A 57,671-nucleotide genomic window follows, 5' to 3' on the forward strand; every position below is an offset into this window, starting at 1 on the left:
CTGGGATGCTGAGAATGTTGCAATGCTGAGATGATGAAAATGTTGCACATTTTGCAATTTTGACTCTCGGATAAGGGGGGCAGAGCGGATTGTTGCACAAAATGCAGGAATTTCCCCGTTTGGCCGCCGGAAGGAGGACAGATGTTGCTTTTTGTGCAACATTTCCGGTTTATGGCTGAATTCAGGGGCGGAATGTTGCATTATGTGCAGGATTTAGGAAAAGAGCAATCCGATCGCAAAGAGCGGCTGATCCCCCACCCCAACCAGCGGCCGAGAAAGTGTATATTCACTGCAGTGACGCCCGGAATCTAAGCTTGCACAGAATAAGAATATAATCCATCACTTCCCGCATTTCGTCAATTGGAACCTTCGCGGCCAGAGGCTAGAGTAGAACTATCAAGTCAAGGGAGGCAGTGAAGGCATGAAGCATGCAGGTAGCGGTAAGATGCCGGAGGCAGCGGGGGGCAACACAGATTACGCTGACAACGGGGACAACACGGACAACACGGACAACACGGACAATGCGGATAGAGCGGACCGGGTGCAGGTACGGGAGACAAGTGTGGTCATACCGACCTATGAGGCGGGCGCCGCCGATCCGAATCCTATGTTTCTGGAGAAAAGAGTCTATCAGGGAAGCTCCGGGCGTGTATACCCGCATCCCGTAATTGAGCGCATCTCGGATGTGAAGCAGGATAGGGCATACAAGCTGATTATTCTGGAGAATGAATATCTGCACATAGAGATCATGCCGGAGCTTGGAGGGCGGATCTACCGGGCGCTCGACAAGACGAATAACTATGATTTTGTCTACTATAACCGCGTAATCAAGCCTGCGCTGGTCGGTCTTGCGGGTCCCTGGATCTCCGGGGGCATTGAGTTCAACTGGCCGCAGCATCACCGCCCGAATACGTTCGGGCCCGTTGAATACAAGCTTGAGGCTGCTGCGGATGGAAGCGCTGCCGTATGGGTGAGCGAGATTGACCGGATGCACGGGACGAAGGTTACGGCTGCATTCAGACTTTATCCCGGGAGAGCCTATCTGGAGGTCAATGCCCAGTGCTATAACCGGACGCCGCAGGCGCAGACCTTCCTCTGGTGGGCCAATCCGGCGGTTGCGGTTAATGATCAGACGCAGTCTGTTTTTCCGCCTGATGTTACAGCCGTCTTCGATCATGGAAAAAGGGATGTATCACGCTTCCCTATTGCGACCGGTACCTACTACAAACAGGATTATTCGGAAGGAGTGGACATCTCCCGCTACAAGAATATTCCGGTTCCAACCTCCTATATGGCCTATAAGTCGGATTATAATTTCGTCGGCGGATATGATCACGGTGTCCAGGCGGGGCTGCTCCATGTGGCTAATCATCATATCTCACCGGGAAAGAAGCAATGGACCTGGGGGAACGGGGAGTTCGGGCAGGCCTGGGACCGCCAGCTGACCGATGAAGACGGACCTTATATTGAACTCATGACGGGCGTGTACACCGATAATCAACCTGATTTCACCTGGCTGCAGCCGTATGAGGAGAAGAGCTTCACCCAGTACTTCATGCCTTATAAAGGCATCGGTCTGGTGAAAAATGCCTCGGTAGACGCTGCGGTCAATCTGGAGGTTGATGCGGCATTGGCTAAGGCTGTGGTGAAGGTATACGTGACCACACAGCTTGCACAGGCAGTTATACGCTTAAGCGGAGCCGCAGGCGAGTATCTGCGGGAGACCGCAGATCTGTCCCCGGCAGAGGCTATAGAGCATACGGTCATACTGCACCATGGAGAGCAGGAGCATGACCTCAGGCTGACGGTCCATAGTGCCGAGGGCAGACTGCTGGTTGCCTATCAGCCGAAGCGGCCGGAGATCGAACGCATCCCTGAGGCGGCGAAGCCGCTGCCCGCGCCGGAAGAGCTGCGTTCAGCAGAGGAGCTGTATCTGGCAGGCCTGCACCTGGAGCAGTACCGGCATGCCACCTTTGAGCCGGAGGCCTATTATCTGGAGGGGCTTAAGCGGGACAGCGGGGATGTCCGGCTGAATGTAGCGTATGGAACGCTGCTGCTCCGCCGCGGGCAATATGCGCAGAGTGAGCCCTTGTTCCGCCGCGCCATTGAACGTCTGACCTCTCGTAATCCTAACCCGTATGACAGCGAAGCCTACTATCAGCTGGGGGTTGCCCTGCGCGGCCAGAACCGCCTGGATGAGGCTTTTGCCGCTTATTACAAAGCGGTATGGTCGGCAGCCTGGCAGGATGCGGGGTACTTCTCGCTCGCCCAGATTGCCTGCCAGCAGGGCCGGTATGCCGAGGCGCTGGAGCTGGCGGAGCGTTCGCTGATCCGCAACGCACGTAATTATAAGACGAGGAATCTGAGGTCTGCTCTGCTGCGCAGGCTTGGCCAGCCGGAACAGGCGAGGGGATTCGCCATTGAGACTGTGCAGCTTGATCCTGCTGATTTTGGCGCATATAACGAACTGTCTCTGGCCCTTGCAGCACTGGAGGACCCTGCTGCGGCAGAAGAGACGCTGACAGAATTAGAACGGCTTATGCGCGGTGACGCACACAACTACCTTAATCTTATGGCGGATTATATGGACTGCGGACTGTACCCTGAAGCTCTTGCTGTAGGGAAGAGGGCGGCCCAGCGGAGTAGCTTCGCTCCCGGATCTAAACCCGAACCCAAACTAGAATTGGAATCCCTCCCTCCAATGCTGCATTATGCCCTTGGCGGATTATATGAGCGTACGGGACAAGGTGAGCTGGCACGGGAGGCCCGCCGCAAGGGGCAAGCGGCTTGTCCGCTGCATTGCTTTCCGAACACGCTGTCCGAGCTTGACTGGCTGTTAAGCGCCGTCCGGGCGAATCCCCTGGATGATAAAGCCCACTACTATCTCGGCAATCTCTATTATGACAAGAAGCGGCCGGAGGAAGCAGCGGCGAGCTGGGAGCGTTCGCGTGAACTGAGAGGGGATTTCGCCATCGTTCACCGCAATCTGGCCCTGGCCTATTACAACAAGCAGAACAAGCCTGAGGCGGCGCTCTCCACACTGGAACAGGCCTTCGCCTGTGCACCGCAGGATGGACGGATTCTGTATGAGCTGGATCAGCTGCGCAAGAAGCTCGCGTGGTCTGCCGGGGAACGGCTGGATGATCTTGAGGCACAGCGCAGCCTTGTGGAGCAGCGGGATGATCTGTATCTCGAATATGTTACACTGCTTAACCAGCTTGAACGCTATGACGAAGCGGTTACGGCATTAAGCTCGCGCACCTTCCATCCCTGGGAGGGCGGAGAGGGGAAGGTGACCGGGCAATACCAGTTCGCCCACAGCGGGCTTGGCAGACAGGCACTGGAGAACGGGCAGTATGAAGCGGCGCTTGAGCATTTCCGGCTGGCGCTGGCCTATCCGCATAATCTGGGCGAAGGGAGGCTGGAAGGGGCGCAGGAGAATAATATCCATTATGCTCTTGGCCGGGTATACGAAGGGCTTCAGCAGGAAGACGAGGCTGTCCGCTGCTACAGGGCGGCTTCACAAGGTCTGGCCGAGCCGGCAAGTGCGGTGTTCTACAATGACCAGCCGCCGGAGATGATTTTCTACCAGGGGCTGGCCTGGCAGAGGCTTCAGGAGCCGAAGGAGGCTAAGCGACGCTTCAATCTTTTGATCGATTATGCCGAGCGTCATCTCTTCGACAATATTAAGCTGGACTACTTTGCCGTATCGCTGCCGGATTTCCTGGTGTTTGAGGATGACCTTAACCGGCGCAATGTCATTCATTGCCGCTATATGCGGGGCCTCGGACTTCTCGGATTGGGCCGGTATGCAGCAGCGGCTGCGGAGCTTGATTCGGCTCTGGCCCTGGACCCTAATCATCAGGGAGCCGGAGTTCACAGACGGATGGCCGATCATGTCCTGAACCGGGGACCACTATAAGTAGAAGGAGGACAACAGAGTATGCATACAACAGGACGGCACAGGATTAGCATGGACGAAGGCTGGTACTTTCAGGCGGATACGGCGCGTATAGGGGTGCGGGAGGCATGGCAGATTACAGGCTTGCCTGCTCCAAGGGAGGTTGCGGTTCCGCATACCTGGAATGTGGAGGAAGGTCTGGAGGAACACCGGGGCGCCGGGTGGTATGAGTATAGCATCAGCATTCCTGAAGCGTGGAGCGGCAGCCGGTTCCGCCTGCATTTTGAAGCCGTCTACCGTGATGCGGTGGTCTGGGTTAACGGACGCGAGGCCGGTTCGCATGTCAACTCCGGATATACTGCTTTTGAGCTGGAGGTGACCGCGCATATACTGCAGGGCAAGGAGAACCGGATTACGGTAAAAGCGGATAATTCTCCGTCCGCTCAGGCGCTTCCGCATAACTTAAGCTTCGACTGGGCCGATGATGGAGGAATCATCCGGCCCGTACAGCTTATAGTGACCGGGCAAACGGCAGTCAAGCAGATCCGCGTCTTCCCGGAAGTCCGCTTTGGAACCGCAGACCAGCAGGTGTCCGGCCGTTTACTGGCAGATGTCCAGCTATGCGGCCCCTCTGCGTCAGCGACGATAGAGACCGCTATCTTCAAGGAGGGAGTACAAATCTGGGAGGATCACCGCCCCCTGCCTCCGCAATCCGCGGATTGGCAGCTTGCCGGGATGGAGTGGTTACCGGTGGAGCTGTGGCATTTCGATCATCCGCATCTCTACCAGCTTCAGCTCACCATCCGGGAGGGCGGACAGCTTCATGACGAGGTAACCGTGAACTTCGGGTTCCGTGAGATTGTGGTCAGAGGGCAGGAGCTATGGCTGAACCGTGAGCCTGTCCGTCTGATGGGTGTCGAATGGATGCCGGGTTCGAATCCGGCGGCCGGAATGGCCGAGAAGCAGCAGGATCTCAGCACGATGCTGGAGCGGCTGAAGGAGGCAAATGCGGTGATTACCCGTTTTCACTGGCAACAGGGCAATGAGCTGCTGGACTGGTGTGACCGCAACGGCATTCTTGTCCAGGAGGAAATCCCGCATTGGCAGCAGCCTGCGGAGCCGGATCAGCATACGTTCACGGTAGCCTTATCCCAGGCGAAGGAGATGATCCAGGGCCATTCCCATCATCCGTGTATCTTTGCCTGGGGGATGGGGAATGAGCTGAACGGGCAGTCGGAGACCACCCTCCGGTACATGGAGCAGCTGAAGCAAGCAATCCATACGCTGGATTCACAGCGCCTGATTAACTATGTGAGCAACACGGTCCACCTGAAGCCGCGTAGTGATGCTACGGGAGCCGGGGACCTGCTGATGTGGAATGACTATATCGGAACCTGGCACGGCGAGCTGGATGAGGATGAGGTTATCCGGCAGATGCTGGCGGATTACCCGGATAAGCCGGTGGTAGTAGCTGAATATGGCCTTTGCGAGCCGGTCTACGAAGGCGGAGACCCTAGAAGAACAGAGATCCTTATGCATAAAACAGAGCTCTACCGCAAGTATCCCCAGTTTGCAGCCCTGATCTTTTTCAGTCTGAATGATTACCGCACACAAATGGGAGAAGACGGGCAGGGGAGATGGAAGCAGCGGGTTCACGGTTCGGTGGATGTGCATAACCGGGTGAAGCCTTCATTTGCAGCCTTGCGTGAGATGGCTTCACCGCTCCTGCTCACGAATGCCCCTGTGCAGAACGAACGGGAGCTTGAAGTCACCCTGACATGCCGGAAGGACATTCCCAGCTACGCTGTGCAGGGCTATTATGTAAAAGTATCTGCAGAGGGCGGAGAGGAAGCGGCACAGGTTATCCCAGACATGCAGCCGGGAGAGATTTGTACCCTGAGCCTCAAGCTGCCCGCTGCTTCTGGATCGGAGCTGACACTAACGGTCTATCGTCCGAACGGCTTCAGCGTGCTGGCGCTGGAATTGGGTCAGTACGTGACCCGCTAATTCAACCTAATTTTAAGGAGTGAAAAAAATGGATGCAGTGCTGAGCAGGCTACCGCGCAAGCTCACCCTCACTATGTGGGATTTCTCCTGGTATACAATGACCTTGCCGGGCGAGCCTTATCATGATCTGGCGGCAAGATGTAAGGAAGCGGCAGACAGAGGATACAATACCATCCGGATCTGCGCTATGCCGTTCCTGTTATTCACTGCGGAGGGCAAACGTCCCGGACCGCTGCACTTCGGCAGTCTGGGTGAAGTGGGCCAGCGTACCCGCTGGTATAACTGCCGCGGCGGTGCCGTCCTGGACGGACATGCGCATCTGCTGGAGCTGTTCAGACAGGCCAAGGCGCACGGACTCTATATTATGCTGTCTTCCTGGGAATATCAGCAGAGCCCCAGCTTCCTGGCTTATCCCGCACTGCGTGATGAACTGGCTGCAATTGCCCCTGCAGAGCGGTTCATGACCCTGGCCCGGTCGATGGGCCAGCTCATCAGGTATATCAAGGCGGAAGGCTTTGCCGGTCAGATTGTCTATGCCGAGCTGCACAATGAAGTGGAATTCGGGCAGCTTACCGCTGTGGGTACCGGGCAGGGAATCGGCGCAGCTGACACGCCCAGGCTGGTGGAGGCCATGCAGCCTTATATTGAGGAAGCGGTAGGGTATCTCCGGGAACAGCATCCCGATGTTCTAATCACGGCCAGCTATACTCTGAACGAAGCTTATCCGAAGTCATATGTAGCCCGTAATCTGCAGGTGGCCCACTATCATCTCTATATCAAAGGCGTGCTGAATGAGCTTATGGACGCTGCGGGGTTGAATGATGAGGGGGGAGCCTTTCCGAATGCCTTTGTCCGGTCTATGCTGAGGGAGGATGCCCCGCCCTTCGGGGAATGGACCCTGCCCGCAGGGCAGGAGTGGCGGATGGAGGGTAATCCGGTCGGGATGAAGCTGATCTATTTGCATGATTGGGCCGACCCTGATTTATGGGATCTCTATCTCTATGACCGCTACGGAGCCCACAAGCTGGCGATGCTGCAAAAAGCGGACCTGCGCTTGGAAGAAGCGCAGGAATGGGCGGTACATTCAGGCCTGCCGGTGGTAATCGGCGAAGGCTATGTCGGCTATACCCCGCTGCTTGCAGGCTTCGAGGAGGGGCCGGTCGGGAAATTCATTGCCGAGTATGCGCTGCGTAAGGGGATGGCACTGGGCTTCTGGGGCATGACGCTGTGCTCCAACTGTGCGCCGCATCATCCGTTCTGGCAGGATGTGGCCTGGCAGCAGCGGTGGAACCGGTACATTCTTGAAGCGGAGTAGCAGAGTCAGTGCGGCAGACCGCCAGACCACCAGCTTGTCATGCTGCATCCTCCAGGACAAACAGCCGTTGGAGGCAGAATAGGCTCCGTGGTATATTGGGTGTACTTAGTGATGAGCAGGAGGGATGCAGCATGGGAGAGTCATCCGGCGGGGAAGCCGCTGATGCTCCGTACGCTATAGGTCTGAAGCGGATCTATGAGTCTGCGGAACCCGGAGACGGCTACCGGATTCTGGTGGACCGGCTGTGGGCGCGCGGTGTGACGAAGGAGCAGGCGGCCATTGACGAGTGGATGAAGGCCATCGCGCCAAGCCCGGCGCTGCGTAAGTGGTTCGGGCATCTGCCGGAGCGGTTCGCGGCATTCAAGGAACGGTATACCAGGGAGCTGGAGGAGAATCCGGAATGTGCGGGGCTTGCGGAAGCGATCCGGGAGCGGGCGCTTGAACAGAGGGTCACGCTGGTCTATGCCGCCAAGGACCCGGTCCATAACCATGCGAAGGTACTCTATGAATGGCTGATCTGCGGTTAAAAAAGCACACGGGCCTCTTCCGAATGAACACCCGTTCGGCAGACGGCCCGTGTGCTTTTAGCTGAACAATCTATGCGTTACTTAGCTGCAGCGCCGGTCCGAAAAACTCATAATGAATCTGAGCCTCGGTCATTCCGAGCTTCCGCAGTTCCCCAATCATAGCTTCCATAAAAGGAACAGGCCCGCACACGTAAGCATCTCCGGTAATGTCTACATAGCTCTTCAGAATTTCGCCGGTAATCACGCCATCCGGTCCGCCGGAGTAGAACGTTCGGGTCTTGACGTTGCTCAGCGCCGCCGCATGCTTCTCAATATCCTTACCGAAGGCAGCAAGCGATTCGTTCCGTGCAGAGTGGAGGAAGACAACCGGCCGGTCCGGTGTTACATTAGCCACAGTCTCAAGCATGCTCATCATAGGGGTGATGCCTACACCGCCTGATATAAAGGCTACTGGGGTAGTTACAGAAGTATCCAGCAGGAACTCTCCGGCAGGAGCGCTCACCTCAACGGTATCACCCTCATTCACTCCGTTATGAAGATAGACAGATACCACGCCATTCGGGTCATTCGTTTCCTCGCGTTTCACCGAAATGCGGAATTCATCCGGCTTCGGCGCTTGGGACAGGCTGTATTGGCGGATCATGGTGTACTGCTCTCCAGGGATCAGCACACGGACAGAGATGTACTGGCCCGGCTTATAGTCTGGTACATTCGAGCCGTCGGCCGGCTTCAGATAGAACGATGTAATGCTGCCGCTCTCCTGAACCTTACGCACCACGGTAAAAGGCTTAAAGAAGTTCCAGCCGTTGTCCTGCTCCCGCGCTTCCTTGTACATGCTGTCTTCCACGCCGATGAATGCAGCAGCAATCACTCCGTACGCCGCTTCCCAGGCACTCAGGATCTCATCCGTAGCGGCATCGCCAAGCACTTCCTTGATGGCCTTCAGCAGGAATTCTCCGACGATCGGGTAATGCTCCGGCTTGATACCGAGACTGACATGCTTGTGGGCGATCTGGACCACCGCCGGCAGTATATTCTCAAGGTTGTCTATGTGGACTGCCGCTGCGTAGACCGCATTGGCCAGTGCCGCCTGCTGGCGGCCTTGCGCCTGGTTGGCGTGGTTAAACACATTCAGCAGCTCCGGGTGGGCTTCGAACAGATTCCGGTAGAATACCGAGGTAATGGTGGTTCCGTGCTCCGCCAACACGGGCGCTGTGGATTTGACAATGTCACGAGTCTCTTGTGTTAAAATATCAATCATCCCCTCTCCATATAGTACAAAATTAATATATACGGTTTTGAAGATAAAAGATATATTTAAAATACCACTTTAACAAATTAGACAAAGAATATGATAAACTTTGTAATAAATATCACTTACATTAATCTAAGTTAAAGATAGAACGGAGCATGACTATGAGGCTGACGTTATATACCGATTATTCCCTGCGAATCCTCATGTATCTGGGAGCCAAGCAGCGCGAGGAGTTAACTACAATACAGGATATCTCCAGCGCCTATGGTATCTCCAAGAATCATCTGATGAAGGTTTCCCATGAACTCGGCAAGGCGGGTTATCTCGAAACGGTGAGAGGGCGCGGGGGAGGGATCAGGCTTGCGCTTGCGCCCGGGATGATCAATATCGGGGAGGTCGTGCGCCGGATGGAGGATGATTTCTATCTCGTGGAGTGCTTCAATCCATCAGGCGGCAGCTGCCCGATCTCTCCAGTGTGCAGACTTAAAGGCGTGCTGGGCAAGGCCCTGCACGCCTATCTTAAGGTGCTGGACGAGTATACGCTCGAGGATCTGCTGATGAATCGAGATGATCTGCGTGCCATTTTGCAGGAGCGCAGCAGCGGGGCTAGACAGCAGGATGCTGGATACCAGGACAGCAATAGCTGAGTCAACTATTCAAGAAAGCATCGTGCAGAACATCAGTGAGTTCCTTATTGGACTTATAATTGAGCAAAAGAAACGCATCGGTTCATTCATGGTTAGTATCTCTCAATTTGTGATTTCAAGCTTAAAACTTCTTGCTCTGGGAGGCCTGAGGCTCTAACAATAATAGAGGTTTCCACTCCAAGAGCAAGAAGTTCACGCACCATTGCCTCTGCCTTGTTTCGCTCCCCCTCAGCTCTTCCCTCAGCTTTCGCTCCGTTCATCCGTGAAGCCTCATCCCGCAAGTACTTCATCCGGGCATCATACTCCATACGTGTAGCGGCGTCCTGACTCAGGAACTCCAGCGTATCCATTGCTTTTTTTAACATGGGTTCATTCACGGTCAGCACCTCCCAATTTGGTTGTTCAACACCCTTCAGGAATAACAACCAGTTGATCAGACCTCCTGTTAATGGAACGGCTTGTTCGTCCAGCTTCGTTAATTCCATCACATGAATCTCCAGATCATTGTTCAGCGAAATCCCCGTGTGATCTTCCCGAAGGCGAAACACATTATGATGGCGGTCATTCGGCAGACAGGAGTAGTTCAATATATTAATCGTTACACACTTCTTCAATTGGCTGTAATCGTCGCCTTTTTGAATCTGGTGGTAGTACATCTCGCTCCAGTAGAAAAGTGTCCGCTTCTCCATATTGTATGGATTAAAAAGCTGCATTTCGATGTTGATCCGTTTGCCCTCTGCCGTTTTAGCTTTGATGTCCAGGATAGATTGTTTCTCCGCTGGAGCATCCTTATCCGTGTACGGATTCATTAGTATAATTTCTGTTAGCGGGGGTTCGCCTGCCTCCATGAAGGTACTGTTGAGGAAGGCCAGCAGGACATCCTTGTTATTCTCACTGCCGAAGATTTTTTTGAAGATAAAGTCATTCCGTGCGTCGAGTAATTCCACGATTATCACTCCAATCTTATGTGTTTATTATATCATGGCATAAAACTCATTGTATCCAAAACTGGCCTTTTTGTATCCAAGTCACATTCCAATGAAAAAAAGCCGATCGAATGATCAGCTTCGTTTTTAGAATTTTACTGCAACGGTTGTAACTTCTTAATCTCTGCCACGTAAAGTCCAGATGCCTCGGCAATATTGGATAGCTCTACACCTATTCATCGTCAGAACCTCCCATTAGGATTGGTTTACTCCCTTCTGGAACAGCAGACGCTCTTCATCCCGGCTGTGAATAGCATTCACTGCCAGCAGCGCGTGGAACTGGTGCAGCACTTCTGAGGTGAGGCCGTCTTCGGTGAGCATGCTTTTGACATCCTGCACGATGATCCGCAGTAACTCATGATCCCGCTTCAGCCGGGTAACGGCTTCTTCCAGAGCGGGGTTCTTCGCTGTCACCTCCTGATAGAAGCCGTCCTCTTCCGCATCGGCATGGCTGAGAATCCGCGTCTCCCAGTACTCAATCAAGTGGTCAGCCGCCTGGCGGGCCACCTCTGCTTCCTTAAGCGCCAGCAATTCTTCCACTTCTTCTGTCTTGGCTACAGCGCCGGAGAGCCCGCCCTGATGTATGGCATGATGGGCATGCAGCTGGCGTAGTGAGGGTCCTGACATTCTTCTTCATCCTCCCGTATTATAACTATCTCAGAAGTATCTACTGGCCAGTATAGCATACAGTGCTGCCATGGAATTCCCGCTAGGAACTTCCCCGGAGAGAAAGAGGGAAGTCCCTAATGGGACTCCCGGCAAGGCAGTGCAGCGCAGAAGTCAGAGCTTTTCTCCTCCGGGCGGAAGGCTTGTTTGCTGTGTGCTGAGATCAAGGGATTTCCCGAGGTTCAATAGGTGTTTCCCTAATGGGAAGCGCGGCCGGGTAGATCCATAATGAGATTAATTGAATAGATTCGTACAAAGGAGTGTTCTGGACAGATGAAGAAGAAATTCGGCCTTAACTTTTTTAAGCCGGTGGAGAGCTATTCCGGGAACTGGTCCATTCTTGAAGAGAAAAATAGAGATTGGGAGAACATGTACCGCCAGCGCTGGTCTCACGATAAAGTAGTCCGCACCACCCATGGCGTGAACTGTACAGGCTCCTGCAGCTGGAAGGTGTTCGTGAAGAACGGGATTATCACCTGGGAGAACCAGCAGATCGATTACCCGTCCTGCGGACCGGATATGCCGGAGTTCGAGCCGCGCGGCTGTCCGCGCGGAGCTACCTTCTCCTGGTATGAATACAGCCCGCTGCGTGTGAAATATCCGTATGTCCGCGGGAAGCTGTGGCGGCTGTGGCAGAGCGCGCTCCAGGAGCATGACAATTATGTCGATGCCTGGGCCAGCATTGTGGAAGATCCTGAGAAGGCCAGCCAGTATAAGAAAGCGCGCGGCAAGGGCGGCCATGTCCGGGTAGCCTGGGATGATGCTTTGCGGCTGATCGCAGCGCAGCTGATCTATACGATCCGCAAATACGGACCGGACCGGATTGCCGGATTCACACCGATTCCGGCCATGTCGATGGTCAGCTACGCCTCAGGGGCGCGGTTTATCTCGCTGCTGGGCGGTCAAATGCTGAGCTTCTATGACTGGTATGCCGATCTGCCTCCGGCTTCGCCGCAGATCTGGGGCGAGCAGACGGATGTCCCGGAATCCTCGGACTGGTACAATGCCGGATACCTGATGATGTGGGGCTCGAACGTGCCGCTGACCCGGACGCCGGATGCCCACTTCATGACTGAAGTGCGCTACAAAGGCACGAAGGTCGTATCGGTTGCCCCGGATCTCGCCGAGAACGTGAAGTTCGCCGACAATTGGCTGGCTCCGAACCCCGGCTCGGACGCGGCGCTTGCCCAGGCGATGACGCATGTTATCCTGCAGGAGTTCTACCAGGAACGCCAGGAGCCCATGTTCCTGAATTATGCCAAGCAATATACGGATATGCCGTTCCTGATTCTGCTTGATCCGCATGAGGACAGCCTGAAGGGCGGACGCTTCCTGCGGGCCAGCGATCTGGGCGATGCTTCTCCGCACTCGGACTGGAAGCCGGTGATCTTCGATGAAGCAACTGGCGAGATGATCGTGCCGAACGGGACGATGGGCCAGCGCTGGGAGGAAGGCAAGAAGTGGAACCTGATTCTGGAGCGGGAGGACGGCAGCAAGGTGGAGCCGGCCCTGACGATCGAAGGTCACGGGGAAGAATGGACGGAGATCGTATTCCCGTACTTCGACAATGCCGGTAACGGCACCTTCAGCCGGATTATTCCGGCCCGGAAGGTGAAGCTTGCGGACGGCACGGAACGTTATATCGCCACCGTATACGACCTGATGATGAGCCAATACGGCATTAAGCGCAGAGACAGTCTGCTGAACGCTAAGGGGTATGAGGATGAATCCTCTCATTATACTCCGGCCTGGCAAGAGAAGATTACTACAGTAAAAGCAAGCGTCGTTGTGCAGATTGCCCGTGAGTTCGCCCAGAACTCCATTGATACAGGCGGACGCTCCATGATTATCATGGGCGCAGGCATCAACCACTGGTTCAACAGCGATACCATTTACCGTTCGATCCTGAACCTGGTGGTACTGACTGCATCCCAGGGCGTCAACGGGGGCGGCTGGGCACATTATGTCGGCCAGGAGAAATGCCGTCCGATTGAAGGCTGGTCCACGGTTGCCTTTGCCAAGGACTGGCAGGGTCCGGCGCGGCAGCAGAATGCAACCTCGTTCTTCTATTTCGCCACCGACCAGTGGCGTTATGAGGAGAGCGGCACCGATTCGCTGAAATCGCCGACCGGCGGGGATGTCGCTTACCAGCACCCGGCAGATTACAACGTACTTGCCGCGCGTCTGGGCTGGCTGCCGTCCTTCCCGCAATTCAACAAGAACAGCCTGCTGTTCGCCGAGGAAGCGGCGCAGCAAGGCAAGAAGACGAATGCCGAGATTATCAGCCACGCCGTTGAAGAGATTACTTCACGGAAGACGCGGTTTGCTGTGGAAGATCCCGGCGCACCGGAGAACTTCCCGCGTTCCCTGTTCATCTGGCGCTCGAACCTGATCTCCAGCTCCGCCAAGGGCCAGGAATACTTCATGAAGCATTTGCTCGGCGCATCGGACGGTCTGCTGGCCGAGCCGAATGAGGAGCAGAAGCCGGAGGAAATCGTCTGGCGGGAGGATGTAGAAGGCAAGCTGGATCTGATGGTCGCCCTGGATTTCCGGATGACCACTACACCGCTATATGCCGATGTTGTTCTGCCGGCCGCAACCTGGTATGAGAAGACCGATCTGTCGTCCACCGACATGCATCCGTTCGTCCATCCGTTCAATCCGGCCGTGAATCCGCTGTGGGAATCCCGGTCCGACTGGGATATCTACCGCCAGCTCTCGGAGGTATTCTCAGAAATGGCGAAATCGCAGCTGCCCGGCGTTTATAAGGATGTAGTGATGTCCCCGCTGGGCCATGACTCCATCAGCGAAATCTCACAGCCGATGGGTCTGGTCAAGGATTGGACCAAGGGCGAAGTGCCGGCTATTCCGGGTAAAACCATGCCGAACTTCACCATTGTTGAGCGGGATTACACGCAGATTCATCATAAATACAGCTCGCTCGGACCCAATCTGGCTACCGGCAAAGCAGGCGCACACGGCGTCAGCTTCTCGGTTGCTGAGGAATACGAAGAGCTGAAGAAGATCAGCGGTGTGCATTACGATGAAACGATCCGGCACGGACTGCCGAAGCTGCAGACGGCCCGTCAGGCCGCGGATGCTATTCTCCATCTGTCTTCCGCCACCAACGGCCGCGTCTCCCAGAAGGCCTATGAGTCCGCGGAGAAGGATCACGGGGTCGAGCTGCGGGATATTTCCGCAGACCGGGCCGCCGAGAAAATTACGTTCCAGAGCATTACTGCACAGCCGCGCGAGGTGATTCCGACACCGGTATTCAGCGGCTCGAATAAGCAAGGCCGCCGCTATTCACCGTTCACGACGAACATCGAACGTCTTGTTCCGTTCCGTACCCTGACCGGAAGACAGCATTTCTATATTGACCATGAGATCTTCCAGCAGTTCGGCGAAGCATTGCCGGTCTACAAGCCGACCCTGCCTCCAATGGTCTTCGGACCCCGTGACAAGGAAGTGAAGGGCGGGATGGATGCACTGGTTCTGAGATACCTGACACCGCACGGCAAGTGGAATATCCACTCGACCTACCAGGATAACCAGCACATGCTGACTCTGTTCCGGGGCGGTCCGACGGTGTGGATCAATAACGAGGACGCCGCGGCTCATGACATTGCGGACAACGACTGGCTTGAGGTCTACAACCGGAATGGTGTGGTCACTGCACGCGCCGTAGTCAGCCACCGGATGCCGAGAGGCACCATGTTCATGTACCACGCCCAGGATAAGCACATTCAAGTACCGGGCTCCGAGATTACGGATACGCGCGGCGGAAGCCACAATGCGCCAACCCGGATTCATCTGAAGCCTACCCAGATGGTCGGCGGATATGCACAGCTCAGCTACGGCTTCAACTACTACGGTCCGATCGGCAACCAGCGAGATGTCTACGTAGCCGTTCGCAAAATGAAGGAGGTCAACTGGCTTGAAAATTAAAGCGCAAGTTGCAATGGTAATGAATCTGGATAAATGCATCGGCTGCCACACCTGCAGCGTGACCTGTAAGACCACCTGGACGAACCGCAAGGGTGCGGAATATATGTGGTTCAACAACGTGGAGACGAAGCCGGGCATCGGCTATCCGAAGCGCTGGGAAGACCAGGAGCTGTACAAGGGCGGCTGGCAGCTGCGCAAGGGCCGGCTTGAGCTGAAATCCGGCAACAAGCTGTCGAAGATCGCGCTCGGCAAAATCTTCTACAACCCTGATATGCCGGAAATGAAGGACTACTATGAGCCGTGGACGTACAACTATGAGAACCTGACAAACGCCGGGGAGCAGAAGCATTCCCCGGTTGCCCGGGCCCACTCTGCTGTCACTGGCGAGAAGATGGATCTGGAATGGGGACCGAACTGGGAGGATGATCTGGCGGGTGCGCATGTGACCGGTCCCTTAGACCCGAACATTCAGAAGATCGAGGAAGAGATCAAGTTCAACTTCGAGAAATCCTTCATGATCTATCTGCCCCGTCTGTGCGAGCACTGTCTGAACCCGAGCTGCGTGGCTTCCTGCCCGTCCGGTGCGATGTACAAACGCGATGAGGACGGAATCGTTCTCGTGGATCAGGAAGCCTGCCGCGGCTGGAGATATTGCATGACCGGCTGTCCGTACAAGAAGGTGTACTTCAACTGGCAGACCAACAAGGCGGAGAAATGCACCTTCTGCTTCCCGCGTGTGGAGGCAGGCCTGCCAACGGTCTGTTCCGAGACCTGTACGGGCCGTATCCGCTACCTTGGCGTTCTGCTGTATGACGCCGACAAGGTGCTGGATGCCGCGTCCACCCCGGACGAGAAGGATCTGTACCAGGCCCAGTGCGATCTGTTCCTGAATCCGCATGATCCAGAGGTTAGAGCCCAGGCGAGACGGGATGGTATCTCTGAGGACTGGCTGGAGGCTGCGCAGAACTCACCGGTCTACAAGCTGGCGATTGAGCATAAGCTGGCCTTCCCGCTGCACCCGGAATACCGGACGCTGCCGATGGTATGGTATGTACCGCCTCTTAGCCCGATCATGAATTACTTTGAGGGCAAGGATTCCTTGAAGAACCCGGATATGATCTTCCCGGCCATCGAAGAAATGCGTACGCCTATTCAATATTTGGCGAATATGCTGACAGCTGGCGACACAGAGACGGTGAAGGAAGCCCTGCAGCGGATGGCGATGATGCGCTCTTACATGCGCGCCCAGTCTACCGGCCAGGAATTCGATCTTAGCCGACTGGACCGTGTCGGCATGACGGCGCAGCAGACGGAGGAGATGTACCGGCTGCTCGCGATTGCCAAATATGAAGACCGCTTCGTGATCCCGACCTCCCACAAGGAGCAGCACATGAACCCTTACCGTGCGCAGGGCGCCGCCGGCTACGGCAGCGACATGGGCGGACCCGGCTTTGGCTCCGGCTGTGACGGCTGCGGACCGGCCAGCCCTTCCGGCGACACCATGAAGACCGGCAAGGAGATGTATGAAGAGAATTTCTACGGGGGGATCTGGCGTGATTGATCTGAGCAAACTGCATCATTACAAGCAATCCTTCGGTTATTTCGCCCTGCAGCTCATGTACCCGGAGAAGCTGGATTTCCATCCGGCTTTTCTGGAAGAGGCATTTGACCCCGGCCACCCGGCATATTCCAATGTGCAGACCTACTGGAAGCTCATGCAGAGCTTCAGCCTGGAAGAGATTCAGGAGAACTATGCGGCTACGTTTGATTTTCAGAAGGACTGTGCGCTCTATATGACCTATTTCAAATTCGAGGATGCCAAGGAACGCGGGCAAATGCTCGCTAAGCTGAAGCTGCTGTACGAAATGTTCGGCCTCGAAATGCCGGAGAGTGAGCTGCCGGATTACTTGCCGCTGATGTGTGAGTTCATCTATGCGGCAGAGTGGCTGGATGTCCCTGGTGCGCCGGAGAACTTCCGGATGCTGATGGCGATTCTGGAGGATGGCTCGTATCATCTGGTGAAGGCGCTGGAGCAGCGGGAGAGTCCTTATTATCACCTGGTTAAAGGGTTGCGGGAAACCTTCAAAGCATGTGCGGAACAGGAGGCCCTAAGTCAATGAATATGATGGGTCAGTTTTTATGGGTTATTTTCCCTTATATGTGTATGGTCGTATTTATCGGCGGACATATTGCCCGCTACCGCAAGGATCAATTCAACTGGACAGCCAAATCCAGTGAATTCATTGAGAAAAAACAGCTGAAATTCGGCAGCATTCTGTTTCACCTCGGCATCATGCCGGTCATTCTGGGCCATATCGGCGGTCTAGCCGTTCCCAAGTCCTGGCTGGAAGCTGTCGGTGTCAGCGATCATATGTACCATATCGGTGCTGTATACATCGGGGGAATCTTCGGTGCGGCCACCCTGGCAGGGATGCTGATTCTGACCTCACGGCGCTTCACACTGAAGAATGTCCGCCGGCTCAGCAGCGCCTCTGATCTGATCGTCAACTCGCTCCTGCTGTTCATTGTGTTCATGGGGATGTACTCCACGATTGTCACGAATGCGGTACAGCCTGAGTTCGACTACCGGGATACCATCTCGGTGTGGTTCCGCGGCTTGTTCATGTTCCGCCCGGACCCTTCGCTGATGAGCGGAGTGCCGTTCTCCTTCAAGCTGCACATCCTGTCAGGGTTCGCGATCTTTGCCTTCTGGCCGTTCACCCGGCTGGTTCACGTATGGAGTGTTCCGTTGAATTATGTAGGCAGAAGTTATATCCTATACAGAAGAAATAAATCAAATTAACGGAAGAGAGCAGCGTGGACTTCTTTCCCTGTTCGATCCGAGGAGAGAAAGCGATGATGAATAAGGTGGATTACCAGACCCGGCTGGACCAGATCCGCGCGGCGCTGGGATATGACTTCATGTCGCTGGCGTTCGCCGAACCGGCGGAGTATGACTATGCGATCCGCTGGAAATACGCCTCAGGCAATATCAGTGACCGCTACAAACGGATTGTGCTGCAATCCGGCAGAGGGATTGCCGGCATCGTGTTCAAGACCGGCAAGCCGTTCCTGATCCCTTCGGTGAAGCTCATGGTGAAGCCCGACAGCCTGTTCAATTACCCCATCACCAAGATGGAGAATCTGAACAGCATCGGGGCGGTGCCGATGTGGAATGATGCCCGCGTGGCAGGTGTGCTTCTGGGCGGCTTCAGAGGGGACCGGCAGGTGACCGCTGAGATGCTGCGTGACCTGGAAGCGACGGCGCGGGGCGGCATTGGAGACTTGAACGGGAAGGAATTGTTGCTCAGTTGATGAACCCTGCTACGGATTTGCGCGGTGAGCTTATGACGAAGCTGTTCGAGAACAGCTCGGAGGCGATGTTCTTTTTTGACCGGCAAGGGAAAGCCCTGGCGATGAATCCGGCTGCCGAGACGATTGTCGACACGGATATTCTGAAGCAGCTGTATCAGGGGAATCCTGAAGCGCTCTGCGGGACCTGCCGGGGATATACCAGCGAGACGGAGCTGCGGACCTGCCTGAATTGTTATTTTCACACCCCGGACTCGGAGGAGTTCACCTCTTATCAGGTCTATCTGGAGACCAGGGACAAGGGGATTGTGCCTTATGCCGCGACCTTTCACACGATAGATGAAGAGAATGGAATCCGGATCTTTATGCTCAGGGATTTAACGAGACAGTTCAAGACGCAAGAGAAGTTCTACCAGAACAAGATGATGAAGCATATTATTGAAGCCCAGGAGAATGAACGCAAGCGGATCTCCCGTGAACTGCATGACAGCGTTGCGCAAGAGCTGATGAGTGCCGTGATTGATCTGCGTGTGCTGAAATATATGACAACCGATGACGGGCTGCTGAAAAAAGTGAAGCAAACCGAAGTGTCGATGACCCGTCTGCTGAGTGATATCCGCAACCTGTCGGTGGAGCTTAGGCCGGCTGCCCTGGATGATTTCGGTCTGGAGGCGGCTTTCCGCTCTCACTTCAAGCGGGTGGAGCAAACGTATGGCCTCGTGATTGAGTATGAATCCCGGCTGCCCGAGAAGCGGTACGGGAGTGAGATTGAGACGGTTATGTACCGGGTATGCCAGGAAGCGGTGCTGAATGCCTTGAAGTATGCCCAGGTAGACAGTGTCAAGGTCTCGCTCACCGAGAACGGCGGCATGCTGCAGCTTCTGGTTCAGGATGACGGTATCGGCTTCCAGCTGGGGGATGAGCCTACCGGAACCGGACTTGGCCTGTTCGGAATGCAGGAGCGGGCGGAGCTGGTGGGCGGAACCTTCAGTGTGGATTCAGAGACCGGCAAGGGGACCCGGATTATGCTGCAGGTTCCTGTATGATGGGCCCGAGGAAAGGAATGAGCTTCTGATGAAGATCGTCATTGCGGACGACCATGCAATCGTGCGCAGCGGATTCTCTATGATTCTTAATTTTCAGGATGATATTGAAGTGATCGGAGCAGCGGCGGACGGCAGAGAAGCCTACACCATGGTCGCCAAGCTCCGGCCGGATATCCTGATCATGGATTTAAGCATGCCTCCCGGAGAAAGCGGACTGACCGCGACCGGCAAGATTAAGGAGGATTATCCCGATACCCGAATTCTCATTCTGACGATGCATGACGATGATGAGTATCTCTTCCATGTCTTGAAGAACGGGGCCTCCGGGTATGTGCTCAAGAGTGCGCCGGATGAGGAGCTGTTGCTGGCGATCCGCACGATTTATGAAGGCGGTACTTATATTCATCCCAAGATGGCTACGTCGCTTGTCCGTGAGTTCATTAAGCAGGACAAGACCGGCGGGACCGAGGATCTGTTCGAGCTGCTGTCCAAGCGGGAGCTAGAGATTCTTCCGCTGATTGCCAAGGGCTACGGGAATAAGGAGATTGCCGAGAAGCTCTTTATTTCCGTTAAGACCGTGGAGGCCCACAAGGCCAAAATTATGGAGAAGCTTAACCTTAAAAGCCGGCCCGAGCTGGTCGAATACGCTTTGAGGAAAAAAATGCTGGATTTCTGACCGGCCACTGGAGGGTTAGCTGTATGCCGGAACGTACAAACCTTAAGTTTACGCTGCCCGCGATGCGCATCCTTGAGAATGAACACCGCTATTTATCTTTTCTGATGGAGGAATGGCATGCCATTGTCCTCTGGTTTGAGCAGGAGCAGATTACGCTGGAAGAGGCCAAGGCACAGCTTCAGAAGCTGCGTAAGGCAGTGCAGGAGTTCGACGTCCCGCTGAAGCGGCACACGGAGAAGGAAGAGACGTATTTCTTCCCGCTGCTGGGCCGGTATATCGGCTTCGACCAGGGACCGCTGGCAGGCATTCAGGAGGAGCACCGCGAGATTGACGGGTACATCGGGCATTTCCTGCATCACTCTGAGGGTGACATCAGCCAGATGACGCTCGCTGGAATCCGCTCAGCCGTGCGCGATGCGGGAGAAGCCTTCGAGGTGCTGACGGTCCATTTTGTCAAAGAAGAGACGGTCATCTTCCCGATGGGCGAGAACCAACTGAGTCCGAAGGACAAGGAACGTTTAAGTGAACAGTTAAATACGCTGATTACGTGAGAATGATGATATTAGATGTCAATGATCAGACTGCTCCAAGTTGGGGCAGTTTTTTTGGCGTATTGTCATTCGGAGCATAGCTAGTTTTGTCTACAACGCATAGTTCCGCCATGATATAATAAGGCTATAAGGATTGGAGTGATAATAGTGGAATTGCTCGATGCAAGGAACGACTTTATCTTCAAGAAAATATTCGGCAGCGAAAACAACAAAGATGTGCTTTTAGCCTTTCTTAACAGTACCTTTATGGAGTCCGGTGAACCACCGTTAACTGAGATCATATTAATGAATCCTTACACAGATAAAGATGCTCCGGCTGAAAAGCAGTCCATACTGGACATCAAGGCGAAAACGGCAGAGGGCAAGCGAATCAACATCGAAATGCAATTGTTCAATCCTTACAATATGGAGAAGCGGACACTTTTTTACTGGAGTGAGATGTACTATCACCAAATTCAAAAGGGCGACGATTACAGCCAATTGAAGAAGTGTGTTACGATTAATATATTGAACTACTCCTGCCTACCGAATGACCGCCATCATAATGTGTTTCGCCTTCGGGAAGATCATACCGGGATTTCGCTGAACAATGATCTGGAGATTCATGTGATGGAATTAACAAAGCTCGAGGAGAAGGCAATACCGTTAACAGGCGGTTTAATCAACTGGTTATTATTCCTGAAGGGTGTTGAACAACCAAACTGGGAGGTGCTGACCATGAATGAACCGATGTTAAAAAAAGCAATGGATACTCTTGAATTTCTGAGTCAGGATGCCGCTACACGGATGGAGTATGATGCCCGGATGAAGTATTTGCGTGATGAGGCTTCACGGATGAACGGAGCTAAGGCGGAGGGAATTGCTGAAGGTGTAATTCTTGAAAAAAGAGAAACCGCACGTAAACTATTGGAATTGGGACATGAAGTAGATTTTGTTGTTAAACTCACCGAGCTTTCTGAACAGGAGGTTCAGAACCTGAGGAAGAATTAACATTCTATGGATAAACTGATGAAGCTCATAGATTTTCAAAAAGCTACTCCAATTTGGGGCAGCTTTTTTGTTATATTGTCATTTTGACGGGGCTGTTTTTTACAAGGATTTATATGTTTTAGGGTCCCCGCAAAGTACCTGAGTCATCACCTACGCTAAAGCCCCACTTTGTGGGGTTATTTTAGGGTTTACCCTGTCAGGGAAAGGGGACTCCCCTATATCTGAGCCGGGGAACGGCGGATACAATGAGTACAGGAAATATCGATAACAGGAAATCATCACAAGAAAAAACGGCGAAAAGGTGAAACGAATGATTAAAAAAATGCAATTGCCGCTGCAAACCTTAAACTTGATTACCGGATTCATGGTGTGGGTGATTATCTCCTCCTTGATGCCCTTTATCTCGGAGGATATCAGCATTCCTCCCGGGCGGCTGGCGATGGTCACGGCGATTCCGGTCGTGCTTGGCTCGATTCTGAGAATTCCGCTGGGCTACTATGCGAATATTCTGGGGGCGCGGATTATTTTTATGTCCAGCTTCGTGCTGCTGCTGTTCCCGGTCTACTTCATCAGTGTGGCTTCAACCGTAACCCATCTGATTATCGGCGGCCTGTTCCTGGGTGTCGGCGGCGCGGTCTTCTCTGTAGGGGTAACCTCTTTGCCGAAGTACTATCCGAAGGAGAAGCACGGTCTGGTTAACGGTATCTATGGAATCGGGAATCTGGGCACAGCGGTTACAACCTTCTCGGCGCCTATCCTGGCAGCACAGTTCGGTTGGGCCAACGCAGTCAAAATGTATCTGATTCTGCTGCTCGTCTTCATCGTTCTTAACTTCTTCTTCGGGGACCGTCAGGAGCCTAAGCTCCGCACTCCGATTATTGAACAAATCAAGGGCGTGTCCAGGAACGAGAAGCTGTGGCTGTTCTCACTGTTCTATTTCATTACCTTTGGCTCATTTGTAGCCTTTACCATTTATCTGCCGAATTTTCTGGTATCCAGTTTTGGTCTGGAAAAAGTCGACGCCGGGATGCGAACCGCCGGCTTCATCGCAGTAGCGACCTTCTTCCGTCCGATCGGCGGCTGGCTTGCTGACAAGTTCCAGCCTTTGTTCTTACTTATCTTCACCTTCAGTGTATACACGGTGGCTGCCATTATTCTGGCCTTCATGCCTGACATGGGCCTGTATACAGCAGGCTGCCTGGCGATTGCGGTAAGTGCCGGAATCGGCAACGGTGTTATTTTCAAGCTGGTGCCGTTGTACTTCAATAAGCAGGCGGGGATTGCCAACGGGATCGTATCAATGATGGGCGGTCTGGGCGGATTCTTCCCTCCGATTATGCTATCTGTGATTCATGCGGCAACCGGACAATATTCCATCGGCTTCATGCTGCTGTCCCAGGTGGCGCTGGCCAGTCTGGTGCTCGTGGTATGGCTGTACTTTCAGGACCGCCTTGCCCTCACCTCTGAGGTGTTCAATTCGACCGGCCAGGGGATTCTGGTTACGGATGTGTCCGGCCACATCAAGACAGTCAATCCGGCGTTCACGAAGCTTACCGGCTATACCGAAGAAGAGGTGCTTGGCAAACAGCCAAGCCTGCTGAAATCCGGCCGCCAGCCGAAGGACTTTTACCGTGTGATGTGGGGTGAGGTCAAGGCAAAGGGCATGTGGCAGGGAGAGATCTGGAACAAGCGCAAGAATGGAGAAGAGTACCTGCAGTGGCTGAATATCAGCGCTGTGAAGGATGAGACTGGTGAAGATGTCCGGTATGTAGGCACCTTCAGCGATATTACGCAGAAATAAACGGATGTACGGATATTCAGTCCGGCACCCGGTAAGGAGCAGATGAAGGTGGAGAAGACCAGAACTCCGGTTACTGTAGCGGAAGCTGTGCAGCGGGTAACCGGGAGAGTATGCCGCACAGGTACGGAGACTGTTCCGCTTCATGCAAGCTATGGACGTATTCTGGCCGGGCCGCTTACTGCAACCCATGATGTACCGCATTTCACCCGTTCCCCGTATGACGGCTATGCCATCGCTTCCCGGGATTCGGCCGGTGCTTCCGGCAGCAACCGGGTCAGCTTCACCGTGGTGGATCACATCGGCGCAGGGGAAGTGTCGCAGGCTGTAATCGGCACTGGCGAAGCGGTACGGCTGATGACAGGAGCGGCGCTGCCTGCCGGGGCAGATGCGGTAGTTATGTTTGAACAAGCCGTCTCAGAGGGACAGACGTTTACGATCCGCAAGGTGTTTGCACCACAGGAGAATCTGTCCCTGCAAGGGGAGGATATGCTAGCGGGTGAGACAGTCATTCCGGCCGGCAGCTTCATTCATCCCGGGGTTGTGGCGCTGCTGGCTACCTTCGGCTACGGGGAGGTTAAGACAGGGAAGCGGCCGGTGGTGGGGATTCTGTCTACAGGCACCGAGCTGCTGGCAGTGGCAGACCCGCTCGTACTTGGCAAAATCCGTAACAGCAACGGGCCGATGATTGCCGCCCAGCTCGCCCGGATGGGTATCCCGTACCGGATCTATGATACGGCAGCGGACCGGCTGGAGGAATGCCTGCAGACCGTCCGTCAGGCACTCGCTGAGACCGACTGTCTGATCACAACGGGCGGAGTGTCCGTGGGCGATTATGACTATTTGCCGGAGATCTACAAGCGCCTTGGAGCCGATATATTGTTCAACAAGGTAGCGATGCGTCCCGGCAGTGTGACTACAGTGGCTGTGGCCGGAGACCAATTCTTGTTCGGACTGTCAGGCAATCCGTCGGCTTGCTTCACCGGCTTCGAGCTGTTCGTAAGACCTGCCCTGCTTAAGATGATGGGGACGGACCATCTGTATCTGCCGCGTACCACAGCCGTGCTGGCGGAGGATTTCGCCAAGGCGAACCCGTTCACCCGGTTCGTCCGGGCGGTATATGACGGCACTACGGTACGGCCTGCCGGCTTCAATAAATCGAATGCTGTTTCGTCCATCGCACGCGGCAATTCCCTGATAGTACTGCCTGGCGGAACAAGAGGCTTCGCCGCAGGGGATAAGGTGGATGTCCTGCTGCTCGGGGTGGAAGAGGGCATGAATGATTGGGTATTGTAAGGCCAAGAGTACGGGAAGGGAGATAGACGCACATGAATCATCATCCACTGCAAGATCAGCTGCGGCGGCCTATCCATGATTTGCGGATTTCGGTCACGGACCGGTGTAATTTCCGCTGCTCCTACTGCATGCCGAAGGAGATATTTGGTGACGACTACGCTTTTCTTCCATCCGGTGAGCTGCTTACCTTCGAAGAGATCGGCCGGCTGGCGAAGCTGTTCGTATCGCTTGGCGTAAGCAAAATCCGCCTGACCGGAGGCGAACCGCTGATGCGCCGCCATCTGCCGGAGCTGGTTACCAAGATCTCCGCCATTCCCGGTGTAGAGGATATGGGACTTACGACGAACGGAGTCCTGCTGGGCGGACAGGCAGCGCCGCTGTATGCTGCGGGCCTGCGCAGGCTGAATGTCAGCCTGGATGCGCTGGAGCCGGAGCTGTTCGGCAGAATGAACGGGCGCGGCTTCAGGCCGGGAATGATTCTGGACGCTATAGATCAAGCGGCGGGCGCCGGGTTCGAGGTCAAGGTGAATATGGTTGTCCAGCGGGGCGTGAACGAATCCGAGATTCTTCCGATGGCCGCCTACTTCAAGAAGCGGAAGATCATGCTGCGCTTCATCGAGTTCATGGATGTCGGCAACGATAACGGCTGGAGCTATGATAAGGTCGTCACCAAGCAAGAAATCCTGCAGCAGCTGCAAAGCGTCTATACGCTGGAAGCTCTTGAGCAGAATTACAGCGGAGAGGTCGCGCAGCGCTACGGCTATCTTGGGAGTACGGCCCAGGTCGGCTTCATCACTTCTGTGTCGGAATCGTTCTGTTCCGCCTGTTCGCGTGCCCGGCTGTCTTCTGACGGGAAGCTGTATACCTGCCTGTTTGCCTCCAAGGGCTTTGACCTTAGGGCCATGCTGCGCGGAGGGGCTGGCGATGAGGAGCTGCTGGCAGCAATTAAGCAGGTATGGGAGCAGCGAAGCGACCGTTATTCCGATGAGCGGACGGAAGAGAGCCGTAGAAGCAAGGCCAAGATTGGCATGTCCTATATTGGCGGATAAATTATCTAGATGACAGGAGACGAAGGGGAATCATGAACGGAGCAGAGCTGTTGATTGAGATGCTGATCGCCAAAAAGGTGGAGACCCTGTTCGGCTACCCCGGCGGTGCCGTATTGCCACTATATGATGCGCTGTACGGCAATAACCGGATTCAGCATGTGCTGGTCCGGCACGAGCAGGCTGCGGTTCATGCCGCAGACGGATACGCCAGAGCCACAGGGCGTCCGGGAGTAGCGCTGGTTACCAGCGGTCCCGGGGCCACCAATGCGTTAACCGGAATTGCAACAGCGTTCATGGATTCGGTGCCGCTGATCGTGCTTACCGGCCAGGTGGCCACCGATCTTATAGGATTGGACAGCTTCCAGGAAGTGGATATCTACGGAATGACGATGCCAGTGACCAAGCATAATTATATCGTCAGAGAGATTGCCGAGCTGCCCAGAATTGTGAATGAAGCATTCCATATAGCAACGAGCGGCAGGCCCGGTCCGGTTCTGATTGATCTGCCGAAGAATGTGATGAATGCGGAGTACACGATGGAGAACGGGGCGGCCGCAGATGGCGCTCTCCCTAGAATCAGGGGCTATCAGCCGGATCACCCCATTGACCCGGCGGTTCTGGAGCTTGCCGCCGAACGCCTGAGCGGAGCGAAGCGTCCGCTGATTCTGGCCGGCGGCGGCTGTATCCAGGGAGAGACGCCAGCGCTCTTAAGAGCATTCGCGGAGCGGCATCACCTTCCTGTGGCCAGTACGCTGATGGGGCTTGGCGCTTTTCCTTCGGGACATTACCTGCACCTGGGCATGGTTGGAATGCATGGATCGGTGGCGGCTAACCGCGCCCTGCAGAGCGCTGACGTAGTGCTGTGTCTCGGTGTGCGCTTCAGTGACCGGGTGACCGGCAAGCGGAAGGCCTTCTCCCCGGGATCCTACAAAATCCAGGTTGATCTGGACCCCTCCGAACTGAACAAGAACATCCCCGTTGACCTGGCAGTGACCGGTTCTTGCGGAGAACTGCTTAAAGGCATAGAGGAACAGGTACATCCAGTAGAGGATCCGGCCTGGGAGGAGCAGATCGCGCTCTGGCGCAAACGCAAGGCGAAGGTAAGCCGTGAGCCGAATCCGAAGCTAAGCCCGCAAGAGGTGATCCGCTGCCTGCAAAAGGCTACAGCAGGCGATGCCATCATCGCCACGGATGTCGGCCAACACCAGATATGGACAGCCACGCATTATGAATTCACAGAAGCCCGGTCCTTCTTAACCTCCGGCGGGCTGGGAACGATGGGGTACGGCCTGCCTGCTGCGATTGGGGCGGCCGTTGCTTTTCCTGAGCGCGATGTGGTGTGCATTACAGGGGACGGAAGCTTCCAGATGAATATGCAGGAGATTATGACCGCCGTGGATCACGGCCTGAATGTCAAGGTGGCAATCTTCAAGAACGGGTATTTGGGGATGGTACGGCAATGGCAGCAGCTGTTTCTGGGACGGCGTTATTCCTCGGTGCGGATCAGCTCGCCGGATTTCGTGGCCTTAGCCAAGTCCTTCGGCGCCCACGGGTTCCGGGCACGCACGCTGGCTGAAGCGGAGCAGATCATTGAACAGGCACTGCATACAGAAGGGCTGGTCGTGATGGAATTTGATATCACCGAGGAGGATAATGTCTATCCTATTGTGCCGCCGGGCTCAAGCAATCAGGATATGATCGTAGAATAGGCTGGCAGACCTGAAGGAAGCTCCTCTCGCGCGGATTGGCGAAGGAGCTTTCTGGTTTTTGTCCAAATAAGCATGGTGATTCCCCTAGAAATACAGCACCAGCACAGACACATATAACATGACGGAGAAGCCGATCTCGATGATTCCCGTACGTTTGGCGGTAATTCCTGTCCTCGGCAGAATGGCTGCCCGCAGCAGCAGAACCAGCAGCGGGACCAGCAGCGAAGGAAACAGGAACAGTCCGGCTGCCGCGAACAGCAGATGATAGGCCACGGACCCGTAATAGAAGCGGAGATTGTTCCGCTCACGGATGACGGTTTTGACATAGAAGGCAGTTCCGGTGAAGTATAGCACCGCCAGCACGAACAGCTCATTCACGGCTCTCCAGCTCTCCCCCTGCCCCACATAGAAGACCGGATAAATCACCAGGCAGAACGCCACAATAGCTGAGATGTCATTAAGCAAGGCGCGTTCATTCCGGGTCCTGGCATAATAGAGGTTGACGGCGAATAACGGCAGAAGCAGCAGCGCGAACCCCAGCAGCACCGGCTGGACAATCACCAGATAGAGGGCGAACGGAAGCAGCAGAAGCCCGTATAACCTGAGCGGCTGGGCATAACGTGCGAACTTCCGGGTCTTCACCCCCTGCAAGAGCGGGAAGCTGAACAGATAGATCAGCAGCCAGCAGACAAACAGCGGAATATGTATGAACTGCCCCTTGGAAGCGGCAACGCCCAGCAGAAAAGGGAGAACGAGCATCGCCCAGGCGCCGTGCTGGTTGGGGATGTATTTTTTCATGCAGCAATAGACCTCCTTCGCGGATATATCATGACATGTAAGCTGCCGGACTCTTTAACTATACTTGTATCCGGCCGGGGAGGCTGGTGATTTGAAGCACAGTGGCGCTGTCAGGCAATTGGCGGGGAATGGGCAGCGGCCGGAATAGTGTATAATCGAAATAGATCTTCAAGCAGAGGAGCAGACAACGTGATTATGGAATCCCAGCATGCGGCGGTACAGCTCCCAGTTCCTGTACTGCAAATCATCGGATACAAGAACAGCGGCAAAACAACCCTCGTCTGCCGGTTAATCGAGGCCTTGTCTGCACAAGGAATACGGGTTGGCTCTGCCAAGCATGATGCCCATTCCTTCCAGCTGGATGATCCGGGAACGGATAGCAGCAAGCATCTCCTGCACGGTGCAGTAGAGACGGTATTGACCTCGCCGGAGGCGACAAGGGTCATGCGCAGATCTGCGGCATCACTACGTGAAATTGCGGAGTCGATGCGCGGCAGAGTAGACGTGGTGATTGCTGAGGGGTTCAAATCTGCAGAGTATCCCAAGATCGCCTTGATTCGCCGCACTGAGGACCAGATAACGCTGCAAAAGGAAGCAACGGACATACGACTGTGGTTAAGCTGGGAAGAGGCTGGGGAACTACAGAGTGCAGCGTCTGGTTCTGGCATCAGCAAGGATAGTCCGCCGGTATTGCCTTTGCGGGATCAGGCGCTTGCGGATCAGGCGGTTATCGCACTGGCGCTGTCACTGCTTCAGTCCTAAAATCTGCCACGGGAGGTGTCTTTGGTGCTGACAGGAATTATACTGGCGGGCGGACAGAACTCCCGGATGCAGGGCCGCAATAAAGCCCTCCTGAGTTATCAGGGGGAACCGTTCATTGTCCGGCAGGTGAGGGAGATGCTGAAACTGTGCTCCAGCGTGATTGTGGTCACGAACGATCCTACGCCGTATCTGGAACGTCTTCCATCGGATATTCTATATATACCGGATGTTTATGCCGGGCATGGGCCGCTGAGCGGGTTACATGCCGCTTTTGCCAATGCTGAGACGGACTATGCCTGGGTGGTAAGCTGTGACAGCCCTGATATATCAGCTCCGGCCGCCGCATGGATGCTTACGCGGCTTGAAGCGGGCGGTTATGATGCAGTTCTGCCCGTGATTGGCGGCAAGCATCAGATGCTGCATGGCGTATACCGGCCGCACCGGCTCTTGCCGGACATTACAGCAAGACTTGCGAGCCGTGAGTACCGGCTGGGCGGTTTGTTAGAATCACTGCACTGGTTAGGGGTGGAACGGGATGAGCTGGCCGGTGCGGGGCTAGAGGCAGATTTCGCGGCAGATATAGATACACCTGAGCAATATGAGCAGCTGTTGCATCTATCGAAGGGAAGTGAGGAAATGGGCGATTCGTTATTTGAAATTACAGAGTCCGTGATTATACCCGCTGAGGTATCCGATAAAGTTCTGCGCAGAGAGGCCGGGGCGATTACCTTATTCATCGGTACGGTGCGTGAATTCACACAGGGAAAGAAAACCCTGTATCTTGAATATGAAGCGTATCCGTCTATGGCTGTAACGCAGCTGAAGCGCATCGGGCAGGAGGTGCTGGAGCGCTGGCCGGATACTAAGGTTGCGGTCACCCACCGGATCGGCAGGCTTGAGATCACCGATATTGCCGTGGTCATCGCAGTCTCCTCGCCCCACCGTAAGGCTGCCTATGAAGCGAATGAATACGTGATTGAGCGGATCAAGCAGATTGTCCCCATCTGGAAAAAAGAAACCGGCGAGGACGGCAAAGCGTGGATTGGCGACCAGCTGAATCAGAATGCCTACCCTGAGGGCCGGCCGCTGCTGCCGGATATTCCGGCGGAAGATGAGAGGTAGCGATAAGGAGGAACGTTCAATGAATGCAGAACAGGTGATGCAGGAGCTTGAAGCGCTTGGCAAGGAACGGACCAAGAAGATGTATACCGCAAACGGTGCACGGGAACCGCTCTTTGGTGTGGCTACCGGTGCCATGAAGCCAATTTTTAAGCAAACCGGAATCAATCAGGCGCTGGCTGAGGAGCTGTATGCTACAGGTAATTATGATGCGATGTATTTTGCCGGGATCATTGCTGATCCGAACGGGATGACAGAGGCGGATTACAACCGCTGGATGGACGGGGCTTATTTCTATATGCTGTCTGATTTCGTTGTGGCTGTAACCTTGGCTGAAGCGGATATTGCCCAGCAGGTGGCCGATGAGTGGATCAGGAGCGGAGAAGACCTCCGAATGTCGGCAGGCTGGAGCTGTTACTGCTGGCTGCTGGGAAGCCGCCCGGATCAGGAGTTCCCGGAGAGTAAGCTGGCCGGTATGCTGGAGCAGGCCGAGCAGAGCATTCATCAGTCCCCGGAGCGCACCCGGTATTCGATGAACAATTTTATGTATACGGTGGCCGTATCCTATTCGCCGCTTCATGAGCTGGCTCGTGAGACGGCGGAGCGGGTGGGTCCGGTTGAGGTGGACAAGGACAAGCCGAAGAGTAAGCTCATCAGCGCATACGATAATATTATGAAGGCTGTCGACAAAGGACGGATCGGGTTCAAGCGCAAGCATGTACGCTGCTGATCTCGCGGATTTCACCGGCATCCGGTAATGTTTCGCTGCTTCTGGTTAATAAATGCTATGCATTTGGATAACCTATTCCCTATCCTGGAAGAAAAGAGGCGGTAAAGATGTCAACTACACACCATAGTCACGAGGAAGCCGTTGAGACGGTCCGCAAGCTGATCAAGGGTATCGATATGGCCATGCTCACCACGATCTCGGAGGAAGGGCTGGTCTCCCGGCCCATGAAGACCCAGGAGGTCGAATTCGACGGAGATTTGTGGTTCCTGACCAAGAAGGATACCAGCAAATTCGGAGAGATTCTGTATGATCCGCGAGTGAATGTCGTGTATGCTGATAAATCCTATGTATCGATCCGCGGCACAGCCGAAATTGTAAACGATGTGAACAAGAAGAAAGAGCTCTGGAGTGCAGGGTACGATACATTTCTGAAAACAAGCTATGATGACCCGAATGTCATTCTGATCAAGGTCCATGCCGAAGCCGCCGAATACTGGAAGAGCGGCAATCTCGCCGAGAAGGCAGTATACATGTTCAAGCGGATGACCGGGCAGGACACGGACGGGCTGAATCTGAATCAGACGGTCGAGCTGGAATAGAGCAGACAGAAGGTTTTAGGAAGCTACAGGTTCATAGGTTCTGCAACGGAGAGATCAACAGAATTCATCTGGGGGTCTCTTTTTTTGTTGTGGCACCGGTAAAAGATAATTGTCACATTACATACGGCTCATGTGTTATATCTATATGCTTTGCAGAAAGGAGATTATCGTGGACCCAATCGAAGAGAAGATTAGAAGGATTCAGGACGGGGAAGGAGGCTTGTACTCTGATGTGATCAGGCTGTACCAGCAACGGATTTACCTCTATTGTTACCGCTTGCTGAATAACAAGGAAGAGGCAGAAGACGCAGTGCAGGATATCCTGATCAAGGCCTACCAGAATATCGGGCAGTACAAGCCTCAGGCAGATTTCACCTCATGGCTCTACAAGATTGCTTATCATCATTGCCTGAATCAGCTGCGCCGGCAGAAATCCCGGCAGCAGCTGCGGAAGCTGCTCGGGCAGGAGGTTACGGAGAAGAGCGCCGAGCAAATGGCCCATGACCGCCTGTTCAGCGAGCCGGTCTCGGCTGCTCTGGGGAAGCTGGATGTGGAGGACCGGAATTTATTGATCCTGCGGATTTATGAAGATAAATCATTTGCGGAGATCAGTGAAATTCTGGGTGTGAGTACGGCTACCGTACGCAAAAGATATGAACGGACCAGGGAAAAACTTAAAAAAGCGATTGAGAGAAGGGAGAAACAATTATGGGCAAGCGTGAATTAACTGCAGAGGAGCAGTTTCTGAAGGATGGAGACCGTTCAGCACATTGGAACACCGTTGATGTTCATGAACCAGTAATGAAGGCGCTCGGGCTTGAGGGTGCATTGACTGCTGAAGGAGACGAGAACCTGCTTCAGACCCTTCCTCCAAGCGTAGAGGCACCTAAAGTAATGCGCAGAATGGAAACAAGAACCGGGCGGAGACAGAAGCGGATGCCGGTGAAGGGCTGGGCGGCGGCGGTCCTGGCACTGGTCTTGCTGGGCGGCGGCTATACCCAATTCTCCGGCAAACTCCAGCAAGGAGCTGAAGCCCAGAGTTCGGGTGAAGTCCGGCAAGGGGCCGGAGCCCCGTATAAGGTGCTGCCTTATCAGCCGATTCCGGCGACGGCTTCCGGCGGAACGCTGATTGAGAAGGCGAAAGAACCGTTGAAGCCTTATATACCAGAAGCAGAGCCGGGTGCAGACGATGAAGCCAACCGGAAGGAGAGTATATTCTACAACGAGAAATATTCAAAGGGGGCAGCACTCATGAAGGAGCTGCTGCTTCCTGGAGAGTATGCCACCTATCTAATTACACGTGAAGGCGAGGAGGGAGAGGGAAGTATGAATATGTATCGTCCGCCCCTCACGTTCAAGGACTATACCGCCTATAAGACCAGTGTAGAGGAGCACAACGCTCCGATCCTGGAGCAGCCGGCGTATATGCCGGAAGGTTATGCCCTGGACGAGGCCATCATCAACCCTTCTTTCTTAAAAGTGCCGGATGTGCAGGAGCTTAAAGACGAAAACAAGAGAGACCTGGGAGACAACTTCCAGTTGGCCTGGAGAGTCGAGAAGGCGGAGAACGTTGACTACCCGTATTCCTCTCTGGTATACAAGAAAGGGGAGGCTCAGGTGAGAATCAGCGTCTCGCGTGTGGATGACAACCAAAACCCGGCAGACCCGCTCTCGTGGAGTGAACATACTAAGATGGAGAATATCGAGATTAAAGGCAAACAGGCCATTTTCTCGGATGACTCGGACAACAAGGAACTTGACTTAGGGTTTAAGTACAGACTGGTTTGGTCTGACCCGGGCACAAAGGTTAACTATCGTGTGTCCGTTGGCCAGGAGAATACGGAGCTAACGAAGGATGAGCTTATCGGCATCGCCGCCAGCATGATGAAATAAGTAACGCAGAGTTGACACTCAGGGCTGCCCAGCTATCTTAGGATAGCGGAGCAGCCTTTGAACGTTTTTTGCCGATCTGCAGGATGGCATATTCGTAAGATTTTATAAGAATTCGTGCATCGCCCTCCTATGAACTTCCAACCCGTCTTGTTAATATAGCAATGTAGCAAGAGAATACAGATGTATACAGGAGGGTTAAAGATGTTGAAATGGAAGCGTTCTCTTTCGGTCCTGGCGATGACAGCGATATTAGGTACACTGGCTGCCTGCGGCGGCGGAGGGAATAAAGTAAACAATGCAGGAGGGGCTACAGAAGCACCCGCCAGCACCAATGCTGCTGCGACGGCTGCTGCAACGGATGCGCCAAGCACCAATGAGCCGGTCAAGCTGCGGATTATGTGGTGGGGCTCCCAGCCGCGTCACGAAGCCACTTTGGCGGCCCTGGAATTGTACACGAAGAATAATCCGAACGTAACCTTCGAGCCGGAGTATTCCGGTATGGACGGTTATCTGGACAAATTATCCACGCAGGCTGCGGCCAACAATGCACCCGATGTGGTTCAGCTTGACCCGGGCTGGATGCCGGACTGGATGGCCCGCCAGCAATTGGCCGACCTTGCTCCTGAGGTGGATGTAAGCAAATTCGATACGAAGCTGCTGGCAGGCGGCCAATTGGACGGTAAACAGTATGCAGTTCCACTCGGCTCGGTAGCCTTCGGTATGGTATATGATAAAGCGGCTATGGATAAGCTGGGCATTGCGAACCCGGCCAACGGCTGGACCTGGGATGAGTTCTTCGCCTTAGCGAAGGAATCCAAGTCCAAGCTGCCGAAGGGACAATATTTCACCCTCGACTATGCAGGTAACTATTTCATGTACTCGGCGTATCAGTATGCCAGAGGCAAAGGGCAGGTCATCACGGATGACGGTCACTTCAACGTGGATGAAGCCACCTATCTGGAATGGACCCGCAAGTTCGAAGAGCTCCGCAAGGAAGGGCTTGTTCCTCCAGCGGATGTGAATGCCTCCGATAAAGAAAATGATCCGCAAATGGACCTGCTCGCAGCAGGAAAAGTGTTGTTCCGTTACAGCTTCTCCAACAATCTGGGAACCTGGGACAGTATTAAGCCAGGAGCCTACGCACTTGTAACCATGCCGCGTGCCGAAGAGGCAGGAGGCTGGCTGAAGCCGTCGATGTACATGGCGGTCTCCAAGAACTCCAAGCATGCTGAAGAAGCCAAGAAATTCATCAACTGGTTCGTGAATGATGCTGAGGCTGCCCAAATCACCAAGACCTTCCGTGGCCTCCCGGCTAACAAGGATAACGCTGCTCTGCTGGAAGCCAATATGAGCGATCTGGATAAGGTAGGCTTAGGCTTGCTCCGTGCTACGGAGCCGGATGGCCAGACCTGGTCGGCCGGAGCCGGCGGCTGGACGAACTTCGTGGATAAAGACTGGGTACTGGTCCGTGACCAGCTCAGCTTCGGTAAATCCACACCGGAAGAGGCGTTCAAGCAGCTGAAGGAAGCCTCGCTATCTTACGAGAAATAAGGTATGAACTGAAAGCCCGGGACAGCAATGTTCCGGGCTTTCTCTTTTCCACTTGGAACGCGCTTATACTCGTGTTTTCGAATTAATCGTTATATTTTGAAAGAATTCGAGCATTGCCCTCCTTTAGCCGAAGTGTGGCCCAATACTATACTTAAGCTATACAAATTGACCACAAGAGGTGACCACAGATGAACCGCTCCACAACCACTTTAGCCCAAGCCTCGCCAGCGCCGAAAAAAAGCTCCTATTTCAAAAGCCGGTGGAACGCTCCGCTTGCAGGCTATTTGTTTATTTCGCCCTGGCTGATCGGATTCCTGGTACTGACGGCGTATCCGTTGTTCTTATCACTGTACTATTCGTTTACTGACTACACTCTGATGCAGCCAATGAAATGGATCGGGTCCCGCAATTACGAACGGATTTTCACCGCAGACCCCAAATTCATTCAATCTGCCAAAGTCACGGTCATGTATGTACTGGCTTCCGTGCCCCTTAAGCTGATTGCAGCCCTGCTCGTAGCCATGGTGCTCAGCAAGGCAGTCAGAGGGATCAGTGCTTACCGTACAGCGATCTATTTCCCTTCTCTGATCGGAGGCAGTATCGGGGTATCGCTGCTCTGGCGTAACATCTTCGGGGTAGACGGGATTTTCAACAAGCTGATCGCTGTCTTCGGCATCGAAGGGAAAAGCTGGATCACCAACCCGGACACTGCGCTTAGCACACTGATTCTGCTGACGGTCTGGCAATTCGGCTCTACCATGGTAATCTTCCTGGCAGGGCTGAAGCAGATTCCCAATGACTTGTATGAAGCTTCCTCGGTAGACGGGGCGAACAAGTTCATTCAATTCTTCCGCATTACATTGCCTATGCTGTCGCCGATTCTCTACTTCAACCTGATTATGGCCGTGATTAACGCCTTCCAGATGTTCACCTCGGCTTTCGTGATTACGAATGGCGGTCCGATGAATGCTACATACGTGTACGCTATGTATTTGTATGAACGGGCCTTCAGCCGGTACGAGCTGGGCTACGCTTCTGCACTGGCCTGGATTATGCTGGTGGCCATCGTCGCTGCAACACTGCTGATCTCCTACACCTCGAAATATTGGGTATTCTATGAGACTGACACTGGAGGGAAAAAACGCAAATGACAACTTTGAATTGGAAGCCTGCACTCCGGCATGTGTTCATGATTCTCTTCAGCTTCCTCATGGTCTATCCGATTGTCTGGTGGATCGGAGCCTCACTGAAGGACAGCACCGAGCTGAGTTCACCGGGAATCTTCCCGTCCGTCCCGCAATGGGAGAACTTCACCAAAGGCTGGAAATCGGTTCCCGGACATACGTTCACTGATTTCTATCTTAACACCTTCGGCCTTGAGATTATGGTGCTGATCGCAACCCTGTTATCCTGCACGCTGGTTGCTTTCGGATTTGCCAGACTGGATTTTCCTCTTAAGAAATTCTGGTTCTCGATTCTGATGCTGACACTGATGATGCCGGGCCAGGTGCTGATTATTCCCCAGTACGCCTTGTTCCATCAGCTGGGCTGGGTCAACACGTATTTGCCGTTTGTCGTTCCCCATCTGCTGGCGGGAGGGGCCGGCGGGAGCTTCTTCGTCTTCCTGCTGATCCAGTTTATCCGCGGCGTGCCCAAGGAGCTGGATGAATCGGCCAAAATCGACGGCTGCTCCTGGTTCGGGATTTTCTGGAGAGTGGTCATGCCACTGGCCTTCCCGGCGGTCGTTACGGTGACCATCTTCTGCTTCCTGTGGAACTGGGATGACTTCCTGGGACATCTCCTGTACATCAACACGGTAGACAAGTACACGGTGGGTCTGGCGCTGCGCATGATCAATGACTCCCAGTCTGCAGCCGAGTGGGGCCAGCTTCTGGCTATGTCGCTGGTCTCTATAGTTCCGGCAACGCTTGTATTCACCTTCCTGCAAAAGTATTTCGTAGACGGGATTGCGACAACAGGCATAAAGGGATAAGATGCAAGTGGAAACGGATTTTCCGTCCTTTTAAACGGTACCGTTTTAAATTCTTATATTTTTTAAAAAAACATCCGTCCGATAGCGGTAAAGCGCCTGAGCCTTATTCGACGCTTTACCGTTTATTTCTTGTGAGCCGGAGGCGAAGGAAGGGGACCATTTGACCAATCCTTTTAAAAAGTACAGGATCGACCGTCTGTTTTTTCACAGCTTTGCCATTATAATTATTCTGGTGATAGCGGTTACGGCTTGGACCAGCTACAGCAATTCCTCCAAAGCCCTTGTGCAGACCACCTCCCACTATCAGCAGCGGCTGCTGGATGAATTGAATAATGAAATTACCACCCGGCTGGATATGATTGAACAGATCTCACTATCCACCTCACGGGACAACGAGCTGACGACCTTTCTATCGAACAGGCAGGATGATTTTGAGCGGTACCGCAAGCGTATAAGCGTTGAGAGTGCGCTCGGCAATCTGACCTATGCCATTCCGTTAATCCAGGGAATTGACCTCTACATGGATCAGCCGATGCCGAGCAGCGGACAGAGCTATATTCAATTTCGCAATATCCTCGATCTGGATAAGCAGTCCTGGTCCAAGAATCTGGTGAAAAGCGATTTCGCCTGGTCGGGGGAATATTCCATCCCCAGTGTGCAGGGAGACATTCCGGTACTAAGCTTCGCCCGTAAAATCATGAACGAGAACGACTATCTCGGTGTGCTGGTCGTTCATATCAAGGCCAAGGAGATCCGTGCGCTGCTGACCGGCAATACCTCCGGGTCGAACCGGATCATGGCGGACAGCGCCGGCAAGCAGATTCTGAGCATCGGAGAGACGCTGAAGCAGAGCGAGTGGTCTCAATGGATCGACCTCAAGAGCAACAAATCCGGCTATGTCCATATTCCCGGCGATAAGGATTCCGGCAATACGCTGCTGGTCTACTCCAGAATGGATAATTCCATCTGGACGCTGATTGAGTTCACCTCCTGGAAGCAGATTACGGCAAGCAGTCTGGAACTGGCGGAATGGATCGGACTAATCGGGATTGGAGCGATTCTGCTGGTCCTGCTCCTGACGCATTATCTGAGCAGGCAATTCTCCAAGCCGATTAAGCAGCTTGTAAGCGCTATGAAATTGTATTCAGTCGGTGGGCACAAGGAGGAGCTGCCCAGCGACTATGAGAATGAATTCGGTTATTTATTCTCCGGCTACCGCAAGCAGACCGAGCGGATTGAGGAGCTGTATCTATCGCTGGAGCGGCGGTATGAGCAGCAGCGCAAAGCGGAGATAGAGGCCTTGCAGGCCAATATCAATCCCCATTTTCTCTACAATATGCTGGACCAGCTCAATTGGATGGCCATTGAGGCCGGACAGGATGAGCTGAGCCGGATTCTGGAGCTGATGGGCCAGATGTTCAGGATCGGCTTATCCAACGGGGCAAGCTTCATCATGGTATCGGAGGAATTGCAGCACATCCAGTGTTATCTCGAAATCCAGCAGCTCCGCTGGGGCGACGGCCTGGAGTACGCCATCGATGTGGAACCGGGGCTTCAGGAGGCCTATCTTCCCAAGCTGACCCTGCAGCCGTTCGTGGAGAATTCAATTGTACACGGCTTCAATAAGCAGCGCAGCGGACATGTCTCAATATCCTTTACTAAGGTAGAAGAGACGCTGCAGATCAGAATTGATGATAACGGGGCAGGCCTGAAGCAGCCGGAAGTGCGCCCGCCAGGGCGGCATACCGGCGGCTATGGCATACGGAATGTGCGGGAGAGGATTGCCGGATATTTCGGAAATGACTATGGGGTTACGCTGAAGGAACGTGAAGAGGGAGGGACCCGGGTAGAGATTGTTCTGCCGCTGCTCACAGAGGCTCCGGCACAGATACTGACTGCTTCTCTCGCTGCGAAGGAAGGCTGATACGGCAGCTGCGGGCCAGAGAAGCTTAAGGAGGCAGACATGATGTGGAAGATCGCTATTATTGACGATGAGCGGCAGGTACTTCAGGGGATGAAGCGGGCGATTCCATGGGAGGAGCTGGGCGCAGAATGGGCCGGTGAGGCGCTTAACGGGGAAGACGGTCTGGCGATGATCCGTGCAACCTGCCCGGACATTGTAATCACGGATATCTATATGCCGGTGATGAGCGGCCTGGAGATGCTGGAGCAATTAAGGAACGAGGGCTTCAAGGGCAAAATTATTATTCTAAGCGGATATTCAGACTTCGAGCATGCCAGACAAGCCCTCCGGCTTCAGGTCAGTGACTACGTCTCCAAGCCGATCAGTCTGCCTACGCTTAGAACCATCCTTCACAAGGTGATTGAAGAACTGCTTGGAGAGCAGGAGAAGGTAATCAGACAAGGTGAGCTGGAGCTGAAAATGATGCTGTACGAGCCTTTTGTCGAGAAGGAATGGGTCCGGTCGGCAGCCGTCGGTACCCTGGAGCCTTCGTACCGGAACAATTCCCATCTTCCGCCTTCGTATCATTACTGGCTTGACGGCAGGCATGCAAGCATCGGGATTGAGCTGATCCGCGATGACCGGGCCAGCTCCTTCTCGGTTTCGGACTGGAACCTGTTCCGCTTCGCGGTCAGTAACATTGCCTGTGAGGTCACGCGCAAGCATTACGCCAATATGGAGTACACTGAGCTGAACAGCTACCGGGCTTTGCTGATTATTCATCCGGAGGGAGAATGCACACAGCAGCTGGAAGAGCTGGCCACCCGGCTGGTCGATAGCATCCACTCCTATCTCCGGTTGATGGTCCGCATCGGTATAGGTGGTCTGAAGGATACTTGGACGAAAATCCCCGAATCGACAGAGGAGGCGTTTCGTGCCATGGATCACGGGGGGCTGCGGATCAGCCCGGCGTATGAGGTATACTGCTACCGGGAGAGCCACAGCAGCGGGCAGGACCGGGGTGTCCTTTTCCCGGTGAAATTCTCCTACAAGCTGGCCGCTGCGATGAAGGCTTCACAAGAGGCTGAGGCACAGCAGCTTGTATACGGATATATTACCGAGCTGCAAGCGCAGCAAGGGGTGTCCGCCAGCTACGTGCAGATGCTCGGCAGCGAGCTATGGGGCATTATCACCTACTCCCTGTATGAGTCGGGCTTCGTGCTCGATGATCTGTTCACCAATGACCAGATTGCACAGGAGATCGGCAACCTGGCCGTACCCGACCAGCTGGCAAGCTGGTTATCCGCCAAAATTACAGCGATCTGTGCCAGCCGTCAATGGAAGGGCAGCAGTAAGCACCGGCAGGTCGTTGATTTCATGACGAACTACATTCATGAGCATTACGCCGAGGAGCTTACGCTGGCTGATCTGTCGGATAAGGTGTTCATCTCCCGGAATCATTTGTCGATCATCTTCAAGAACATCACCGGGGAGACCTTCAACAATTACCTGACCCGGGTGAGAATTGAGAAGGCCAGGGAACTATTAATGGAGCGCAATATGCTGGTCTATGAAGTGGCGGAGCGGGTAGGGTACAAGAACATTCCTTATTTCAGCACGCTATTCAAGAAAATCACCGGCATGAATCCTACCGAGCTGATCAAATGATGACACATATAATCCACCAGAGACAAGTATGATGGTAGAAGCCGCGATGACGGAGCAGGGACTTGCGGCTAAAGCTGCATCAACATCAATGTGCCATCAGGGAGGACAGCGTTATGCCCGTTAACTTCAGTATTATCGGCGGAGGGGGATTCCGCGCACAATATTATCTGCGAATTGCCCGTTCATTGCCGGACATGTTCCGGATTAGCGGTCTTGTGGTCAGGGATCGGGCTCAGGGACAGGCGATAGAAGCGGGGTGGGGCGTTCAGACGTACCGTTCCCTTGACGAGCTGCTGCGAAGTGAGGACCCGGATTTCGCAGTGGTCTCTGTCGGCGGCGGGGCGGCAATGAACTATTTGTACCGGCTTGCAGAGATTGGCCTTCCAGCGTTGACAGAGACACCGCCTGCCTCCACTCTGGAGGAGCTGGAGCAGCTGCATAAGGAGCTGACCGTGCACGGAGCCTGGATACAAGTCGCAGAGCAGTACCCGTACCATCCGGTTCAGGAGGCTAGGCTATCGCTGATCCGCTCTGGCAGGCTGGGCAGAATCACCGAGACAACGGTCTCCGTATCGCATCTGTATCATGGGGCAAGCCTGCTCCGCAGGATGCTTGGCATCGGGTTCGAGGAGGCGGTCATTCGGGGGATGCGGTTCGCCTCCAGTTGGGTAGGCGGACCTACCCGCAGCGGTCCTCCGGCTGAAGACAAGCTGATCCCGCTGCAACGGGATTTGGCCTGGCTGGATTTCGGAGACCGCTTAGGCATTTATGATTTCACCAAGGACCAGCACAGGTCCTGGACCCGCTCGAATCACCTTAGTGTGCGCGGAGAACGCGGGGAGATCTTCGACAACCGGGTGCTGCTCCAGCAGGAGAACCTGGTGCCTCTGCAAATGGAGCTGAAGCGCATTAACAGAGGGGAGCAGGAGAATGCTGAAGGCTATTACCTTCAGGGGATTATTTGCGGAGAGCAATGGCTGTACACTAATCCGTTCATCCCTGCCCGGCTGTACGATGACGAGCTCGCCATTGCGTCCTGTCTGGACAAGATGGCCCTCTATGCCGCTGGCGGCCCTAGCTTCTACGGACTGGAGGAAGCCTCGCAGGACGTATACCTCGGCAAGATGATTGAGAAGGCCATCGAGTCCGGCGAAGCCATAAGAACTGAGCGGATGTGCTGGGCGGAGGGGAAGTAGAGCTGCGGCGGGGAGCGTAGCTGCCGGCGGGAGTGTACCTGCCGGCGGGAGTGTACCTGCTGGCGGGGAGTGTAGCTGCTGGCGGGTAGTGTAGCTGCTGGCGGGGAGTGTAGCTGCTGGCAGAAGCTTGTTTGCCCAAACCTTGGGTCCGTGAATCCTCCATCGCCCCCGACATTTTTGCAGTGAGAGGTACACATGGAAGCGAAGTTGATCCACCGGTGAAGGATGTTATTGACGCTTGCAGTGTGGCGATACTATAATTTGTAAAACGGATGAAGCACATCCCGCGCCCTGGTTTATCGGGTGCGGGATTTTTTGTGAGTGGATATGCGTGGAAATGTTTGGATACGTTAATAACTTAGGTTCTGACACCCCCGGGAGCGAGTAAGCAAGTGGGCTGATCAGCGCTGTTTGCGGGGAGAGAGAGTTGATTTTGCAAAGGAGGAAGAGAGAAATGGGATTTGTTGAAGAGCATCAGAGATGGCTGGAGTATCATAAGAAACGCAGGGCAGGGGAACGTCTGGACCGGCTGGACCGGGGGCACCGGCATGGGGAGCAGATGTTTGTAGAGCGGGTATGGTGGCCGATTTTCGGTAACCTGGATGAACTGCATCCCGAGTACGAGGTAGCAGACTGGCGGGGCAGGCCGTATTTTGTGGATTTTGTGTGGAAGCCGGGACAGGTTAAGTTCGCTATCGAGATCAAGGGATATGGGCCGCATGTTCAGAATACGGACCGCACCCGTTACCGTCAGGAGCTGAACCGGGAGACGTATCTGCAAATTGCCGGATACCGCGTCATCGCCATCCCCTACGATGATCTGGAATCCGCACCGGAGCAGACCATCTCCCTGCTGAAAGCTTTGCTAACCCCATGTTTGTTGAAAACCCGTTCTGAGGGGAGTGGCCAATTGTCGAGGATAGAGCGTGACATGCTGCACATGGCGAGCCGAAAGAATGGGATGATCCGGCCGGTGGATGTGGTGAAGGGGCTTGGGATTGATCCGCGAACGGTGAAGAAAAACTTGAATAGTTTGTGTGACAAAGGCAAACTTACACCTGTTTTGATGCAAGGAGGTAATAGAATCTGTCGGTATGAGCTTGTTCCATCTATTATGGATAATGAGTTATGGTAGATAGTAACGTCTGATTGCACCGAAAGTGGGCGTGGGGAGGAAATGAGAGGGATAAATCCCTCTGATTGCGCCGAAAGTGGGCGTGGGGAGGAAATGAGAGGGATAAATCCCTCTGATTGCGCCGAAAGTGGGCGTGGGGAGGAAATGAGAGGGATAAATCCCTCTGATTGCGCCGAAAGTGGGCGTGGGGAGGAAATGAGAGGGATAAATCCCTCTGATTACGCCGAAAGTGGGTGTGGGGAGGAAATGAGAGGGATAAATCCCTCTGATCCCCCGCAAGCGGCCACAAAAAGGCGCACGCCCAACCCCTCAAGCTCCTCCCCGCGGCAGCTTGATCGTGAACGCCGAGCCCTGGCCCGGCTCGCTGCGCACCTCGATGGTGCCTTTGCTCAGGCTGATGATGCGCGCGGCCAGCGGCAGGCCGAGGCCGTTGCCTCCAGCGGAGCGGGCGGGGTCGCCCTGGTAGAACTTCTCGAAGATGTGCTTGCGCACCTTCGGGGTCATGCCGATGCCGGTGTCTGCGATGACCACCGAGATCCAGGCTCCGTCCGAGCGGAGCGCGACCGAGATCGTTCCGCCCTCCGGCGTGAACTTGATCGCATTGCCCAGCACATTAAGCCACACCTGCATCATCAGCTCTTCATTGCCATAATACCGCTGCTCATCCAGCTCAATATCCAGATTCAGCTGCTTGGCGGACCAGAGGGATTCCAGCAACAGCAGTGCTTGGCGGAGCTGCTCATCCAGCGGATATTCGGCCAGCTCTGAGAGCATCTCCTGGTTCTCCAGCTTGGATATCTTGAGGATGTTACCGGACAGATTAGACAGCTGCCGTGAGCTCTCGATAATCATTCCGGTGTATTCGTCATGCTCCGCCTTGCTCAGATTCTCCTCCTGCAGCAGCATGGCGTACCCTTCAATCGCCGCAATAGGCGTCTTGAATTCGTGAGACACATTCACGACGAAGTCATTGCGCAGGGTCTCGATGCTGCGCAGCTCCTGAACCATAAGGTTGAAGTGATGCGCCACTTCACTGATCTCATCCACGCGGTGCGACTCATTCAAGTAGATGTCGAAGTTGCCCCTGGCAATCTCTTTGGCAGCGCGGCTAAAGTCTGTGATCGGGGCCAGGATTTTTTTGCCGACCATAATACTGATCGTAGTCCCGATGACCACGCTGAACAGCATCACCATGAGCACGGGCGGGAACATATTACGGTGCCCAATGGTATTATTCCCTACCCGGAAATACAGGTACGCCAGCACAGACAGAATCAATACAAAGAACAGAATAATCACGAACACCATCGAGACGAAATACCACCATAGCCCTCGGTTTCTCCCCCGGATCATCCCCGTTTCACCACCTTATAGCCCAGCCCTCTGACCGTGACAATTTCAAAATCCGGGTTGTCCCGGAAGCGCTCCCGCAGCCGGTTAATGTGGACCACCACCGTATGCTCATCCGATTCGGAGTCCATCCCCCAGATTTCATCCATGAGCTGCTGCTTGGTGAAGATTTTATTCGGGTAAGAGACCATTTTATAGAGGAGATAGAATTCCTTCTGAGGCAGCACGATGCTCTCAGGCCCCTGAATCACAGTTAGCGCATCATAGTCCAGTACCGTTTCTGACCATTCGATTTTGCGTTCACTGATGATTTTGGCCCGGCGCAGCAGCGCCCCGACACGCAGAATCATCTCATTCACATTGACCGGCTTGACCATATAATCATCGATGCCAACTAGGAAGCCCTGCTGCTTATCGGCAAAAGTCTCCCGCGCCGTCACCATCAGGACCGGAAGCTGGCTGTTGTTGTCCCGGATCATCCGTGTCAGCTCAAAGCCGTCCATCACGGGCATCATAATATCGCAGATCATCAGATCGATATATTCCTTATCCAGCTTCGCCAGCGCATCCTCGCCATTCATAGCCGGAACCGCGCGGTAGCCGTGTCTGGTCAGTACAGTGCAGAAGAGCTGCCGCAGCTTGGCATCGTCCTCGACTACAAGAATAGTAAACATAGATTCTCCTCCTGGAACGGTTCCATGTAATAGAACGTATAGCTTGTATAGATGTTTTGCGGATTCTTCCAGTATACCTCATGAAGATCAACTTAATCTCAACCGGGAGTTTAGGTTTAGTTTATATTGGACGATTATACTGGGGAACAGCAGGACACGAAGCACATAGCACATACAGAGAATAAGAGTACAGGAATGGAAAGGGAGACTGGACAATGCTGCAATTAAAAAACATCACCAAGAGCTATAAGACCGGCGAATTCACTCAAGTCGCACTGGATAAAGTAAATCTCAATTTCAGAGAAAGTGAGTTCGTTGCGATTCTGGGCCAGAGCGGCTCAGGCAAGACCACGCTGCTCAACATCGTCGGCGGACTGGATCAGTATGACAGCGGAGAGCTGATCATTAACGGCCAATCGACGGAGCGCTTCAAGGACAGCGAGTGGGATGCGTACCGGAATAACAGTGTCGGCTTTATTTTTCAGAGCTATAATCTGATCTCACACTTAAGCATCACGGACAACGTGGAGATGGGGATGACGCTCAGCGGGGTATCTTCAGCCGAGAAGCACCGTAAGGCGCTGGAGGTACTGGAGAAGGTCGGCCTTAAGGATCATGTGCACAAAAAGCCGAACCAGCTCTCCGGCGGACAGATGCAGCGTGTAGCCATCGCCCGGGCGCTCGCGAACAATCCCGATATTATCCTGGCCGATGAGCCTACCGGGGCCTTGGATTCGGAGACGAGTGAGCAGATCATGGAGCTGATTAAGACCATTGCCGAGGATAAGCTCGTCATTATGGTTACCCATAACCCGGAGCTGGCGGAGAATTATGCAGACCGCGTCATCCGCTTCTCGGATGGTCATGCGATCTCGGACAGTAATCCGCTGGCAGCGCAGAGGACCTCAAGCGCGTACAAGCTGAAGCAGACAAGCATGAGCTTTTTCACAGCCCTGAATTTATCCGGCAAAAATATTTCCACCAAGAAATGGCGCACGGGGTTAACCGCTTTTGCCTCCAGTATCGGAATTATCGGTATTGCTCTGATTCTGTCCCTGTCTAATGGCTTCGACAAACAGATCAGCTCCTATGAGACCGGGGCCTTATCCAACTTCCCGGTCTCCATCAACCAGACAGCGATCAACTTGCAGAATGCGGGCCCTCCCGGCAAAGAAGCCACGGAGCTTACCTCATACCCGACAGAGAAAAAGCTCTACCCGTATGACCCTACTGTCAACTCCGCTATGCATGTGAATGTGCTGACCAAGGAGTATATGCAGTATCTGGACGGGATTGATCCTAAGCTGCTGGACGGCGTGGCGTACACCCGCAGTGTGAAGATGAACATGCTGGTCAAGGATGGGGATAAGGCAGTGGCCCTGGATACCAGCAAAATCACCGTGGCTCCGTATCCCAGCAAACAGGATAGTGCTTCGGGAAGCTACCTGGAGCAGTACTATGACCTGCTGGAAGGAACCTTCCCTGCAGAGAAGACAGATCTGGTGCTTATCGTGGATCAATACAACCGTATGACCAAGGCGGAAGTGGATGCGCTCGGGCTGGACTATGAAGCCAAGAGCATCAATCTTAGCGATCTGGTCGGCAAGCCGGTGAAGCTGATCATGAACAACGATTATTATAAAAAGAACGGCGAACAGTTCGTGGTCAATGCTCCAGGCGGGAATATGAATGATCTTTACGACAGCCCTAAGGCGGTTACGCTTAAAATCGCTGGTGTGCTGCGCGCACAGGAAGGGTCGAGAATCTCAACGCTGTCGCCCGGTCTGGTCTACTCCGACGAGCTGGCGGCCTCCTTCATTGCTGATGCGAAGGAATCCGAGATTGTCCTGGCCCAAGAGAAGGCAGATATCAATGTGTTAACGGGACAGGGGCTGTCGGATGGCCTTACAGGCTCGGGTTCAACCGGCCCGATGGGCGGGTCTGCTATGATGAACGCGGGACAGGCTGCTGCTGCCGGTATGGCTTCTCCCACGAAGGAGAATGCGCTTGCCGCTCTGGGAGCTACCGATATCCCGACAGCAGTCTCACTGTATCCGATTGATTTCAGTGCGAAGGAATCCGTAAATGCTTATCTGGACAAATGGAATGAAGGCAAAGCGGCGGAGGATCAGGTGCAATATACTGACCTTGCAGCGATTGTGACGAATATTTCCGGCGGAATTATGGACGGGATTACGATGGTGCTGATTGCTTTTGCGGCGATTTCTCTGGTGGTATCCCTGATCATGATTGCGATCATTACGTATATTTCCGTGATGGAACGTACGAAGGAGATCGGCGTATTGCGTGCACTGGGTGCCCGTAAGAAGGATATTACGCGGGTGTTCAATGCCGAGACCTTCATTATCGGGGCTTGCTCGGGGATTCTGGGCATCGGCATCACTTATCTGCTGACCATCCCGGTCAATGCGGTCCTCTACAACCTGACGGAGCTGAAAAATGTGGCCCAGCTGAATCCGCTCCACGCGCTCATTCTGGGTATCATCAGCGTGCTGCTGACCATGCTCGGCGGTGCTATCCCGGCCAAGATGGCGGCGAAGAAGGACCCGGTGGCTGCTCTGCGCAGTGAATAACGGGCCATAGTCCAAATCAGCCGGACTGGAATAATTAATTGACGAAGAACCAAGGGAATCTGTTCCTTTGGTTCTTTCTGCATTTTATTATTGCAAGATATATTGCCATAGATCACAGACAAATAGGAAGATAGTGGGATAAAATAACAGGAAATAGAGATTTAATCATGTACCCAGGAGGGATCAAATGAAGACCAGAGGCAAGTTGCAGGTCATTGCGGGTTTTCTTATGCTGGCGTTAATTATTACCTTGCACGATATGATAGAGAATCAGAATCTGAGAATCGTATTATCGATCACTGTAGCGGTAGCCGCTGCTTATTTTCTGTCCAAAATCAGTCTTCCGCAGCAGGTATCCGGCAGAACGATGACGGTAGGATTAGTGTCACTGCTGGGATTCACTTGTTTGTACCATGTTCTACTATCCCTAGCGCTGAAGCAGAGTATATTCGCCAACGAATTTTGGATTTTCTTATGCGTCATTTACCTGCTAATTTGGATGCGTGCCCGGCTAAGTCCCTCAAAATAACAGCCGCCGCTTGCATTGGAAGTAGCCGGAGCAGCAGTCTGGGATTAATCCGCAGAAGGCAGCTGGGCGCGCAGCGTTTTCTTTTTGTTAATCTCCTTGGACAGCTCTAACTGCTGCTGGGAGATTTTTTTGAGTTCAGCCTGCAGCTTGGTGATGCGGCTCATTTTACTGCTGAGGGAGCTTGGGGATGAGCTTAGCTTACAGTCTTTTTCCAGCTGGTTGATCTTGAGCTTGGTCTTGCGGGTCTTCTTCTGCAGCTCTGTAATACCGGTCTCCATCTCTGTGATTTCGTGATTGAGACGGTTAAGCATTGATTTCGTGAAGCTGATAGCCATTCGGGCACCTCTTACTTTTCTTAAAATATAATAAGCAGTCAGGATATCATTGTACTATAAGCGCCAGGTATATGCGAGATGTGGAAGAAGACCCATGGAGTGCGCTCCGCGGGTCTTCTTCTATGTCCAGCCTATGAAACCGCACAGCAGCAGGCGCTCTTCTTAGATTTCCTCGGCGATAATAGCTGGCTGCTTCGGGGCCGGTTCCTTAGCCTGGCCCACCTGCTTAATGAAGAAGGAGAGTAAGAGCCCGATAATTCCGATGCCCACAATAACCAGATAGGAATCGTTGATGCCCTGGATGGAAGCCTCCATCACCATATGCTGCTGAGTATCTCCGGCAGCTCCGCCGCTGGCCATAATATCCTGGAAGTGAGAGGCGGTACGGCTGGTCATCACGGTGACCAGCAGAGAAGTGCCTACTGCGCCGGCGACTTGCCTTACGGTATTGGAGATCGCTGTACCATGTGAATTCAGCCTGGAGGGCAGTTGATTCAGCCCGAGGGTCTGAATAGGCATCAGCAGCAGGGCCATGCCGATCCGGCGGCCGGTGGACATCAGCATCAGATAACCGTAGCTTGTCGAGTCTGTAAGAATCACGAAGCTGAGTGTAGTCAGAATCGTGACCGTCAGGCCGATAATGGCGAGCCATTTCGCTCCGAAGCGGTCGAACAGCTTACCGGTGACTGGCATCAGTGCGCCCATAATGACTGCGCCGGGCAACAGCAGCAGGCCGGATTCCATAGCAGTGAAGCCGCGGGCATTCTGCAGATAGAGCGGCAACAGCATCATATCCGCATACATCACAATCGTAACCGCCACACTGATAACGGTGGTCAAGGAGAACATATTATATTGGAAGGCCCGCAGATCCAGCAGCGGGCTCTCCGAAGTGAGCTGCTTCCATATGAATAATCCGAGCGACACGGCGCCGGCGGCCAGCGACAATAACACCTCTGCGCTGGACCAGCCAGCACTGGCTGCCCGGCTGAAGCCGTAGAGCAGGGTACCGAATCCAATGGTCGACAGGATCACGCTGGTGATGTCGATTTTGGGAAAAGAACGCTCAGCCACATTTTTCAGATAAATAAAACCGCATACGATGACTATAACCGTGAGCGGAAGCATGCCGTAAAACATCATCTCCCAAGAATAACGTTCCATAATATATCCGGCCAGAGTAGGGCCGATGGCTGGGGCAAAGATAATGGCCAGCCCGACCATCCCCATGGCGGCACCTCTTTTCTCACGCGGGAAGAGAGTCAAAATAACCTGGGTTAGCAGCGGCATAATAATGCCGGCACCGGCAGCCTGAATCATCCGTCCGGTAAGCAGCACCGGGAAGCTTCCGGCGAGTGCCGATACAAGGGTACCCGCAAAGAAAATAAACATCGAGGCCTGGAACAGCTCCCGTGTAGTGAAGCGCTGCATCAGATAGGCTGTAATTGGAATCAGCACACCGTTGACCAGCATATAGCCGGTAGTGAGCCATTGGGCCGTGGCCGCTGTAATATTGAAGTCATGCATAAGCTCTGGTGTAGCAACGCTCATGATGGTCTGATTCAGCGTAGCCAGAAAGGCACCGAGAATCATTACAAAAAGAATAGGTCCCTTGGAAATGGACGGAACTCCTTGGCTTGCTGTCTTGTTACTCACTATTCTCCATCCTTTCAAACCGCCAACTAATAGACTAAATTTACAACGTGTCGTATAGTTTACAATGTATAAAGTAGATTATAAATGAAAATTTCATGTAATCAAGCAACGATTTTCGGGAAAATGTAAATTAGTTTACACTTAGAAGATATGTGTAGTGTATGTGGTTGAAAAACGACATTTTAGACTGAAATTGTAGCCTGCCCTTAGACGGCAGCAGATTGGAGAGACCAGAAATGACAAATCCGGCCCAGCGGACAGATCCGCGCGTTCTTCGTACACGCCAATTCCTCAAAGAGGCTCTGATTGAACTGATGGAAGAGATGAGCATTGAGAAAATCACCGTCAACCGCCTTGCACAGCGGGCCCAAATTAACCGTGTGACCTTCTATCTGCATTACCGGGATATCCCGGATATGCTGGAGAAAATGGCGGATGATATGGCTGAGGAGGTTCTGGAGGTGGTGAGAGCGGATACGGACTTTACGGAAGCTGCACAAGAAGAGAAGTGGCCGATGCTGGAGCACCTGCTTGTGCATATTGCCGAGAACGCCAAATTCTACAAAATCGTACTTACGTCACGGAAGAGCACGATATTTACTGACCGGCTTTTTAAACTGATGGCAGACATTATTTCTGCACGGGTGGAGAGCAGGGTTACCGCGCATGATGCTTCGGAAGTAACGGTACAGAAGGATATCGCTGTGTGGTACGGCTCGGCGGCCCTCATTGGTACCATCATCGCCTGGCTTCGGGAGGACATGCCGTATACACCGCAGTATCTGGCGAAGCAGATTACTTCACTGCGGGCGAATTAATTGCCCGAAGCATTCCTTTTTGATGGATTCATAGGTCCAAGAGCAGCCAATCCCTCCCGCATATAAATAGTAGTGACTACTATTTATTTTGAAGCTATTTTTGATGGGATGGGGTGGTACGAGATGAGGAGACAGGCAGGACCGGCACGGAAGCGGGTGCTTCGCGCCAAGCGGCAGGCTCTACCCGGAGTGAAGCGCAGAATCAAGGCACAGACGGTTGAATTTGCGGTATTTGGTGACAGTCATGTGGGATACGGTAACAGCTTGAGCATCTTTAAGAGTCTTTTGCCCAAGGCGGTGAGCAGCGGGAACAAACGGTTTATCATCTTCGGGGGAGATAATACCCAGGCGGGAGCGGATCACGGAAATAACGCGAACGTCTACTATAAGGACTTCAAGGATACAGTGACTGCCACCCTGGGAAGCATCCCTTACAAGGCCTCTATAGGGAATTGGGAAGCCAGTACCCGGTCCTTGTTCACGCAGTATTTAGGGGCGGTGGCCGGACAGATGAATTTTCCTGGAACGCAGGGCAAGGTGAGATATATGTGGCTGGATTGCGCTCTGGGCCAGTTCACGCCGGCAAGCCTTAATCTGCTGCGGAATCTGGATGACAGGTACTTCTATATCATCGATTTCCACTGGCCGCTCCGGGTGCAGGGCATTACGGTGGATTCCAGCCATGTGCTCAGCGCAGCCGAGACCTCCAAGTTCTTCACAGCTATTCCTGCAAAAGCAAGAGAGAAGGTGCTGGCGATCTTCACCCATCATGGTCACAAATTCTACCGGAAGCTGAGCAACATCTATCCCGGGTACACCAAAACCAAATTCTTCGTCACTGGCTGTTCCGGGGACTACAAATGCAAGCCCGGCGGGAACATGGGGTACTATAACGCTACATTAACCAGCAGCGGGTCAGGCTACAAAATGGAGGCTTTTATCGCGCACTGAGGGGCTAAATGAATGAGGCATAGCGGGAGGAGAGTGTCGTGGAGACATTCTCTTTATTTTTGGCCAGCGTCCTAGGCGGAGAACTTGACAGCCCTTTCACAGGTTAGTATGGTTGTCTGGTCAGCAGATAAAGGAGGCAGAACAGAATGTCAGGATTACTTGGGAATCACTTCATGACACAGATTGGGATTCTGGTTCACGATATCGAGAAGGTGAGTCAGGCGTATTGGGAGGAATTATAATATGAATATTCTAATTACAGGGGCGGGACGCGGACTGGGTCTTGAACTGGCAGCTGCTGCGCTGGAACGTGGACATGCTGTTATTGCGGGAGTGAGGGATCTGACGCGCGGGCAGGCAGCATTAGCTGATCTGGCGGCAGTACACGGGGACAAGCTGACTCTTGTGACGCTTGATGTGACGGACGAGGCCGGAATAGCAGCGCTTGCTGCCAGCCTGAGCGAGCAGGCCCGGACACTCGGCGTCATCATCAATAATGCCGCAGTGCTGAATGCCACGGACACCGCACTTGAAGCACTGGATATAGAAGAGATGCAGCATGCCATGGAGATCAATCTGTATGGGCCGATGCGGGTGGTCAAGCACCTCCTGCCGCTGCTGACCGGGCCGGATGCTTCGATCATCAATATCTCATCAGAGGCAGGCAGTATCACCAATGCTTACCCGGGCAGCTATCCGTATACGATCTCCAAGACCGCACTCAATATGTTCACGCAGAAGCTGCATGTCACGCTGAAGGACCGCGGCATCCATGTGCTCAGCGTCCATCCCGGCTGGATGCCTACCGATATGGGCGGAGCTAAGGCACCGCTTCACCCGCGCACCAGTGCCGAAGGTATTCTGGACCTGATCGGGCAGAGAGCCGAGCCGTCCGGACATTTCAGATTCGTGGATTACACGGGCAAGGATATGGAGATATAAATATACAGCATTAGGTTTAGAAGTGTAAGGATGAACCTTAGGGGTGTTAAAGTCTGAGCAGGAACATCGAGCTACTATTAGGCTGATACTGTACCCGTTACCGAATTCTGCTCTTACATTCAAGTAACTGATTGTACTTCCTGCAATAGAAAACGCATATCCGACCGCAAAATTAGATTCTATTGTACTTTATACAGTGGAATGTTGTGTTTTGGATGAAAAATAGCCTTTTTTCAACATTCAATTGTACCGAATACAATAGATTCTATTTTGAAGCCTTTTTTACAGCATTCTATTGTACAAAATGCAGTTGCTATCATTCCAGCGCCTCATTAAGGTCCGATAATGATCATATTCACAATATTAAATCTAATGCTCTATTACTTTGCACAGCACCTCACATGTTAAGAGGCGAGCGGAGTTGTAATTGTCTCATCCGGAGAGCGGCGGGGCCAGAGCAGCAGTCCCAGTGAGCAGACTACCAGAACTACGCAGAGGAGGTAGGAATGGCGGTATCCTAACCACTGGGCTGCGGCTCCTCCCGCCAGGCTTCCGGCCAGTCTGCCGATAGTTGTAGCGTTAGTGTACAGCGTGGAGGCATAGCCGGGAAGGTCAGGCAGCAAATCCTGAATATAGCTGATGCCAATCGCAGAGATTACAGCCACAAAAAAAGCCAGCAGCACCTGTCCGGCGATGAGCTGCCACAGCTCACCTACTCCGATCACCAGCGCATAATAGATTCCTCCCATTACCATTCCCCAGCCAAGCAGCACCTTACTATTGTATTTGGCTGACAGCAGCCCCAGCAACAGCATGAACGGAATTTCCATTAATGCGCAGATACTGGCTACCGAAGCTACATTCTGTGTAGTGCCTCCCAGCGTATTGACAATGAACAGGGAGATATTCAGATTATTGGCCCAGTGTCCGGTATAGAGCAGGGTCAGGATAAGAAAAGGAACCAGTACCCTGACGCTGCGTTGCCGTCCGGCATGCGCTTGGACACGACGCTGTTGAGGCTGCTTAGCAGCTGAAGGCCGTACGAAGCTGAACACCAGCAGGGCATTGATCAGAAAGATCAGTGTCGTCGTTGAGAAAATCCCCTGAAATCCGAAGCGGCTGAGGAGCGCGGCTCCTACCAGCGGACCGCTGATGAAGCCAAGGGAGAACATCGAGCGCAGGGCCGAGTTCGCCAAGGCATGATCAGGAGAGCTGCTGGCGCTCACAGCTTCTCTGGCACTGGCGAATAATTGCGGCATCGCCGGTGCGCCTAATGCGGTAAATATAGTCATATAGGCCAGCAGCGGGTAGTAGTCATGGATGAATATGTATCCGGCAAAAGCAACCGCGTTGAACATCATACAGATCACCATCAGCCTGCGGCGGTTCAGTCCGGCGTCGGAGCGTTTGGCAATGAACATGCTTAAGGCTACCCCGCTAAGGAGGGTCACCGCTGTAAATATTCCGAAGGTTCCGGCACTGACGCCGAGTTCTTCTGTGAAGTAGACCGCCAGGAATGGAGCGCTGATCGAGATGGCCATTCCCTGGAACAGCATGCAGAGCAGGAATATAGGATAGGTTGGAATGAGGAGCAGAGCATAGGTTCTTTTGAGCATAGAGTGTGTGGACTTCCTTTCAGCATCGCTTGTAGTCTTATCTTTGGTTTAATTATAGTATAACGTCAATAGCATATGTTGTGTCTGATTAGCATCTATACCATACGAATCCCTAATAATGAACTGATTTTTGGGCCAATTGTTCAGGTGTTATTGTCAGGGAAGATCCTCTAAGATGGAGGAGCATAAGACAGCCGGGCTATGCGGAAGCAAGAGGACGCTGGGCTTGGCTGGAGATGAAACCGTTATCATGAAGGAAAAAGGAGAGATTACATATGGACGCTGCTGCATATCCTTTTAGACAAATTGAATTGCCATTAGATGAACGTGTTCAGGACCTGCTCTCCCGGCTGACGCTTGCGGAGAAAGTCAGTCTGATGCCGCAGTATCAGGCAGCCATTGAACGGCTCGGTGTAGGCGGTTACAAGCATGGGACGGAGGGTGCGCACGGGATTTCCTGGCTGGGCAAAGCCACCTCGTTCCCGCAGCCAAGCGGGCTCGCCTGTACCTGGAACCCGGCGCTGCTGCAAGAAATCGGTTCGGCAATCGGGGATGAGGCCAGAGCCTTTTACCGCAAGAATCCCACTATTAACGGCTTGACTCTGTGGGCACCGACAGTAGATATGGAACGGGACCCGCGCTGGGGGAGAACAGAGGAGGCCTACGGGGAAGACCCTGAGCTGACAGGCCGGCTGAGTACAGCGCTTGTCCGGGGAATTCAGGGGGATCATCCGGTGTATCTGAAAGCGGTAGCGACCCTGAAGCATTTCCTCGGCAACAATAATGAGATTGACCGGGGCGTGGCTTCGTCCAGCATTGACCCGCGCAATATGCGCGAATATTATCTGGAAGCCTTCAAGCCTGCCTTCAAGGAAGGCGGCGCACAATCCATGATGACCGCCTACAATTCCGTGAACGGCGTGCCGGTTATCCTGCATCCGGCGGTAATGGAGATTGTGAAGGGCGAATGGGGGATGGACGGCTTCATTGTCAGCGATGCCGGGGACCTGTTCGGCATTGTAAAGGACCATAAGTATTATGATTCCTTCGCCCAGTCCATGGCGGAATCCATTAAGAATGGCATTGACAGTGTGACCGAGGAGACGGAGGAGACCATTAAGATCATTCACGAGGCGCTCCGTGAAGGGCTGCTGACCGAGGCGGATCTGGACCGCGCGCTGGCGAACACCTTCCGCATCCGCTTCCGGCTCGGTGAGTTCGATCCGGAGGAAGGAAATCCGTATACGAAGATAGACGACTCGGCGATTCTCAGCAAAGCGTATGGCGAGCTGTCGCTCGAAGCCGCGAAGGAATCCATCGTGCTGCTGAAGAATGATAACGCAGCCCTTCCGCTGAATGCAGCCGCGCTCTCCAAGGTGGCTGTGATCGGCCCGCTGGGGGACGAAGCGTTCAGAGACTGGTATTCCGGTACGCTGCCGTATGCGGTGACCCCTTTGCAGGGAATTACCAAGAAGCTGACAGGTAAGCAGGTCACCTTCGAGAGCGGGGATGACCGGATCATTCTGACCTCCGCTGCCAGCGGGCAAGCCGTGGGGTTTACGGGGGAAGACGGACGGCTCGCAGTGCTGCATGATCTGCCGGAACGCGGGGAGCTGTTCCGCCATACGGCATGGGGCTGGACTGCTCATACCCTTGAATCTGCCAGCCGGAAACAATATGTTACCCTGACAGATGCCGGCACACTGACTGCTTCCGCAGATGAAATCTATGGCTGGTATGTGAAGGAATCGTTGAACCTGGTTGAGGAAGGCGAAGGCGTTGTCAGCTTGCGTACCTGGAATGATCAGCCGGTTGCAATCAGTGCCGGAGACGGCACCCTCCGCGTCTCGGAAGAGGAGCCCTCTTCCGAAGCACGGATCTTCCATAAGCAACTGGTAGTGAATGGTGTAGAAGCAGCCGTTGAAGCGGCCCGGGCCGCTGAGGTTGCCGTCGTATTCGTCGGTAACCATCCGCTCTTGAACGGCAAGGAGGAGATTGACCGGCCGGATATTGTACTGCCAGCAGAGCAGGAGAATCTGGTCAAGGCCGTCTATGCCGCCAACCCCAATACCGTAGTGGTGATCGTCGGCAGCTACCCGATTTCCTCTGCCTGGATCGACGAGCATATTCCGGCCGTGCTGTACACCTCGCATGGCGGACAGGAGCTGGGCCATGCCGTCGCAGATGTCCTCTTCGGCGATTACAGCCCGTCCGGCAAGCTGAATATGACCTGGTACCGCAGCGTCAGCCAACTGCCTGAATTCATGGACTACGATATTATCAAAGGCAAAAGAACCTACATGTACTTCGACGGTGAGCCGCTCTACCCGTTCGGTCACGGTCTGAGCTACGCGCAGGTGAATTATAATAAGCTGTCGCTGTCAGCGGAGGAAGTACAGCAGGACGGTACAATCAGTCTGACCATAGAGCTTGAGAACAGCGGGAGCGTTGACGGTGACGAGGTAGTCCAGCTGTATGTCCAGTGCTTGTCCAACCGGATCAAGCGGCCGCTTAAGCAGCTGAAGAGGTTCGGCAAAATCCGGATGGCTGCCGGACACAAGCAGACGGTCACCTTCACCTTACCCGCCGCTGAGCTCTCCTTCTGGGACGTCAGCCGCGAACAGTACTGTGTGGAGGATGGAGAATACCGGCTAATGGCAGGCCGTTCCTCAGGAGATATCCGGCTGTCCGCCACCATCAGGGTGCATGGCGAGACCGTTCCGCCGCGTGATTTGTATGCGCCAGTTAAGGCTGAGAATTATGATGATTACGATAGCGTCTTCCTCGATGAATGTAAGGCTGGCGGCGCTGCGGTGCATCCGGTGAAGGAGGGGGCGTGGATCGCGTTCCATAATGTCCGGTTTGCGGAGGGGGCAGCAGGTGTCGAGATGCTGGTATCCTCCGCCTTGGGAGGCGTGGTTGAAGTCCGGACCGGCAGCCCGTCCGGCAAGCTGGCGGCTACACTTGCCGTTCCGTCCGGCGGCGTTCAGCAGTGGCACAGTCTGTCCGCTATAGCGGATATAGACGCCGGAATCACAGATGTGTATTTTGTCTTGCAGGGTGAGGTTCTGCTCAGCCGCGTTCGGTTTACAGTGTAGGTGTTCGTGCGTAGCGGGGCTCTTGTATAGATGTAAAAAAAGCTTCTGGATGGCCCTTAGGGCGGTCCGGAGGCTTTTTTGT

46 protein-coding genes and 1 pseudogene are annotated in these 57,671 nt (G+C 53.9%); 38 read left to right on the plus strand and 9 right to left on the minus strand.

Annotated elements, in window-relative coordinates:
• Nucleotides 1-421: 421 nt before the first annotated feature.
• The 4 genes from MKX63_RS20035 (at nucleotide 422) to MKX63_RS20050 (ending at nucleotide 7,750) form a co-directional block, all read left to right on the plus strand.
• Nucleotides 422-3,922: a DUF5107 domain-containing protein gene (locus MKX63_RS20035; RefSeq protein ID WP_341019531.1), complete on the plus strand. Its 3,501-nt coding sequence runs from the start codon at nucleotides 422-424 to the stop codon at nucleotides 3,920-3,922.
• Nucleotides 3,923-3,943: 21 nt separating this feature from the next.
• Nucleotides 3,944-5,908: a glycoside hydrolase family 2 protein gene (locus tag MKX63_RS20040; RefSeq protein WP_341019532.1), complete on the plus strand. Its 1,965-nt coding sequence runs from the start codon at nucleotides 3,944-3,946 to the stop codon at nucleotides 5,906-5,908.
• Nucleotides 5,909-5,936: 28 nt separating this feature from the next.
• Complete coding sequence (locus MKX63_RS20045) at nucleotides 5,937-7,223, plus strand: cellulase-like family protein (protein WP_341019533.1); 1,287 nt, start codon at nucleotides 5,937-5,939, stop codon at nucleotides 7,221-7,223.
• Between the two features lie 131 nt (nucleotides 7,224-7,354).
• Nucleotides 7,355-7,750, plus strand: coding sequence for a DUF488 domain-containing protein (locus MKX63_RS20050; RefSeq protein WP_341019534.1), 396 nt, complete (start codon nucleotides 7,355-7,357; stop codon nucleotides 7,748-7,750).
• Between the two features lie 70 nt (nucleotides 7,751-7,820).
• Here the strand turns inward: MKX63_RS20050 and hmpA are convergent, their stop codons facing one another.
• Nucleotides 7,821-9,002 (minus strand): NO-inducible flavohemoprotein, encoded by a 1,182-nt coding sequence (gene hmpA / locus MKX63_RS20055; protein WP_341023139.1) that lies wholly within the window; start codon nucleotides 9,000-9,002, stop codon nucleotides 7,821-7,823.
• A gap of 164 nt (nucleotides 9,003-9,166) precedes the next feature.
• On the opposite strand from hmpA, the gene MKX63_RS20060 reads away from it, so the two are divergent.
• On the plus strand, nucleotides 9,167-9,652 hold the full coding sequence (locus MKX63_RS20060; protein WP_341019536.1) for an RrF2 family transcriptional regulator: 486 nt from the start codon (nucleotides 9,167-9,169) through the stop codon (nucleotides 9,650-9,652).
• Between the two features lie 92 nt (nucleotides 9,653-9,744).
• Here the strand turns inward: MKX63_RS20060 and MKX63_RS20065 are convergent, their stop codons facing one another.
• Together MKX63_RS20065 and MKX63_RS20070 are read right to left on the minus strand one after the other, a co-directional pair.
• Complete coding sequence (locus MKX63_RS20065; RefSeq protein WP_341023142.1) at nucleotides 9,745-10,602, minus strand: Rpn family recombination-promoting nuclease/putative transposase; 858 nt, start codon at nucleotides 10,600-10,602, stop codon at nucleotides 9,745-9,747.
• A gap of 231 nt (nucleotides 10,603-10,833) precedes the next feature.
• A complete protein-coding gene (locus MKX63_RS20070) occupies nucleotides 10,834-11,265 on the minus strand; it encodes a hemerythrin domain-containing protein (protein WP_341019538.1) in 432 nt (143 codons plus the stop codon).
• A gap of 312 nt (nucleotides 11,266-11,577) precedes the next feature.
• Between MKX63_RS20070 and MKX63_RS20075 the strand changes: the two genes are divergently transcribed.
• The 13 genes from MKX63_RS20075 to ilvB all read left to right on the plus strand — a co-directional run bounded on the left by MKX63_RS20075 (nucleotide 11,578) and on the right by ilvB (nucleotide 27,679).
• Nucleotides 11,578-15,252 carry a nitrate reductase subunit alpha gene (locus MKX63_RS20075; RefSeq protein WP_341019540.1) on the plus strand — a complete coding sequence of 1,225 codons (3,675 nt, stop codon included), beginning with the start codon at nucleotides 11,578-11,580 and terminating at the stop codon, nucleotides 15,250-15,252.
• Nucleotides 15,242-16,813 carry a nitrate reductase subunit beta gene (gene narH / locus MKX63_RS20080; RefSeq protein ID WP_341019542.1) on the plus strand — a complete coding sequence of 524 codons (1,572 nt, stop codon included), beginning with the start codon at nucleotides 15,242-15,244 and terminating at the stop codon, nucleotides 16,811-16,813. Before MKX63_RS20075 ends, narH begins: the two co-directional genes overlap by 11 nt.
• Nucleotides 16,806-17,372, plus strand: a complete 567-nt coding sequence (gene narJ, locus MKX63_RS20085) for a nitrate reductase molybdenum cofactor assembly chaperone (protein WP_341019544.1) — start codon at nucleotides 16,806-16,808, stop codon at nucleotides 17,370-17,372. Before narH ends, narJ begins: the two co-directional genes overlap by 8 nt.
• Nucleotides 17,369-18,055 (plus strand): respiratory nitrate reductase subunit gamma, encoded by a 687-nt coding sequence (gene narI, locus MKX63_RS20090; protein WP_209875083.1) that lies wholly within the window; start codon nucleotides 17,369-17,371, stop codon nucleotides 18,053-18,055. The genes narJ and narI overlap by 4 nt, the downstream gene beginning before the upstream one ends.
• Before the next feature lie 53 nt (nucleotides 18,056-18,108).
• The gene (locus MKX63_RS20095; protein ID WP_341019547.1) at nucleotides 18,109-18,567 is read left to right on the plus strand and encodes a GAF domain-containing protein; all 459 of its coding nucleotides are present in this window, start codon (nucleotides 18,109-18,111) and stop codon (nucleotides 18,565-18,567) included.
• Nucleotides 18,567-19,610 carry a sensor histidine kinase gene (locus tag MKX63_RS20100; RefSeq protein ID WP_341019548.1) on the plus strand — a complete coding sequence of 348 codons (1,044 nt, stop codon included), beginning with the start codon at nucleotides 18,567-18,569 and terminating at the stop codon, nucleotides 19,608-19,610. Before MKX63_RS20095 ends, MKX63_RS20100 begins: the two co-directional genes overlap by 1 nt.
• A 28-nt stretch (nucleotides 19,611-19,638) precedes the next feature.
• Nucleotides 19,639-20,286, plus strand: a complete 648-nt coding sequence (locus MKX63_RS20105) for a response regulator transcription factor (protein ID WP_036691001.1) — start codon at nucleotides 19,639-19,641, stop codon at nucleotides 20,284-20,286.
• A gap of 23 nt (nucleotides 20,287-20,309) precedes the next feature.
• Complete coding sequence (locus tag MKX63_RS20110; protein WP_341019549.1) at nucleotides 20,310-20,837, plus strand: hemerythrin domain-containing protein; 528 nt, start codon at nucleotides 20,310-20,312, stop codon at nucleotides 20,835-20,837.
• Between the two features lie 144 nt (nucleotides 20,838-20,981).
• Nucleotides 20,982-21,827 (plus strand): Rpn family recombination-promoting nuclease/putative transposase, encoded by an 846-nt coding sequence (locus tag MKX63_RS20115; protein ID WP_341023145.1) that lies wholly within the window; start codon nucleotides 20,982-20,984, stop codon nucleotides 21,825-21,827.
• Nucleotides 21,828-22,137: 310 nt separating this feature from the next.
• A complete protein-coding gene (locus MKX63_RS20120) occupies nucleotides 22,138-23,628 on the plus strand; it encodes a nitrate/nitrite transporter (RefSeq protein WP_341019550.1) in 1,491 nt (496 codons plus the stop codon).
• A 42-nt stretch (nucleotides 23,629-23,670) separates the two neighbouring features.
• On the plus strand, nucleotides 23,671-24,921 hold the full coding sequence (locus MKX63_RS20125; RefSeq protein WP_341019552.1) for a molybdopterin molybdotransferase MoeA: 1,251 nt from the start codon (nucleotides 23,671-23,673) through the stop codon (nucleotides 24,919-24,921).
• Between the two features lie 32 nt (nucleotides 24,922-24,953).
• Entirely contained in the window at nucleotides 24,954-25,970 is a 1,017-nt protein-coding gene (gene moaA, locus MKX63_RS20130; protein ID WP_341019554.1) for a GTP 3',8-cyclase MoaA, read from the plus strand.
• Between the two features lie 32 nt (nucleotides 25,971-26,002).
• Nucleotides 26,003-27,679, plus strand: coding sequence for a biosynthetic-type acetolactate synthase large subunit (gene ilvB, locus MKX63_RS20135; RefSeq protein WP_341019556.1), 1,677 nt, complete (start codon nucleotides 26,003-26,005; stop codon nucleotides 27,677-27,679).
• Between the two features lie 84 nt (nucleotides 27,680-27,763).
• Here the strand turns inward: ilvB and MKX63_RS20140 are convergent, their stop codons facing one another.
• Entirely contained in the window at nucleotides 27,764-28,477 is a 714-nt protein-coding gene (locus tag MKX63_RS20140; RefSeq protein WP_341019557.1) for a YwiC-like family protein, read from the minus strand.
• Between the two features lie 195 nt (nucleotides 28,478-28,672).
• Here MKX63_RS20140 and mobB point away from each other — a divergent pair, with 195 nt between their 5' ends.
• The 14 genes and pseudogenes from mobB (at nucleotide 28,673) to MKX63_RS20210 (ending at nucleotide 43,026) form a co-directional block, all read left to right on the plus strand.
• A complete protein-coding gene (gene mobB / locus MKX63_RS20145; RefSeq protein WP_341023147.1) occupies nucleotides 28,673-29,239 on the plus strand; it encodes a molybdopterin-guanine dinucleotide biosynthesis protein B in 567 nt (188 codons plus the stop codon).
• 24 nt (nucleotides 29,240-29,263) lie between these two features.
• Nucleotides 29,264-29,704 (plus strand): annotated as a pseudogene (gene mobA, locus MKX63_RS20150) (molybdenum cofactor guanylyltransferase); the annotation flags it as partial.
• A 171-nt stretch (nucleotides 29,705-29,875) separates the two neighbouring features.
• Nucleotides 29,876-30,361 (plus strand): molybdenum cofactor biosynthesis protein MoaE, encoded by a 486-nt coding sequence (locus tag MKX63_RS20155; protein WP_341023149.1) that lies wholly within the window; start codon nucleotides 29,876-29,878, stop codon nucleotides 30,359-30,361.
• A gap of 19 nt (nucleotides 30,362-30,380) precedes the next feature.
• Nucleotides 30,381-31,088 (plus strand): DNA alkylation repair protein, encoded by a 708-nt coding sequence (locus MKX63_RS20160; protein WP_341019559.1) that lies wholly within the window; start codon nucleotides 30,381-30,383, stop codon nucleotides 31,086-31,088.
• Nucleotides 31,089-31,195: 107 nt separating this feature from the next.
• Nucleotides 31,196-31,687 (plus strand): pyridoxamine 5'-phosphate oxidase family protein, encoded by a 492-nt coding sequence (locus MKX63_RS20165; protein ID WP_341019561.1) that lies wholly within the window; start codon nucleotides 31,196-31,198, stop codon nucleotides 31,685-31,687.
• A gap of 169 nt (nucleotides 31,688-31,856) precedes the next feature.
• Complete coding sequence (locus tag MKX63_RS20170; protein ID WP_341019563.1) at nucleotides 31,857-32,414, plus strand: RNA polymerase sigma factor; 558 nt, start codon at nucleotides 31,857-31,859, stop codon at nucleotides 32,412-32,414.
• A complete protein-coding gene (locus MKX63_RS20175) occupies nucleotides 32,396-33,580 on the plus strand; it encodes a DUF4367 domain-containing protein (protein WP_341019565.1) in 1,185 nt (394 codons plus the stop codon). The genes MKX63_RS20170 and MKX63_RS20175 overlap by 19 nt, the downstream gene beginning before the upstream one ends.
• Nucleotides 33,581-33,781: 201 nt before the next feature.
• Complete coding sequence (locus MKX63_RS20180) at nucleotides 33,782-35,131, plus strand: ABC transporter substrate-binding protein (protein WP_340755803.1); 1,350 nt, start codon at nucleotides 33,782-33,784, stop codon at nucleotides 35,129-35,131.
• 188 nt (nucleotides 35,132-35,319) lie between these two features.
• On the plus strand, nucleotides 35,320-36,282 hold the full coding sequence (locus MKX63_RS20185; protein WP_340755801.1) for a carbohydrate ABC transporter permease: 963 nt from the start codon (nucleotides 35,320-35,322) through the stop codon (nucleotides 36,280-36,282).
• Entirely contained in the window at nucleotides 36,279-37,124 is an 846-nt protein-coding gene (locus tag MKX63_RS20190; RefSeq protein WP_036690968.1) for a carbohydrate ABC transporter permease, read from the plus strand. The genes MKX63_RS20185 and MKX63_RS20190 overlap by 4 nt, the downstream gene beginning before the upstream one ends.
• A 160-nt stretch (nucleotides 37,125-37,284) precedes the next feature.
• A complete protein-coding gene (locus MKX63_RS20195; RefSeq protein ID WP_341019567.1) occupies nucleotides 37,285-39,048 on the plus strand; it encodes a sensor histidine kinase in 1,764 nt (587 codons plus the stop codon).
• A gap of 42 nt (nucleotides 39,049-39,090) precedes the next feature.
• Complete coding sequence (locus MKX63_RS20200; RefSeq protein ID WP_341023150.1) at nucleotides 39,091-40,695, plus strand: response regulator transcription factor; 1,605 nt, start codon at nucleotides 39,091-39,093, stop codon at nucleotides 40,693-40,695.
• A 113-nt stretch (nucleotides 40,696-40,808) separates the two neighbouring features.
• Nucleotides 40,809-41,891 (plus strand): Gfo/Idh/MocA family protein, encoded by a 1,083-nt coding sequence (locus MKX63_RS20205; RefSeq protein ID WP_341019569.1) that lies wholly within the window; start codon nucleotides 40,809-40,811, stop codon nucleotides 41,889-41,891.
• 454 nt (nucleotides 41,892-42,345) lie between these two features.
• Entirely contained in the window at nucleotides 42,346-43,026 is a 681-nt protein-coding gene (locus MKX63_RS20210; protein WP_341019571.1) for an RAP domain-containing protein, read from the plus strand.
• A gap of 309 nt (nucleotides 43,027-43,335) precedes the next feature.
• Here the strand turns inward: MKX63_RS20210 and MKX63_RS20215 are convergent, their stop codons facing one another.
• Both MKX63_RS20215 and MKX63_RS20220 read right to left on the minus strand, forming a co-directional pair.
• Nucleotides 43,336-44,379: a HAMP domain-containing sensor histidine kinase gene (locus MKX63_RS20215; protein ID WP_341019572.1), complete on the minus strand. Its 1,044-nt coding sequence runs from the start codon at nucleotides 44,377-44,379 to the stop codon at nucleotides 43,336-43,338.
• Complete coding sequence (locus MKX63_RS20220; RefSeq protein ID WP_341019574.1) at nucleotides 44,376-45,050, minus strand: response regulator transcription factor; 675 nt, start codon at nucleotides 45,048-45,050, stop codon at nucleotides 44,376-44,378. Before MKX63_RS20220 ends, MKX63_RS20215 begins: the two co-directional genes overlap by 4 nt.
• Before the next feature lie 215 nt (nucleotides 45,051-45,265).
• Here MKX63_RS20220 and MKX63_RS20225 point away from each other — a divergent pair, with 215 nt between their 5' ends.
• Together MKX63_RS20225 and MKX63_RS20230 are read left to right on the plus strand one after the other, a co-directional pair.
• Nucleotides 45,266-47,644, plus strand: coding sequence for an ABC transporter ATP-binding protein/permease (locus MKX63_RS20225; protein WP_341019577.1), 2,379 nt, complete (start codon nucleotides 45,266-45,268; stop codon nucleotides 47,642-47,644).
• Between the two features lie 187 nt (nucleotides 47,645-47,831).
• Nucleotides 47,832-48,173 (plus strand): hypothetical protein, encoded by a 342-nt coding sequence (locus tag MKX63_RS20230; protein WP_341019579.1) that lies wholly within the window; start codon nucleotides 47,832-47,834, stop codon nucleotides 48,171-48,173.
• Between the two features lie 44 nt (nucleotides 48,174-48,217).
• Here MKX63_RS20230 and MKX63_RS20235 read toward each other — a convergent pair whose 3' ends face one another.
• Both MKX63_RS20235 and MKX63_RS20240 read right to left on the minus strand, forming a co-directional pair.
• Nucleotides 48,218-48,508 (minus strand): hypothetical protein, encoded by a 291-nt coding sequence (locus tag MKX63_RS20235; protein WP_341019580.1) that lies wholly within the window; start codon nucleotides 48,506-48,508, stop codon nucleotides 48,218-48,220.
• A gap of 162 nt (nucleotides 48,509-48,670) precedes the next feature.
• Complete coding sequence (locus tag MKX63_RS20240) at nucleotides 48,671-50,101, minus strand: DHA2 family efflux MFS transporter permease subunit (RefSeq protein WP_445323559.1); 1,431 nt, start codon at nucleotides 50,099-50,101, stop codon at nucleotides 48,671-48,673.
• Nucleotides 50,102-50,400: 299 nt separating this feature from the next.
• Between MKX63_RS20240 and MKX63_RS20245 the strand changes: the two genes are divergently transcribed.
• From MKX63_RS20245 to MKX63_RS20255, 3 genes are all read left to right on the plus strand, one after another.
• Nucleotides 50,401-50,982: a TetR/AcrR family transcriptional regulator gene (locus MKX63_RS20245; protein WP_341019584.1), complete on the plus strand. Its 582-nt coding sequence runs from the start codon at nucleotides 50,401-50,403 to the stop codon at nucleotides 50,980-50,982.
• Between the two features lie 72 nt (nucleotides 50,983-51,054).
• Nucleotides 51,055-51,933, plus strand: a complete 879-nt coding sequence (locus MKX63_RS20250; RefSeq protein WP_341019586.1) for a metallophosphoesterase family protein — start codon at nucleotides 51,055-51,057, stop codon at nucleotides 51,931-51,933.
• A 243-nt stretch (nucleotides 51,934-52,176) separates the two neighbouring features.
• Nucleotides 52,177-52,875 carry an SDR family NAD(P)-dependent oxidoreductase gene (locus tag MKX63_RS20255; protein WP_341019588.1) on the plus strand — a complete coding sequence of 233 codons (699 nt, stop codon included), beginning with the start codon at nucleotides 52,177-52,179 and terminating at the stop codon, nucleotides 52,873-52,875.
• A gap of 404 nt (nucleotides 52,876-53,279) precedes the next feature.
• Here MKX63_RS20255 and MKX63_RS20260 read toward each other — a convergent pair whose 3' ends face one another.
• Nucleotides 53,280-54,491, minus strand: coding sequence for a sugar efflux transporter (locus tag MKX63_RS20260; protein ID WP_341019592.1), 1,212 nt, complete (start codon nucleotides 54,489-54,491; stop codon nucleotides 53,280-53,282).
• A gap of 275 nt (nucleotides 54,492-54,766) precedes the next feature.
• Between MKX63_RS20260 and MKX63_RS20265 the strand changes: the two genes are divergently transcribed.
• Nucleotides 54,767-57,589 (plus strand): glycoside hydrolase family 3 C-terminal domain-containing protein, encoded by a 2,823-nt coding sequence (locus MKX63_RS20265; protein WP_341019594.1) that lies wholly within the window; start codon nucleotides 54,767-54,769, stop codon nucleotides 57,587-57,589.
• Nucleotides 57,590-57,671 lie beyond the last annotated feature (82 nt).

The sequence above is a fragment of the Paenibacillus sp. FSL R7-0179 genome (assembly GCF_038002265.1).
GTDB lineage: Bacteria > Bacillota > Bacilli > Paenibacillales > Paenibacillaceae > Paenibacillus_AQ.

Excerpts from the sequence above, each read along its gene's own strand:
- MKX63_RS20225 (WP_341019577.1), top strand. The coding sequence starts at position 45,266 with ATGCTGCAATTAAAAAACATCACCAAGAGCTATAAGACCGGCGAATTC.
- MKX63_RS20040 (WP_341019532.1), top strand. The coding sequence starts at position 3,944 with ATGCATACAACAGGACGGCACAGGATTAGCATGGACGAAGGCTGGTAC.
- MKX63_RS20230 (WP_341019579.1), top strand. The coding sequence starts at position 47,832 with ATGAAGACCAGAGGCAAGTTGCAGGTCATTGCGGGTTTTCTTATGCTG.
- MKX63_RS20165 (WP_341019561.1), top strand. The coding sequence starts at position 31,196 with ATGTCAACTACACACCATAGTCACGAGGAAGCCGTTGAGACGGTCCGC.
- MKX63_RS20235 (WP_341019580.1), bottom strand. The coding sequence starts at position 48,508 with ATGGCTATCAGCTTCACGAAATCAATGCTTAACCGTCTCAATCACGAA.
- MKX63_RS20220 (WP_341019574.1), bottom strand. The coding sequence starts at position 45,050 with ATGTTTACTATTCTTGTAGTCGAGGACGATGCCAAGCTGCGGCAGCTC.
- MKX63_RS20255 (WP_341019588.1), top strand. The coding sequence starts at position 52,177 with ATGAATATTCTAATTACAGGGGCGGGACGCGGACTGGGTCTTGAACTG.
- MKX63_RS20240 (WP_445323559.1), bottom strand. The coding sequence starts at position 50,101 with ATGATTCTCGGTGCCTTTCTGGCTACGCTGAATCAGACCATCATGAGC.
- MKX63_RS20160 (WP_341019559.1), top strand. The coding sequence starts at position 30,381 with ATGAATGCAGAACAGGTGATGCAGGAGCTTGAAGCGCTTGGCAAGGAA.
- MKX63_RS20155 (WP_341023149.1), top strand. The coding sequence starts at position 29,876 with ATGGGCGATTCGTTATTTGAAATTACAGAGTCCGTGATTATACCCGCT.
- MKX63_RS20110 (WP_341019549.1), top strand. The coding sequence starts at position 20,310 with ATGCCGGAACGTACAAACCTTAAGTTTACGCTGCCCGCGATGCGCATC.
- MKX63_RS20265 (WP_341019594.1), top strand. The coding sequence starts at position 54,767 with ATGGACGCTGCTGCATATCCTTTTAGACAAATTGAATTGCCATTAGAT.
- MKX63_RS20190 (WP_036690968.1), top strand. The coding sequence starts at position 36,279 with ATGACAACTTTGAATTGGAAGCCTGCACTCCGGCATGTGTTCATGATT.
- MKX63_RS20200 (WP_341023150.1), top strand. The coding sequence starts at position 39,091 with ATGTGGAAGATCGCTATTATTGACGATGAGCGGCAGGTACTTCAGGGG.
- MKX63_RS20060 (WP_341019536.1), top strand. The coding sequence starts at position 9,167 with ATGAGGCTGACGTTATATACCGATTATTCCCTGCGAATCCTCATGTAT.
- MKX63_RS20095 (WP_341019547.1), top strand. The coding sequence starts at position 18,109 with ATGATGAATAAGGTGGATTACCAGACCCGGCTGGACCAGATCCGCGCG.
- MKX63_RS20185 (WP_340755801.1), top strand. The coding sequence starts at position 35,320 with ATGAACCGCTCCACAACCACTTTAGCCCAAGCCTCGCCAGCGCCGAAA.
- MKX63_RS20175 (WP_341019565.1), top strand. The coding sequence starts at position 32,396 with ATGGGCAAGCGTGAATTAACTGCAGAGGAGCAGTTTCTGAAGGATGGA.
- MKX63_RS20215 (WP_341019572.1), bottom strand. The coding sequence starts at position 44,379 with ATGATCCGGGGGAGAAACCGAGGGCTATGGTGGTATTTCGTCTCGATG.
- MKX63_RS20260 (WP_341019592.1), bottom strand. The coding sequence starts at position 54,491 with ATGCTCAAAAGAACCTATGCTCTGCTCCTCATTCCAACCTATCCTATA.
- MKX63_RS20245 (WP_341019584.1), top strand. The coding sequence starts at position 50,401 with ATGACAAATCCGGCCCAGCGGACAGATCCGCGCGTTCTTCGTACACGC.
- narI (WP_209875083.1), top strand. The coding sequence starts at position 17,369 with ATGAATATGATGGGTCAGTTTTTATGGGTTATTTTCCCTTATATGTGT.
- MKX63_RS20105 (WP_036691001.1), top strand. The coding sequence starts at position 19,639 with ATGAAGATCGTCATTGCGGACGACCATGCAATCGTGCGCAGCGGATTC.
- MKX63_RS20120 (WP_341019550.1), top strand. The coding sequence starts at position 22,138 with ATGATTAAAAAAATGCAATTGCCGCTGCAAACCTTAAACTTGATTACC.
- MKX63_RS20125 (WP_341019552.1), top strand. The coding sequence starts at position 23,671 with ATGAAGGTGGAGAAGACCAGAACTCCGGTTACTGTAGCGGAAGCTGTG.
- MKX63_RS20045 (WP_341019533.1), top strand. The coding sequence starts at position 5,937 with ATGGATGCAGTGCTGAGCAGGCTACCGCGCAAGCTCACCCTCACTATG.
- MKX63_RS20070 (WP_341019538.1), bottom strand. The coding sequence starts at position 11,265 with ATGTCAGGACCCTCACTACGCCAGCTGCATGCCCATCATGCCATACAT.
- MKX63_RS20100 (WP_341019548.1), top strand. The coding sequence starts at position 18,567 with ATGAACCCTGCTACGGATTTGCGCGGTGAGCTTATGACGAAGCTGTTC.
- MKX63_RS20050 (WP_341019534.1), top strand. The coding sequence starts at position 7,355 with ATGGGAGAGTCATCCGGCGGGGAAGCCGCTGATGCTCCGTACGCTATA.
- ilvB (WP_341019556.1), top strand. The coding sequence starts at position 26,003 with ATGAACGGAGCAGAGCTGTTGATTGAGATGCTGATCGCCAAAAAGGTG.
- MKX63_RS20075 (WP_341019540.1), top strand. The coding sequence starts at position 11,578 with ATGAAGAAGAAATTCGGCCTTAACTTTTTTAAGCCGGTGGAGAGCTAT.
- MKX63_RS20035 (WP_341019531.1), top strand. The coding sequence starts at position 422 with ATGAAGCATGCAGGTAGCGGTAAGATGCCGGAGGCAGCGGGGGGCAAC.
- MKX63_RS20205 (WP_341019569.1), top strand. The coding sequence starts at position 40,809 with ATGCCCGTTAACTTCAGTATTATCGGCGGAGGGGGATTCCGCGCACAA.
- moaA (WP_341019554.1), top strand. The coding sequence starts at position 24,954 with ATGAATCATCATCCACTGCAAGATCAGCTGCGGCGGCCTATCCATGAT.
- MKX63_RS20180 (WP_340755803.1), top strand. The coding sequence starts at position 33,782 with ATGTTGAAATGGAAGCGTTCTCTTTCGGTCCTGGCGATGACAGCGATA.
- mobB (WP_341023147.1), top strand. The coding sequence starts at position 28,673 with ATGGAATCCCAGCATGCGGCGGTACAGCTCCCAGTTCCTGTACTGCAA.
- MKX63_RS20210 (WP_341019571.1), top strand. The coding sequence starts at position 42,346 with ATGGGATTTGTTGAAGAGCATCAGAGATGGCTGGAGTATCATAAGAAA.
- MKX63_RS20140 (WP_341019557.1), bottom strand. The coding sequence starts at position 28,477 with ATGAAAAAATACATCCCCAACCAGCACGGCGCCTGGGCGATGCTCGTT.